We start from the raw sequence: 57,330 nt of genomic DNA on the forward strand, positions 1-57,330 counted from the left end.
ATCGGCACGTCCTGGAAGAGGCGCCAGTCGAGTTCCCACAGCCTGCGGTCCCGCTGCGGATCGCCGGCCAGGTCCGCCACCGAGCGCAGCTGCACGCCGTCCGCCGCCACGGCCGCCATCAGGTCGTCGAAGGCGCCCAGGTCGGCGTCGGCCGTGTGCAGGCGGGACTCGAAGCGGTCCCAGGTGCGTACGTAGCCCCGCGCGGCCAGGAATGCCCGGCCCGGCGCGTCCTCCGGCTGGTCGCTGAGCATCGTGCGCAGGTCCTGCGCGCCCCGCCCGCGCAGCGCGGCGAACGCGTCGTCGTACAGCGCCGTACCCACCCCGCGGCCCCGGGCGTCCGGGTGCACGACGACCCGTCCGAAATACCGCCAGTCCTCGAACGCGAAGTCGTCATGGCCCACGTGACTGACCCCCACGATCCGGCCGCCCTGCTCCGCCACGCGTTCCCGGCGGTAGAGCGCCGGGTCGTGCGCCTCGTCCCAGGTGGCCATCATCTCGGCGGTCAGGGGCCACTCGGGATCGGCGGCGCTCAGCAGGGCCGCGACCTCGGCGAAATCGTCGGGTTTCTGCAGGTCACGCAGCGTGACGGGCTGTGGGTCGGTCATGCGCCCATCATGCGGGCCGCCCCGCCGCAGACGCATCCGCCAGCACGCCTACGCCCACCCCGTGCCCCACGCGGTGACGCGCGGGCGGGCCTATGCTGGGCAGATGAGCAAGGGACTGAAACTGCTGCTGATCGTGCCGCACCCGGATGACGAGGTGTACGGCGCGTCGGGAACGCTGATGGGCCACCTGGAGGCCGGGGAGGCCTGCGGGCTGGTCACACTGACGCGCGGCGAGGCGGGCCGGACCCTGGGCCTGTGCGACTCGCCGGAGGAACTGGCGCGGATGCGTGAGGTGGAACTCGCGGCGTGCCTGGAGGTGATCGGCCTGACCGGCGAGGAGGCGCGGGCGGGCGGCAGCGTGTTCGAGCATCACCGCTTCCCGGACAAGTACCTGAAGGACCAGCCGCTCTCGGCGCTGACCGAGGTGGCGCGCGAGGCGATGGTGCGCCTGCGGCCCGAGGTGGTGCTGACCTTCCCGCCGAACGGCAGCAACGGGCACCCGGATCACGTGACGACGCACCGCGCCGTGAAGGCCGCGTGGGACGCCCTGCCGGACGGGGAACGGCCCCGCCTGTGGTACTACGCCAGCGACGTGCCGCCGGAGAACGAGGCGCTGCGGGCCGAGTGGCTGCCGCCGAATGTCCGGCACGACGTGACCCGTTTCATCGTGCGCAAGCTCCAGGCGATCGCGTGTCACCGCACGCAGGCGCTGAGCACGGTGGATTTCATCCGCAAGTACCCGGACCGCGTGACCCAGGAGACGTTCCACGAGGTGAGGTGATACCGCCTCGGACTGAAATGGTTTGCCAGAACCGTTCAGTCCGAGCGGATGGGACTCGCAGAGCTGCCCCGCACAGGACGAGCAACGCGCCCCTGCGGGCGTGGCGTCGGCAATCCGGCGATGTTCCGACCTGTCCACGAAACGGAGGGAATCCGCGTAGGGGTGCGGGAAGCACGGTCGCCGCCCGCGCACCGCTTCCTGCGCCGCTACTCCCAGTCGCTGACGGGAATGAAGTCCACGTTCTGGCCCTCGGTGGCGGTGACGCGGTAGCTGCGGTCGAACCGCACGAGGAGTTCGCCCCGGTCGAAGTGCTGCGGGCTGACGACGGGTTTGCGGAAGAGGTACGTGCCGTCGTCGTCCACGCCGATGTGGGCGCCCTTCGTGAAGCGGAACTCGACGACCTCGGCGTGGGGGCGGGTGCGGACGCGCACGCGGTACGTCTGCGCGTCGTCCTGTTTCACGTTCGGGTTGGCGGGCGTCTTGCGGAACAGGTTGAACACGGGGTGGGCCTCCGGAAGGCAGGATAGCGCCGCCCCCCGTTCAGGGGGCTGTGTGAGGTTTCTCGCGTTCGGGACGGGGGCAAGGCGTGCAGCGGCGCGGGCCGGGCGTTCCCCTCGGGCCGGGCAGTATGAATTCTGTGCAGGCGCGCTGCCTACGCTCAGGGCAGGTATGGGGGAGGGAAGCGCCGCACAACGTGATCTGCTGGCCGTCTGGCGGCGGATGCTGCTGCTGGGCCTGCCGGCCGTGCAGGCGTCGGCGGTGCTCGCGGCGCTGCTGGGCCGCGGTGACGCCTGGGACCGGCTGGTGGACCCGGCGCTGTACCTCGTCCTGAGCGGAATGCTGGTCACGGCGTGGCTGGCGGTGCTGCGCGGGCATGAGGTGCGCGCCGTGACGCTGCTGCTCACGGCGGGCAGTGGCGCCATGCTCAGCATGAAACTGCTGCTGCTGGCGCTGCTGCCCCTGCAGCGGGCGCTGCTGCCGGAACTGCTGGAGACGCTGGTGTGGCTGCCGGTGCTCATCACCTGGACGCTGCTGGGCGACCTGTCGCGGCCGGTGCGGCGCACACTGAACCTGACGGTCCTGAGCGTCGCGGCGTTCAGCGCCCTGCTGCTGCTGCGGCCCGTCACGCAGGGCGTGGCGCTGGACGTGGACGCGCTGCGGGCCCTGCTGCAGATCAACCTGGCGGCGGTGGTGTGCCTGTACGGCGCGTCGTACTTCGTGCGGCGCAACGACACGCTGGGCCGGGCGCAGGGCGAACAGCAGGTGCTGCGGCAGCTGGTGTACACGGACCTGCTGACGGGCCTGCCGGGACGCGTGCGGCTGGGCGAGCACCTGCGGGAACTGACGGAGCGCGGGGGAACGTTCGCGGCGCTCGTCGTGGACGTCGATGCGTTCAAGATCGTGAACGACACGCTGGGGCACGCGGCCGGGGACGAACTGCTGCGCGGCGTGGCGCACGAGTTGCAGCGGCTGGTCCCGGCGGGCAGCGGCGTGTACCGCCTGAGCGGCGACGAGTTCGTGGTGCTGCTCCCGCACGCGGACGCGTCCGGCGCGCAGTGGGAGGCGCAGCGGCTGCTGACGCACGTGCCCACGCGGCCCAGCCTGCAGGTGGGCATGGACATCACGCTGAGTATCGGCCTGAGCGTCTACCCCGAGGACGCCACCGACCCGGACGAACTGCTGCGGCACGCGGACAGCGCCATGTCTGCCGTGAAGTGCGCCGGGCGGCGGCAGGTGCGGCGCTACCAGCCGCAGCAGGACGCCGCGACCGAGCGGTTCCAGGTGCTCGCGCGGGACCTGAGCGTCGCGCTGGCCCGCGAGGAACTCAGCCTGCACTTCCAGCCGGTGTTCCGCCTGAGTGACCTGCGGCCCGTGAAGGCCGAGGCGCTGCTGCGCTGGACGCACCCGCAGCTGGGCGCCGTGTCGCCCGGGGAGTTCATTCCGGTGGCCGAGCGGGTGGGGCTCATCGCGCCGGTCGGGGCGTGGGTGCTGCGCGCAGCGTGCCTGGAGGCGCTGCGCTGGGGGGACGTGACGGTCAGCGTGAACGTCAGCGCGGTGCAGCTGCTGCAGGCGGAATTCCCGCAGGTGGTGCAGGGCGCCCTGCGCGACACGGGCCTGAGTGCGCGGCGGCTGGAACTCGAACTGACCGAAACGGCCGCCCTGTACGAGGACACCCGCGCGGCGCAGACCCTGGAGGACCTGCGGGCGCTGGGCGTGCGCCTGAGCATCGACGATTTCGGGTCCGGGTACTCGAACCTGTCGCGGCTGCGGACCCTGCCGATCACGGGCGTGAAACTGGACCGCTCGTGCATCCAGGGCCTGCCGGACGGACCGGGCGGACCGTTCGCGCGGGCGCTGCTGGAGGCGGTGCTGGGCCTGACCCGCCACCTGCCGCTGGACCTGACCGCCGAGGGCATCGAGAACGCTGCGCAGCTCACGGCCCTGCGGGACCTGGGCTGTCCGCTCGGTCAGGGGCACGGCCTGTCTCACCCGCTGACCGCGCCGGACTTCCGGGCACTGCTGCACACCCTCCCCCCGTCCGGCGGTCAGGCAGGCGCCGCGGCCTCCTGCTTCCGCTTCTGATGGACTGGTGCACTCACTGCGGGGTTCAGTTCCACCCCAGGGCCACCAGCACGCCCCGGGGCTCCGCTCCCAGCCGCTCTCGATGACGGCTTCCCGCCCTGCTCCGCAGCTCTGCGGGTCCGCCCTTTCCAGCAGCGCGCATGTCACCTGCCGTGCAGTTCAGACGCGGCGCAGCAGTTCGGTCAGCAGGCGGACATGGTCAGGCCAGCGGTCCAGGCGGACGTGTTCGTGCTGGGCGTGCGCGCCGTCGCCGGGGGCGCCCAGGCCGTCCAGGGTGGGGATGACCGGCGCGGTGAAGTTCCCGTCGCTGCCGCCACCCACGACGGCGTGCGTGAGGTCAAAGCCGAGTTCCCGGGCGACGGCGCGGGCCTGTTCGTACAGCGCCAGCGTGCCTTCGCTCTGCTCGAAGGGGGGGCGGTTCAGGCCGCCGTCGATGCGGACGGTCACGCGGGGGTCGTGGGGCGTCCAGGCGCGCACGGCGGCGTCCACCCGCCCGGCCTCCGCGAGGGTGCTGACGCGCAGGTCGATCTCCAGCGTGGCGTGCGCGGGGATGACGTTCACGGCGCTGCCGCCCCGGATCAGGCCGACGCTGACCGTGGTGCCCAGATCGGGCTGGGCGAGGCCCTGGAGGTCCAGGGTGGCCTGCGCGGCGGCCGTGATGGCACTCGCGCCTTCCTCCGGTTTGTTCCCGGCGTGGCTGGCGACGCCGGTGAAGGTCAGCGTGTAGCTGCCGGTGCCCTTGCGGCCGGTCTTCAGGGCGTGCGTGTCCGCGACGGGCGGCTCGACGACCAGGGCCACGCGCGAGTCGTGCGCGGCGCGTTCGATGTGCTCGCGGCTGCTGGGACTGCCGATTTCCTCGTCGGGGGACAGCAGGACGGTCACGCCGCCGCGGGGCCACTGGCCGTGCAGGGCGCGCAGGGCGTGGAACAGGCCCACAATCCCGGCTTTCATGTCGTACGTGCCGGGGCCGTACAGGCGGTCGCCGTCCACGCGCCAGGGCATGTCCTCCAGCGTGCCGTGCGGCCAGACGGTGTCGGCGTGCGTGAGGATCAGCACGGGTTTCTCGGCGGTCTGGTCTGCCGCGCCGCCCGGCACGCCAAAGCGGAACACGCGGGTACCGCCGCCCAGCGCGTGCGTCTCGGCGCCCAGGTCGCGCGCCCAGCCCTCGATGACGTCCATGACGCGCTGGATGGCCGCCGGGTCGGTCGAGGGGGACTCGATGTCGGTAAGGACTTTCAGGTCGGCCATCAGGGCCTGCAGCGCCGCGCCCGGTGTGGTGGTGGTCATGCGCGGATGCTAGCGCCCGCGCGTGAAGGTGAGGGTGGGAGCGCAGTCAGGCCCCACTCCTGCGAGGGGGCCTGACCGGAACTGCCCAGGGGTTCAGCTGAGCAGGGCGACCTGCTGGGCGTCGAGTTTGAGTTTCGCGCTGCCCTTGAGGTACAGGTCGTGCAGGGCCTGCTTGCCAAACAGGCGGGCGAGGTGCGTGCTGGTCATTTCGATGGTGCGGCCGGAAATTTTGAGTCGGACGACGTCAAAGGTGCCGGGAACCCAGGTGCAGGACAGTTCTTGCATGTGAAGACCTCCAGAGATGGTGGGGCGACAGGCGCCAGTTCGGATTGACGGGGCCGTGTGGAAGAAGGTGTGGACGGGGACAGCATGGGTCCCTTTCGTCAGCGTTCGGTGGGCTGGCGACAGGAACGTGGGCCTGTGGGGGGCCGGGTAAGATCAGCGTAAGGGAAACGCGTTTGGAAATAGAAAGACCCGTTCCACTTTGTCTTTAGCCAGCGATCATGAACCCGCCGGTGTGGCTCGCGTCCCGCCTGGACGACATTTTGGGAGCGCTTCCGTTTCTGTGGAGCGGGCGGCTGTGCTTGACTGTGGGGCATGACGCAACCCATCCCCGGGCCCGAGAGCCTGCTCCCCCTGGTGTTCCCCTCCGACCCGCAGGTCAGCCCGGACGGCACGCGCGCCGCGTTTGTCCTGACCCGGATTGAGGAGGACGACCCGTTCAAGCCCGACGCGGCCTTCGCCAAGCCCCGTTACAAGTCGCAGATCTGGCTCGCCGACGCGCAGGGCGCCCACGTCCTGACGCGCGGCGAGGGCCGGGACGGCAGCCCCCGCTGGTCCCCGGACGGGCAGACCCTGGCCTTTACCCGCAAGGTCGGCGAGGGCGCGCAGCTGCACCTGCTGCCCCTCTCGGGCGGCGAGGCGCAGGTCGTGACCCGATTCCGGAACGGCGTGTCAGACATCCAGTGGAGCCCGGACGGGCAGTACGTCGCGTTCATGACCACCGCTGACGACGAGGACAAACGCGACGAGCGCGGTGAGGCCCGCGTCATCACCAGGCCCCGTTACCGCTTCAACGGCCGCGACTGGCTACCCGAACGCGCCGCGCGCCTGTACCGCCTGCACGTCCCCAGCGGCGAGGTGCGCGAGTGGCACGTGCCGGAGGTCGAACTGGGCGGCGTGACCTGGCTGCCCGACAGCAGCGGCGTGCTGTTCGTCGCCGCAACCAGCGAACTGACCGGCGCGCAGTGGCAGCAGGAGGTCTGGCACCTGTCGCTGCACGGCACGCCCCGGCAGGTCACGCGCTGGGCGTCCGCCGTGAACGCCGTCGTCCCCCACCCGGACGGCCAGCACTTCGCGCTGGTGGGCCGCCCCGCCGGGCAGGGCAACACCGAGCACACCCACCTGTACCTCCTGCCCCTGACCGGCGACGCCACCCCGGTGCGGCTGGACGCCGGGCACGACCACCCGGTCGGGAACGCCGTGGGTGGCGACTGCCACGTGGGCGCCATGCCCGAGAAACCCGTGTGGCTGGACGACCGCACCCTCCTGTTCAGCAGCACCGTGCGCGGCAGCTGCGGCCTGTTCACCGCCACCCTGGCCGCAGACGGGCAGTCCAGCTCCGTGCAGGTCCACACCCACGACCCGCAGGGCGTCATCCCGGCCTTCACGGCGCGCGGCGGCGGCCTCGCCCTCATCCGCGAGCGGGCCGACCAGTTCCCTGAGGTGATCCTGAACGGCCAGCCGGTCACCGACCTGCACGCCAACCTCCCCTTCCCCGCCCGCACCCCGGTGCGCGTGGCCTTCCCCACCGAACTGGGTGAGGGCGAGGGCTGGATGATCCTGCCGGACGGCACCCACCCTGTTCCCGCGATCCTCAGCATTCATGGCGGACCCCACACCGACTACGGACACGCCTTCACGCACGAATTCCAGCTGTACGCCGCGCGCGGACAGGCCATCTGCTACAGCAACCCGCGCGGTAGCGTCGGCTACGGACAGGCCTGGGTGGACGCCATCCACGGCCGCTGGGGCAGCGTCGACGCCGACGACCTCCTGGCCTTCTTCGACGCCTGCCTGGACGCCGAGCCCCGCCTGGACGAGAGGCGGACCGCCGTCATGGGCGGCAGCTACGGCGGCTTCATGACCAACTGGCTCACCGCGCACACCACCCGCTTCCACGCCGCCATCACCGACCGCAGCATCTGCAACCTGCTGTCGTTCGGCGGCACCAGCGACATCGGGATGCGCTTCTGGGACGACGAACTCGGCCTGAACTTCCACCGCCGCGCAGACGCCCTGAAGCTCTGGGACATGAGCCCCCTCCAGTACGTCGAGAACGTCCGCACGCCCACCCTGATCGTCCACTCGGTCCTCGACCACCGCTGCCCCATCGAACAGGCCGAGCAGTGGTACGCGGCCCTCATCCTCCACGGCGTCCCGGTGCGCTTCGTGCGCTTCCCCGGCGAGGACCACGAACTGTCGCGTTCCGGCCGCCCGGACCGCCGCCTGACCCGCCTGACGGAATACCTCAACTGGCTCGACCGGTACCTCGTGCCCAGCGCCACGCCCGCCGAAACAGCCACCGCCTGACCCCAGACAAGACGAGGGGCCGGACTGCGTGTCCGGCCCCCTTTCAGGTGTGGGTGTTACTCGTCGTCGCGGCGGTTGTTCCAGCCGCGGTCCGCGCGGGCGCGGGGGCGGAACTCGCCGCCCTGCTCGGCGGGACGGTCTTCGCGGGGGCGGAACGTGGGGCGGTCGCCGCCACGGTCGTCGCGGGGGCGGAAGCCGCCACGGTCACCGCCGCGGTCGCCACCCTGGAAGCCGCCGCGCTCGCCACGGTCATCACGGGGACGGAAGCCGCCACGGTCGCCGCCGCCCTGGTACCCGCCACGGTCCTCGCGGGGACGGAAGCCGCCGCGCTCGCCGCCGCCCTGGTACCCGCCGCGGTCCTCGCGGGGACGGAAGCCGCCGCGGTCACCGCCGCCCTGGTACCCGCCGCGGTCCTCGCGGGGACGGAAGCCACCACGGTCGCCGCCGCGGTCTTCACGGGGCCGGAAGCCGCCACGGTCGCCGCCGCGGTCGCCACCCTGGAAGCCGCCGCGCTCGCCACGGTCCTCGCGGGGGCGGAAGCCGCCCTGGCCCTGGCTCTCGCGCATTTCGCGCATCTCGCGGCGCAGGCCACGGATTTCCTTGCCCTGCGCTTCGAGCAGTTCCTTCAGTTCGGCCAGGACGGCCATCAGTTCGTCGGCGTCGATGAATTCTTCCTCGAATTCCTCGCCTTCGGCACCCTCGGCGCTGACGCTGGTGTCGGCGGCGGCTTCTTCGGCGTCAAGGACAGCGTCCTCGTCGGGTTCGCCTTCCAGCTGGGGGATCAGGTCACGCAGTTCTTCTGGCGTCTGCTCACCGGGGCGCAGCTCGTTGTTGTCGGTCATGGGTTTTCTCCTTTGATTCCTGCCGCCGCCACCTGTGCGCGCGTTTTCGCGGCCGGGGCACGGGCTCCCGGAGGCCGGGGCGTGTGCGGGCGTGCCCCCGAGTGTACCACCCGTCAGGCTGGGGCGGGCGTTGCGCCGGCGTTCATGCGCCGAGCGGGGCCGTCAGCGGCGGAAGTACACCCGCAGGGCAGCGCGGGCCACCAGCCACACGATCACGGCGTCCACGGCGGCGAGCAGCAGGGCCAGCAGGGGGTGCAGGGCGGCACCCATCCAGAGGGCCAGGAAGGTGAACACGGCGGACGCCGTGGCGATCAGCGTGGCGAACCGGCGGGCGTTGTCGTCCGGCGTCCAGGAGTTCAGGTCCATACGCGCAGCGTGACACGCCCGGGCCGCGCCGGGTGTCCCGCGGCGGTATCGCATCTGCCGATCAGGGTCATCGGGCGGGCTGATGGGCCGGGTGGGCCCGGGATGGGGGGCGGGGTCACGGCGCGGTCAGGTGCCCCGCCTATACTGCCTCTCATGAAGCGTGCCGCTTTTCTCCTGCTGGGCCTGCTGGCCACCGCCGCGTCCGCGCAGCGCACCGTGAACGTCGGGCTGGGGTACAACCCGGACGTGCAGTTCACGCCGTTCTACGTCGCGGACAAACTGGGGTACTTCCGCGCCGAGGGCCTGAGCGTGAAGTTCCAGCACGGGTACGTGTCGCAGCTGCTGCCGCTGTTGCTGCAGGGCAAGCTGGATTTCGTGGTGGGCGACCCGGAGGACGCGATCTTCGCGCGCAACCAGGGCGCGGACGTGCGCTACGTCATGACGATGTACCAGAAGAACCCGGTGACGGTGTTCAGCCTCTCGCCCCTCAGCGGCCCGGAGAGCCTGAAGGGCAGGTCGGTGGGCATCCCGGGGCCGTTCGGCAGTTCGTACCACGCGATCCAGGCGGTGCTGGACAGCGCGAACCTCACCGAGGGCCGCGACGTGCGCCTGAACTCCATCGGCTTCACGCAGGTGGACGCCGTGCGCGCCGGGCGCGTGGACGCCGCGGTGGGCTACGCGAACAACGACGTGCTGCAACTGGCCCGCACGAGCGGCAAGAAGGTGTACACGCTGGACGTCACTGACGCCTATCCGATGGTCGGCGTGGGCCTGATCGGCACCGGCAAGAGCCTGACGGGCGACCTGGCCCGCAAGGTGGTGCGGGCCAGCCAGCGCGGCCTGAAGTTCACGGTGGCCGACCCGGCCCGCGCGTTCAAGCTGGCGCAGCCGGTGTTCGGCGCGAGCGGCAGCCTGGACGTCCTGAAGGCCAGCGTGCCCCTGATGACCGGGCCGTACACGCAGGCGAACGGCCTGGGCGCCATGAACCCCAGCGCGTGGACGAAGGCGGTCGCGGCCCTCGTGAAGCAGGGCAAACTGCCCGCCGGGGCGAAAGCCAGCGACTACTATTCGAACGCGTACATCAGTAAGACGCTGAAGTAAGGGCGCGGGGAGCGGGAGGCGGGGCGCGGTTGTGCGGCCCCGCCTCTGCTGCTGGTTACAGGACGCCGCCGCCGAGGAACAGGCGCAGCGCAGCCAGTCCGAGGACGACGACGTTCAGGGTGGTGGCCCCCCGGTCCCTGGCCAGCACGGCGAGGATCAGACCCAGCACGGCAGGCGGCAGCACCAGCAGCCAGTTCAGCCAGCCCAGCAGGGGCAGCAGGCCCAGCAGCAGGCCGATGGCGGCGAGGATGCCCAGCAGGATCGCGGCGAGTCTCATGCTCCCAGGTACGCGGATCGGCAGGCGTGGGTTGCGGCCCCTGGCTGTCCCAGGCGCGCGGACGTGCGTGACGGGCGGGGTGTAGCGTGGCGGGGTGACTGGGCAGACAGGCGGGAAGAAGAAGAGTGCGGCGCGACTGCCGCCGGGCGCGCGGGTGCGGGCCCCACAGGTCCTGGCGGCGCTGGAGGGCCTTTACCCGGACGCGCGGACGGAACTGGATTTCCGCACCCCGTTCGAGCTGCTCGTGGCGACGGTCCTGAGCGCGCAGGCCACGGACGTGAGCGTGAACGCCGCGACGCCCGCGCTGTTCGGCGCGTACCCGGACGCGCACACCATGAGCAGGGCCGAGCCGGAGGACATCGAGCCGCTGATCCGCCGGATTGGTCTGTACCGCGCCAAGGCCCGCAACCTCGCGGCGCTGGCCCGGCTGCTGGTCGAACGGCATGGCGGGGAGGTCCCGAACGATTTCGACGCGGTGGTGGCGCTGCCCGGCGCGGGCCGCAAGACCGCGAACGTGGTCCTGTCGAACGCCTTCGGGTACCCGGCGATCGCGGTGGACACGCACGTGGGCCGACTGGCGCGCCGCCTGGGTCTGAGCATCCAGACGAACCCCGACAAGGTCGAGGCGGACCTTCAGCGCCTGTTCCCGCGTGAACGCTGGGTGTTCCTGCACCACGCGCTGATCCTGCACGGCCGCCGGGTCTGCGCGGCCCGCAAACCCGAGTGCGGCGCGTGTGTCATGGCGAGCTTCTGCCCGAAAGTGGGCGTGGCGTGACCGGCAACCTGGGGCCGCAGCGGGGGCAGACGTGGCGCTTCTCGCGGCAGGTGTGGCTGTTCCTGGCGTCGGTGTTCGCGTTCGGGCTGTCGCAGGCGTTCACGGCGCTGTTCCTGAACTTCTACCTGCGGGCGCTGGGCCTGGGCGCCGAGTGGCAGGGCGTCATGAACGCGCTGCCCGCCATCACCCTGGCGTGCCTGAGCCTCCCGGCGGTGGCGGTCGCGCGGCGCATCAGCAACGCACACACGCTGAAGGTCGGCGCGGCCCTGAACCTGCTGGGCCTGGGCCTGCTGGTGCTGGCCAGCGGGCCGGTGCTGGTCATCGTGGGCGCGGTCGTGCAGGGCGCGGGCGGCGCGCTGAGCATGGTCGCCGCGTCGCCGTTCATGGCGAACAACAGTGACGAACGCAGCCGCGTCACGCTGTTTAGCGTGCAGAACGCCCTGATGACCGGCGCGGGCTTCCTGGGGAACCTGCTGGGCGGCCAGATTCCCACCCTGTACGCCCAGAGCACCGGCACCGCACCCGACGCGCTGGGGGCGCTGCGGGCCGCGCTGCTGGTCGCCGCCGCGCTGCAACTGATCGGCCTGCTGCCCGTCCTGGGTCTGAAACCCACCGGGAAGACGAACGCCACCGGGCGCAGCTTCCACGTCCGGGACCGCGCCACCATGGCCCGGCTGGTCCTGCCGAACATCCTGGTGGGCCTGGGGGCGGGCGCGACCATCCCGTTCCTGAACGTGTTCATCGAGGGGAAATTCAACGTGTCCTACGCGGGCCTGGGCACCCTGTTCGCCTGGACCAGCCTGGCCACTGCCGCCACGGCGCTGCTGCAACCCCTGCTCGTGCGCCGCATGGGCCAGCTGCAGGCGGTGCTGCTCGTGCAGGCGTGCAGCCTGCCTTTCCTGGCGGTGCTGGGTTTCGCGCCGCAGCTGTGGATGGTCACGGCGGCGCTGTTCACGCGCGGCGCGCTGATGAACGCCGCCGGGCCCGTGTACAGCGCCTACGCCATGACCGCCCTGCCCGAGGAGGACCGGCCCATGTACTCCGCCGTGAACCTCATCGCCTGGGACCTGGGCTGGGCGATCAGCAGCATCCTGTCCGGCGTGGTGCGCGGCGCGCTGCCCTTTACCACCGCCTTCAACGCGCTGTTCGCGTGGACGCTGCTGATGTACGGCGCGAGCGTCCTGGCGATCTACCTGGGCCTGTACCGCCGCGCCCAACGCACGCCCACACCCGCCCCGGTCGCCCCGTGACCCGCGCGCCCGACCAGCAGATGAATACTCAGTTGACCTCCGAACTCATGAACGGGGGTAGACTGCCAGTGATGAGCGACACCTCCCCCCTTCGCCGCCTGCACCGCGTTCAGGAACTCGACCTGAACCTCGACCGCCTGCGCGACGAGGAAGGCAACATTTCCACTGAACTGCGTGACGCCCGCGCCGAGCAGGAACGCCTGAACAACGCCCTCGAGGACACCGAGATCACCCTTGAAGGCGTCGAGAAGAACATCCGCCGCACCGAACTCGACCTGTCCAGCATCCGCGAGCAGACCGCGCGGGCCCGCGAGGAGCAGGAGAAGAACGCCTTCGACGCCCGTGCGCAATCGCAGTACGGCAGCCGCATTCAGATGCTCAGCGAACGCGCCGACGAGCTCGAAGAGGACCTCGCCCCGCTGCGCGAGCAGCAGCAGACCCTCCAAGCCCGCGCGAGCGACCTGCGCGGCCAGCACCGCGCCCTGCGCCCCTCCCTGGGCGCGCTGGAAGAACAGGACGAGGCGCGCGTGCAGGGCCTGCGCGACCAGGGCGAAGCCGACCGTCAGGAACGCGCGCAGCTCGCCGGGAACCTCGACGCGCGTACCATCCGCGAGTACGACATGATACGCCGCGCCAAGAAGGGCCTCGGCGTCGTGGAGATCAAGGCCGGACGGTGCAGCGGCTGCAACGTGAATCTCCCCGTGAATGTCCAGCAGAAAGCCGCGCAGGGCAAACTGCCCCCCGTGAAGTGCCCCAGCTGCGGACGATTCCTGATCCGCCTCGACCTCGCGTAAACCGGAATCGTTTGAACCCCACCCCGCCATGTGGCGACAGGTGGGGTTTTGTCATGAGTAATCTATGCTTCAGGCATGTCCATTGAACAATTCCAGGGAATGAAGGCCCAGGGAGCCGATCCGCTGGAAGTAGCGCGAGCAGCTCAGGCTCAGGGGGCAGGGCCGATCGAGATCATCCGCCTTCTCCGGTCCCTGTTTGAGCTGCCCTTCGTGGACGCGAAGGATCTGGCGACCAGGGCGGTGTATGACATGACGCTGGATCAGTACCAGCAGGAGTTCATCGTGCCGCTCCTGGAGGAAGTGGAGCGGGAAGGTTTCTAGAACTCGTCGCGTTCGAACACCGTCTGGATCTGCTCGCGCGTGAGGCCCTGGCCGAGCAGGATCAGCAGCAGCAGCCGGGCCTTGTGGGCGTTCAGGAAACTGGCGGGAATCGCGCCCGCCTCGACGAGGGTGGCGCCGCCGCCCGCGTAGCCGTACACGGGCAGGACGGGCCCGGCGTGGGTGCGGGTGGCGATCACGACGGGCTTTTCGGTGCCCTGGATGAGCGGGAGGAGTTCGGCGGGGAGGTTCCCGGTGCCGAGCGCGGCGATGACCAGCCCGTCGGCCCGCTCGGCGGCCTCGGCGTACCCTTCGCCGGTCCAGCCGGCGTAGGCGTAGAGGATCTCCACGCGGGCGCGCAGGTGCGTGGGGTGGTACGTGGCGCGCGGTTCCGGCATGGCGAAGTAGTGCAGGCGCGGCGTGTGCCCCTCGCGGTCGATGCGGCCGATGGGGCCGGGGTATCCGCCGAAGGCGTCCACGGCGGTCGTGTGGATCTTCGTGACGGTCCGCGCGTCGAAGATGTCCCCGCCGATCACGACCAGCGGACCCCGCCCGGGACTGTGGGGGTGCAGGGCGACGTGCGCGGCGTCCAGCAGGTTGGCGGGGCCGTCCCAGCTGATCTCCTCGGCGTGGCGCATGCTGCCGGTCAGGACGACCGGGACCTTCACGTCCAGCATCAGGTGCAGCGCGAACGCCGTTTCCTCCAGGGTGTCGGTGCCGTGCGTGACGACCACGCCGTCGTGCGTGGGGGCCAGTTCGCGGATCAGGGCCGCCAGCTGCCCCATGTGCCCGGGCGTCATGTGCGGGCTGGGCAGGCTGAACGGTTGCGCCTCGGTGACCTGCACCTGTTCCAGGCCGGGCAGGGTGGGGGGCGTCTGGGGGGTGAGACCGCGCCCGTCGGGACTGGGGCGGCTGGCGATCGTGCCGCCCGTGTGGATCAGTGCCAGTCGGGGCGCGCGGGCGGGCGGGGTGGCGTCACTGGGCATCACTGGCATGGTAGTCGCGGCGGCGGGGGGCCGCAGCCAGGGGTCTAGGGTCGAGGGGCCCGGGGGCGGGAGTGGCCCGCTGTGCCGGACGGCCTGCCGGGGAGGTTGGCACGGCGCTTCGACCCTCAGACTGTTATAAGGATTCCGTTTGTTTCGTTGACAGACTGGAAGACCACAAATCTGTCAACTCCACGCCCGGAACCCGCTTCTCTCCTCCTCGCTCCGCTCGGGTTGAAAGATTTTGCAAACCTTTCAACCGGAGTCCGTATTAGACCCCGCGAAACGACAGCGCCCGCCAGCACCGGGGGTCTGGCGGGTCGGTCGTGAGGGGTCAGCGGCGCAGACGCTGCCAGACGAAGGTCACGGCGAACACGGCGGCGGTCAGGGGCAGTTCGGCCAACAGCGCGTCCGGGATGGGCGTGGCGGCCTGGGTGCGCTGCCACAGCCCGGCACCCAGCCACAGCAGCGCGGCCAGGGTGGGAATCAGGAAGCGGCTGCGGCGCGGACCGGCAGGCGGCGCGGGCTGGTCGGGCAAGGTCAGCTGCGCGCGGCGTCGATCAGGGCCTGCGCGCCGCGGTCGAGCATGTCGGTGGCCAGTTCGGCGCCCAGGTCGGCGCATTCGCTGGGGTCACCCTGCGTGGTGGCGCGGATGACGTGCCCGCCGTCCAGCGCGCCCACCCAGCCTTCCAGGGTCAGCAGGCCGCCCTTGACGGTGGCGTGCGCGCCGACCGGTGCCATGCAGCCCGCGCCGAGGCCCGCGAGGAATTCGCGTTCGGCGGTGATGCGGTCGTCGGTGGTGTGGTCGTGGATGGCGTACGCGACCTCGATGGTCAGGTCGTCGTCGGCGCGGGTTTCCAGCGCCAGGGCGCCCTGGCCGGGGGCGGGCAGCATGATGTCGGGTTCGACGAACTCGTCGATGCGGTGGCGCATCTCGGTGCGGATCAGTCCGGCGGCGGCCAGGATGATCGCGTCGTACTCGTTCCCGGCCAGCGCGGCGAGGCGCGTGTCGATGTTGCCGCGCAGGTCGATGACCTGCAGGTCCGGGCGGTAGGCGCGCAGGAACGCCTTACGGCGCACGCTGCTGGTGCCCACGCGGGCGCCCTGCGGCAGGTCCGCGAGGCGTTTCATGCCTTCCTTGCCGATCAGCACGTCCCGCGCGTCCACGCGGCGGGGAATGGAGCTGACCTCCAGGCCCTCGGGCTGCTCGGTGGGCAGGTCCTTCAGGGAATGCACCGCGATGTCGATCCGCTTGGCGAGCAGGGCGTCCTCGATTTCCTTGACCCAGAAGCCCTTGTCGCCCTTCTGCGCCATGGCCTCCAGGCTGCCGCGGTTGCGGTCGCCCTTCGTGCTGATGGTCTGAATGCGGAAGTCCGTGTCCGGCCATTCCTCTTTCAGGCGAGCCACCACCCACTGGGTCTGTGCAAGCGCAAGAGTGCTGCCGCGCGTTCCTACCGTCACCATCCGCATAACCCGCGCATTATACGCGCCGCAACCCGGGCGCGCACGCGCGCTTCGGGACGCGGGTCAGAATGTGAAGGATCATGATACGGATTCCGTCTGTTTCGTTTACCGCCCGGACAGGACACCGGGCGGCTCACTGCACGCCCGGAACCCGCTCGACTCCTGCTCTCTTCGCTCGGGTGGATGTGGCGCTGCGCCCCACGCCACCGGAGGCCGTATGACAGGCTTTCCGGACGGATTCGTGTGGGGCGTGGCGACATCGGCGTACCAGATCGAGGGCGCGGCGCGTGAGGACGGGCGGGGCGCGAGCGTGTGGGACACGTTCAGTCACACGCCGGGGCGGGTGCGGGGCGGCGCGACCGGGGACGTGACCTGCGACCACTACCACCGCTGGCCGGGGGACGTGGCGCTGCTGCGCGAGCTGGGCGCAGGTGCGTACCGCTTCAGCGTGGCGTGGCCGCGCGTGCAGCCCGGCGGGCGCGGGCGGGTGAACGCGGCGGGACTGGCCTTCTGCGACCGGCTGATGGACGGGCTGCTGGGCGCGGGCGTGCAGCCGTGGGTGACGCTGCACCACTGGGACCTGCCGCAGGAGCTGGAGGACGCGGGCGGCTGGCTGAGCCGCGACACGGCGCACCGGTTCGAGGAGTACGCGTTCCTGGTCGGGGAGCGGCTGGCGGACCGCGCGGCGGCGTTCATGACGCTGAACGCGCCGTCCGTGGTGATGCTGCGGGGGTACGCGCACGGCACGCACGCGCCGGGGCGGACGCTGGGCCTGGGGGCGTTCCCGGCCGCGCACCATCAGCTGCTGGGGCATGGGCTGGCGGCGCGGGCGCTGCGGGAGGCGGGCGCGCGGCAGGTGGGCATCGCGAACACGTACGCCCCGGCGTGGCCTGCCACGGACCGTGACGCGGACGTGCAGGCGGCGGGCCTGATGGACGCGCTGCGCCACCACCTGTTCACCGATCCCCTGCTGCGCGCCGCGTACCCCGCGCCCGTGCTGGACCTGCTGCGCGAGCACGCCCCGCAGCTGCTGGAGGCCGTGCGCCCCGGCGACCTGGACGTGATCGCCGCGCCGCTGGATTTTCTGGGCGTGAACGATGACCAGCCGGACTGGGTGCGGGCCGATCCGAGCCGTCCCTTCGGCGTGGCGCCGGAACCCGCCCCGACGGGGGTGGCCGGACCTGAGGCCCTCACACAGACGCTGCTGGACCTGAAAGACCGCTACGGGGACGCCTGCCCGCCGCTGGTCGTCACGGGCAGCGGCTGCTCCCTGCCCGACGTGCCGGACGCGGACGGGCGGGTGCGGGACGCGGCGCGCATCCGCTCCCTGGAGGCGCACATCGAGGCTACCCGATTGGCGGTCCAGAAAGGTGCGCCGGTCAGCGGCTATCTTGCCTGGACTCTCATGGACAATTTTCAGTGGGCGGACGGCTTCGACCAGCGTTTCGGGCTGGTGCACGTGGACTTCGGGACGCAGATGCGGACCCGCAAGGACAGCTTTTCCTGGTATCAGGCGTGGCTGCGGGAGCAGGCGTGAGTGTCGCCGCGCCCGTGTCGTGGCGGTTCATGCTGCCGTACACCCTGGCGACCCTGGCGATGTGGATGGCCTTCAACGCGCCCGGTCAGGTGCTGATCGGGCAGCAGCTCATCACGCTGGACGAGGCGAACAAGGAGGCGAATCTCGCGCTGATCCTGGGCGTGGGGGCGCTGATCAGCCTGCTCGCCAACCCCATCTTCGGGGCGCTGAGTGACCGCGCCCGCGGACGTCTGGGCCGCCGCCGCCCGTACCTGATCGGCGGGGCCGTTGCCGCGACTGCCGGACTGCTGCTGCTGGGTGTGGGGGGCAGCGTGCCCGTGCTGGTCGCCGGGTGGGGCCTGACGCAGCTGGCCCTGAACGCCTATCAGGCCGCGCTGACCGCCGTCATTCCCGACCGCGTGCCGCCCAGCCAGCGCGCCACCGTCAGCGGCCTGGCGGGCCTGTCGCAGGTGCTCGGCACGATCCTCGGCGTGGGCCTCACCGGGCTGCTGCCCGTCATGCTCGCCAGGTACGCGCTGCTGGGCGCGCTGCTGCTCCTCGCCATGCTGGGCTTCGTCCTGACCAGCCGCGACCCGCAGGCGCCCACCACCCCGCCCGCGCCGCTGACCCTGGCGGGGTTCCTCAGCCCGCTGCGGCACCGGGACTTCGCGCTGGCGTGGCTCACGCGCGGCCTCGTGACGCTCGGGTACGCGCTGGGCACCACGTACCTGCTGTACTTCCTGCGCGACCGGGTCGGCCTGAACGACCCCGCCGCCGGGGTGTTCCAGGCGAACCTGGCCGCCGGGGGCGCGCTGCTGCTGACCGTCCTGCTGGGCGGCGTCCTCAGCGACCGCCTGGGGCGCCGCAAGGTGTTCGTGATCGGCTCCACCGTCGTCATCGCCGCCGGCCTCCTGACGCTGGCGCTGCTGCCCACGTGGCCCGGCACGCTCGCCGCCGCCGCGCTGATGGGCGCAGGCTTCGGGGTGTACCTCGCCGTGGACGTCGCCCTGATCACCGAGGTGCTGCCCAGCGCGCACGACAGCGCCCGCGACCTCGGCGTGATCAACGTCGCCCTGACCCTCCCACAGACCTTCGCGCCCGCCCTGTGCGCCCTGTTCGTCTCCAGACTCGGCGGGTACACGCCCCTCTTCCTGGCGGCGGCCGTCATCACCCTCGTCAGCGCCGCGCTCGTGCAGGGCATCCGCGGCGTGCGCTGACGCACCCGGGCCGCCCCTGCCGCGCAATTGGTGAAAGGTCACGGCCCGGCCGCGCGCCGCGGCGTACCGTCAGCGCATGACCATGCATGCCTTCACGGCCACCCAGCCCGGTGAACCCCTGACCCTGCAGTGGACGCCCGTGCCCACCCCGGCGCCCGGCCCGGGCGAGATCCGCGTGCGGCTGGCGGCCGTGACCGTCAACCCGGTGGATTTCAAGCTGCTGCGTGGTGGGCATCCCGCCTGGACGTACCCGCACGTGCCCGGCGTGGACGGCGCCGGGACCGTCGAGGCGGTCGGCCCGGGCGTGGAGACCCTGCGGCCCGGGGACCGCGTGGCGATGCACGTGGACCTCACGCGGCCCGGCGTGTTCGCCGAGGCGGTCGTCACGAGCGCCCACACGGTCGCGCGCGTGCCCGACGGGGTGCCGCTGACGGTCGCGGCGGCGCTGCCCTGCGCGGGCATGACCGCGTACCAGAGCCTCGACCGTCGGCTGGGCGTGCGGCCCGGCCTGTGGCAGCCCGGCGACTGGGTGCTCGTGAACGGCGCGAGCGGCGGGGTGGGCGGGTACGCCACGCAGCTCGCGCGGCGGGCGGGGGCGCGCGTGATCGGCGTGGCGTCCACCGCGAACCACGCGTACCTGCGGAGGCTGGGGGCCGAGGTGACCCTGGATTACCGCTCGGGGGATCTGGCCGCGCAGGTGCGCGAGGTGACGGGCGGGGCGGGCGTGCCGGCGGTGGTCGAGACGGCCGGGCAGGCGACGGCGCTGCTGGACGCCGTCGCGTTCGGTGGGGGCATGGCGTGCGTGCTGGGCCTGCCGGACCTGCCCACCTACCGCGCGCATCCGGCGAAGATCAGCGTGCATCCGATCGCGCTGGGCGCCGCGCATGCCAGTGGCGACCGCCGCGCGCAGGAGGATCTGGGCGTCATGCTGGGCGACCTGCTGGCGCTCGTCCTGAACGGCGAGCTCGATCCGCTGGTGACGGACGTCCGGGAGCGGGAGGCGCTGCCCGCGACCCTGGCGGAACTCTCGGCGGAGGGCGTGCGCGGCAAGCTGGTGGTCCGCATGAGCGGCGAGGACTGAACCCCGGGCAACCGGTCAGAGGGAGGGGAGCACGTACATGATGCGCTCCCCTCTCCCGTGGTGGCGTGGTTCAGTCGGCGGCGTGCAGGGCCGGGGCGTGGCGGTCGAGGCGGGCGCTGAGCAGGGTCAGGAGCAGGCCGCCCGCGACGAACAGCGCGCCGATCCAGGGGGTGGCGGCCAGACCCAGGGCGCTGCTGACGACCAGCCCGCCGATGAAGGCACCCGCGGCGATGCCGAGGTTGAACGCGGCGATGTTCAGGGCGCTGGCGACGTCCACGCCGCCGGGAGTGAAGCGCTGCGCGAGCTGCACGACGTACACCTGCAGGCCCGGGACGTTCGCGAAGGCCAGGGCGCCCATCAGGAACAGGGTGATCACGGCAAGGACGGGGTGCGGGGCGGTGAAGGTGAAGGCGAGCAGCACGAGCGCCTGCGCGAGGAACAGCGTGGTCAGCGCCCGGACGGGGTCGCGGTCGGCCATCTTTCCGCCGATGACGTTGCCGGCGGCGATGGCGACGCCGTACACGAGCAGCAGGACGCTGACCATGTTCGCGCTGAAGCCGGTGATGGTTTCCAGGACGCTGCCGAGGTACGTGAAGGTGACGAAGGTGCCGCCGTACCCGAGGGCGGTCATGGCGAACACGAGCAGCAGGCGGGGGTGGACGAGCACGCGGGCCTGCTGGGCCAGGGTCGTGACGTCCCCACGGGGGAGGGTGCGGGGGAGCAGGGCGGCGGTGGCGATCAGGGAGACGACGCCCAGGGCGGTGATGATCCAGAAGGTGGCGCGCCAGCCGAGTTCCTGGCCGACCCAGGTGCCGGCGGGGACGCCGATGGCGGTGGCGAGGGTCAGGCCCGCGAACATGGTGGCGATGGCGCTGGCGCGTTTTTCGGGGGCGACGAGGCCGGCGGCGATGGTGCTGCCGACGCTGAAGAACACGCCGTGGGCCAGGGCGCTGAGGATGCGGGCGGTCATCAGGAGGGCGTAGGAGCCGGACAGGGCGGCGGCGACGTTGGCGGCGGTGAAGAGGACCATCAGGCCGAGGAGCAGGTGTCGCCGGGGGAGGTGGCCGGTGAGGGCGGTGAGGATGGGCGCGCCGAGGGCGACGCCCAGGGCGTAGCCGCTGACGAGGAGTCCGGCGCTGGGGACGCTGACGCCGAGGTCGGCGGCGATAGTGTTGAGCAGGCCGACGATGACGAATTCGGTGGTTCCGATGGCGAAGGCGCTGATGGCCAGGGCGAGCAGGGCTGGGGGCATGGGTGGAATCTCCTGGAATGGGGGGCGGCGCAGTGGGACACGTCACCCCCTGCTATAATGTTTGCACAAGCAATGCTTGCGTCTGCAAGTAAATTAGACTTGAACCTCTCCCCTGTCAACCCCCACCCTGGAGACCCATGACCACCAACCTCGAAACCCGCTGGCAGACCCTCGACCACGAGTGGCAGACCGTCAGCCGCGCCCTGGAACACGCCCTGAACACCCACCACGACCTCAGCCTCAGCGAGTACCGCGTCCTCGCCGCGCTGGAAGCCAAACACGACCACCACCACCGCATGCAGGTCCTCGCCGATCTGGCCGGGCTCTCCCAGAGCGCCACCACCCGCCTCGTCGCCCGGCTTGAGGCGCAGGACTGCGGCCTGCTCGCCCGTTACATGTGCCCCACCGACCGGCGCGGCGTGTACACCGAGATCACCCCCACCGGCCTCGCCAAGCTCACCCGCGCCCGCCAGACCGTTCAGGACACCCTCGCCGGGCTCTGGACCGGCCGCGACACCCCCACCCCGGCCTGACCCCCACCTCTGCCCCGTCCCGCACTGCCAGCCCCATGCGCCACTCGGCGGATGCGCTTCCAGCGCCGGGTCGCTAGCCTGAGAGGATGTCGTCTTCTGCCGCCGTGTCTCCCTCCGTGCCACCCGACGCTCCGCCGCGGAGCGCGCTGGGGGTGCTGGGCACGTACCTGGGGCCGCTGCGGTGGCAGGTGGCGGCGCTGGCGGCGCTGCTGCTGACCGGCACGGGCCTGAACCTGCTGCTGCCGCAGCTGCTGCAACAGTTCGTCGACAACGCCAAGCAGGGCGCGGGCGCGGACGTCGCGGGGCTGGTGCGGCTGGCGGGCCTGTACATCCTGCTCGCGGTGGGCGTGCAGCTCATGACCGCCGGGGCGACGTACGTGGGCGCGCGGGTCGGCTGGACCGCCACGAACCGCCTGCGCGCCGACCTGATGGCGCACCTGCTGTCGCTGGACATGCGCGAGCACAAGGAGCGCACGCCGGGCGAGATGATCGAGCGGATCGACGGGGACGTGACGGCCCTGAGCAATTTCTTCTCTCAGTTCGCGGTGCGGGTGTTCGGCGCGGCGCTGCTGCTGACCGGCGCGCTGGTGATGTTCTTCCGGGAGGACTGGCGGATCGGGCTGGGCGTGACCGTGTTCACGGCCATCACGCTGACCGCGATGAACCGCGTGCGGAAACTGGGCGTGGAACCCACCCGCCTGGAACGCGAGGCGAGCGCGCGGCTGTTCGGTTTCGTCGAGGAGCGACTGGCGGGCCTGGAGGACGTGCGCAGCCTGGGCGCGGGTGGGCACCACCTGCGGCGCTTCCTGGACGTGCAGCGGACCTTCTTCACGCGCTCCATCAATTCCTGGCGGCGGCGCAGCGTGGTGTGGCAGCTGAGCATGGCGCTGTTCGCGGTCGGGTACGTGGGCGTGCTGGGCGCAGCGGTCGGCCTTTACGCGGGCGGCGCGATCACGCTGGGCACGGCGTTCCTGCTGTACCAGTACATGACGCTGGTGGAGGAACCCATCGATCAGCTCACGCAGCAGCTTCAGGACCTGCAGAAGGCCGGGGCGAGCCTGGGGCGCGTGTCGGAACTGCTCGCGCTGCGCAGCGCCGTCCGCGGGGGCGAGACGCCCCTCCCGGCGGGGCCGCTGCCGCTGGCGTTCCGGGACGTGACGTTCAGCTACGCCCCCGAGGACCCGCAGGCGCGCGGCGTGCTGCGGGGCGTGAGCTTCGACCTGCCCGCCGGGCAGACCGTGGGCCTGCTGGGCCGCACCGGCAGCGGCAAGACCACACTCACCCGCCTGATCTCGCGGCTGTACGACGCGACGCAGGGCGAGATCCTGCTGGGCGGCGTGAACGTGCAGGCCACCCCCCTGCACGACCTGCGCTCCCGCGTGGCGGTCGTCACGCAGGACGTGCAGCTGTTCCAGGCGAGCGTCCGCGACAACCTCAGCTTCTTCGACCCGCACGTCACCGACGCGCAGGTGGAGGCCGCGCTGCACGAGGTCGGCCTGAGCGCCTGGCTGGCCCGCCTGCCCGACGGCGTCCGCACGCCGCTGCCCACCGGGAGCCTGTCTGCCGGGGAGGCGCAACTCCTGGCGTTCGCGCGCGTCATGCTGCGCGACCCCAGCCTGATCATCCTGGATGAACCCAGCAGCCGCCTCGACCCCGCCACCGAGGCCCTGCTAACCGCCGCCATGACCCGCCTGCTGTCGGGCCGTACCGCGATCATCATCGCGCACCGCCTCGACACCGTCGCCCGCGCCGACCGCATCCTGGTCCTCGGCGACGGCGAGGTGCTGGAGGACGGCCGCCGCGACGACCTCGCCCGCGACCCCCGCAGTCACTACGCCGCCCTGCTGCGCGCCGGACAGCTGAACGAACACGACGGAGTGCTGGCATGAGGCGGGGAGTAGGGAGTGGAAAGTGGGCAGTGGGACCACATCACACCCCTCTCTTCGTTCCACTCACCACTGTCCACTCACCACTTTCTGGAGTCCGACCATGACCACCTCTCCTCTCCCCCAGCCGCCCGTGCCCGTGAAGGAACGGACGTTCGCGCTGTCGAAGGAACTGTTCCGCTACAAGCCGGGGCTGTTCGCGTTCAACCTGTTCATGTGGGGCATGGTGCACGCCAGCCCGGCGCTGCTGACCCTGGCGGTCAGCGGCGTGTTCCGGGCGCTGGAGCAGGCCGACGGCCTGAAGACCGGCGGGCAGCCCATCAACCCAGCGATTGCGGCGGCGTGGGTATCGGTGGCGTGGTTCGCGTTCGTGCGCCTGAGCCGCTTCGGGATCTTCTACGGCGCGTTCCGCGCGTGGATCGAGCTGTGGTACACCCTGGACGCCCTGGTGCGCCGCAACCTCCTGAGCTACCTGCTCACCGCCCGCCGCTCCCGGCGCCTGCCGGACACGCCCGCCGAGGCGGTCAGCCGCTTCCGGGACGACGTGGACGACGTCGCCGGGTACACCGAGGTGTGGGTGGACGGCGCGGGCTTCGTGCTGTACTCCCTGGTGGCGATCACGCTGATGGCCCGCGTGGACCCGCTGATCACGGCGCTGGTGTGCACGCCGCTGCTGCTGATGGTGGTGTTCGTGCAGCGCCTGTCCCCCACCATCCGCACCTACCGCCGCCGCATGCGCGAGGCGACCGCCCGCGTCACGGACTTCATCGGCGAGACCTTCGGCGCCGTGAGCGCCGTGAAACTCGCCGCGCGTGAAGGCGGCATGGTCACGCACCTGCGCGCCCTGGGCGAAACGCGCCGCCACGCCGCCCTGCGGGACGTGCTGCTGACCGAACTGATCCGCGGCGTGAACACGAACATGGTGAACCTCGCCGTGGGGCTCGTGCTGCTGCTCGGCGCGAACAAGGTGCGCGGCGGCACGCTGGACGTCGCGGACTTCGTGCTGTTCATCGGCCTGCTGCCCCGCCTGACCGGCAGCATGGGCTTCTTCGGGGACGCCATCGCCCGCCACCGCCGCACGGGCGTCAGCTATGACCGCATGACCCGCCTGCTGCAGGACGCGCCGGACACCACCATCGTCGAGCACCACGACGCGTACCTGAACCGCGAGGCGCCCGCCGCGCCCCCTGCCCCCGCCGCGATTCCCCTGCGCGAGCTGCACGTGGACGGCCTGACCGCCCTGCACCCCAGCGGCCTGGGTGTGAGTGAGGCGAGCTTCAGCGTGGGGCGCGGCGAGTTCGTGGTGGTCACCGGGCGCATCGGCAGCGGCAAGAGCACCCTGCTGCGCGCCGTGCTGGGCCTGATCCCCACGCAGTCCGGTAGCGTCCAGTGGAACGGCGAGACGCTGGACGACCCCGCCTCGTTCCTCGTGCCCCCCCGCAGCGCGTACACCGCTCAGCTACCCAACCTCTTCAGCGACACCCTGCGCGAGAACATCACCAGCGGCGCCGACGAGGCGCACCTCAGCGGCGCCGTGCAGCTCGCCGTCCTCGAACCCGACCTGCACGCCCTGAGCGGCGGCCTCGACACCCCCGTCGGCGCGCGCGGCGTGAAACTCAGCGGCGGGCAGATCCAGCGCGCCGCCGTCGCCCGCATGCTCGCCCGCCCCGCCGACCTCCTCGTGTTCGACGACGTCAGCAGCGCCCTCGACGCCCGCACCGAGGCGCAACTCTGGCAGGGCCTCGCCCAGACCGACGCCACCTGCCTCGTCGTCAGCCACCGCCGCGCCGCCCTCCTGCGCGCCGACCGCATCCTCCTGATGGAAAACGGCCGCATCACCGACGAAGGCACCCTGCCCGACCTGCTCGAACGCAGCGACGAGATGCGCGCCCTCTGGGCCGAACAGGACGCTTAACGGGGCTGTGGGGTGTGGGCATGAGCGCCGCAGATGACCTGCTGGACGTGTTCCAGAGCTTCTGCACCGAGTGGGGATTCAAGGTCATCTCACCCGGTGAAGCGGTGCGGGACATCTCGCACGGACGCCAGCGGCTGCACCTGGATGTGCAGCCCCGCCAGTCCTTCTGGCGGGTGAGCCTGATCGCCCGCACCTCGTTTCTTGTCGAGCCGGACGTAGAGGAATACGCCTGCTCCTTCAGGACCTCGGCGCATTTCCTGAATCTGTCTTGGCCTCTCGCCTGGGAACTGACCGGCCCGGCCTCACTGCCCCGCGTGCGCGAGGGAATACAGCGCGCCTACGCTGAGGAACTCGGCCCATTCCTGGAGCAGACCCGCACCCCGGACGGCCTGCTGCGCTGGCTGCGACAGGAGGACGCCCCTCTGCGTCTGATCTCGCCGTCCATCACCCAGCCGCTCCGGCGGGGGCTGTGGCTGACCGACCACCTGCCCGTGCAGGAGCGGGCAGCCGTGCAGCACGACCTGCGGGAAAGGATCATCCTGATCCGGCAGGTGATGAACCGCAACAGCTGAAGTGGGCCTCCCGGTCATCCAGGGGCCCACGCTGACCTCCGCGTTCAGCGGTCGGTGGTGATGGTGTACGTGCCGTCGCCGCTGCCCTGGACGGTGACGGTGCCCTGGCGGTCAGTGCGGTACACGCGCGCTCCGGCCTGCTTGTAGAGGTTCAGGGCACTCTTGGTGGGGTGGCCGTAGGTGTTGGAGGCGCCGACGCTGATGACGACGTTCTGGGGGCGGACGTACGCGAGCCACGCGGCGCTGTCGCCGTTCGCGGCGCCGTGGTGGATGCTCTTGTACACCTGGAAGGGACCCCTCAGGTCCTCGCGTTCCTGTGCGAGCCAGCCTTCGGTTTCCGGGGTTTCGCTGTCGCCGGTCATCAGGGCGCGGAAGGACCCGAACTGCAGGGCGACGCCGACGCTGTTCTCGTTCTGGTCGTCGCCCATGCCGGGGGGTGGGGCGATCACGCGGAGTTTCACGCTGCCGAGGTTCACGGTCTGATTGCTGGCTTTCGTGAAGGTACTTCCGACGTCCTGGAGGGCCTTGACCAGGCGGTCCCAGGTCTGGGTGGTGCCGCCCAGGCCGTTGTTGATGAACACGCGTGGTTTCAGCGTGGCGGCGGGCACGAGGCCCGCGATGTGGTCGGCGTCGGCGTGCGAGGCGACCATCAGGTCGAGGGCCGTGAGGTTCAGTTCGTCGATGTAGTCGCGCAGGCGCTCGCTGCTGCGGCCCCCGTCGATCAGGGCGGTCTTGCCTTCGGGGCTCTGGATGAGGATCGCGTCGCCCTGCCCGATGTCGAGGAAGCGGATGGTGACCTGTCCGGCGGGGCCGGTGGGTCTGGTGTCGCCGCCATCCTGGCCGCCCTGTTTCATCCAGCCGCACGCGGCGAGACTGGCGGTGCCGATCAGCACGAGGACGCCCAGCAGGTCTGACGGGCTGGGGCCCTTGCGGGCGGCGGATTTCCCCTTCGCGCGGCCGCGGGGTGGGGCTTTCGGGGAGGCTTTGGTGGTGGCTTCAGGCGTTCTGGCAGGGGTCTTGCGGGCGGGCGCAGCCTTTTTCGGGGCGGCCTTCCTGGGCGCGGGAACCTTCTTCGGGCCGGTCACAGGTCGATCTCTCCCTGGTCGTTGGTGGGTGGGCCCTGGCGGGCGTTCAGGGCGTCCAGTTGGGCCTGGGCCTGCGCGCGCCGCTCGCGCGTCTCGCGGGGCAGCGCGCGGAAACTCACGCCGTCCGGGCCGTCCTGCACGGCCAGCAGGTCACCCTCGCGCACGCCGTCCGGGAGGTGACGGGCGGGGACGTCCACGGTCTCGCCGTCCGGGCGTTCCAGCCGCGCGACCGGGCCGCGCGGAGTGTCCTCCAGCGCGTCGACCGTCCAGCGTTCTGGCGTGGGTGTGGCCGGGGCGTCCGTCCCGCCGGGGCGTTCTGCTCCGGGACGATGATCTTCTGCGCTCATGTCCTCAGCGTAACCCATGGGGGGCAATCCGCGCCGGTCCGTCACGCGACATCCTCCGGCGAGACGACCAGATGCGCGCGGGCCCGTTTCGCGGCGTACATGTGCCGGTCGGCGCGCCGCACCCACTCGGTCAGCGGCTCCCCCACGTGGCGCGCGGCCAGCCCCACGTTCACGAACGGCGACGCGGGCAGCGCCCGGCCCGCCAGACCGTCCAGCCCCGCGCGCAGCAGCGCCGCCGCCCGCTCGGGGCCGCACGGCAGCAGCAGCGCGAACTCGTCCCCGCCCAGCCGGAACGCCTCGCCCCGCGTGGCGGTCAGGTCCAGCAGCGCCTCCCCGATCCCGCGCAGGACCACGTCGCCCGCCGCGTGCCCCAGGTCGTCGTTGATGCGTTTGAATTCCTGCACGTCCAGCACGGCCAGCGTCCACTCGCCGGCCGCGTGCCCCGCCGCCTCGCCCCGCAGCGCGAACTGGCGGCGGTTGAACAGCCCGGTCAGCGGGTCGGTGTTCGCCTCTCGTTCGAGCTGCTCGTGCAGCGCCGCGTTCTCCATCACGATGCCCAGCTGCACGCCCAGCAGTTCCAGAAATTCCAGGTCCTCGGGCGTGAACGCGTTCAGCGCGTAGCTCTGCACGGACAGCACGCCCAGCGTCTCCCCGCCAGCACGCAGCGGGACACCCATCCAGGACATGGTGTGCGGCAGGTCCGGGCGGTAGTGGACGCGCACGACCGTCAGGCCCTCACGGTCCAGGTACGCGGGCAGGTCGTTCTCCAGGCGCACGCGGTCCATCACGACCCGTTCCAGCAGTCCGTCGCGGCGCGGCCCGAGCCACTGCTCGGCGATGACGTCGCCCTCCAGGGTCTGCAGAGCCCAGCCGCCCTCAGGCGTGCACCGCGCGAGGAGCGTGATGGGCGAGGCGAACAGCGCCTGCACCTCATGGTGCATGGTGCGCAGCAGGTCCTCGGTGCGGACATGACGGGAGAGCGACGCGATCACCTGCACCAGGGATCGGTACCGGGCGATCTGCCGCTGCGCGTCGGCGTGTTCCGTGGTCACCTTGCTCCGGATTGTGCCATATCGAATCTTTCGGTCCCGTCACAGCGCGGCGGAGACCCGGCGGCCGCGTGAAGCGCGGATTGAGGATCGGGGACATTCCCGCGCCGGGGCCGGGCGTATCCTGCCCGTATGAACTGGCTCTCCGACCCGGCGCTCGCGCCCATCGCCCAGAAGGTCGAATCGGGGCAGCGCCTGAACTTCGAAGAAGGCATGCAGCTGTTCAGAACCCGGGACCTGAACACCCTGATGCGCCTCGCGAACCTCCGCAAGACGGCGCTGCATGGCGACAAGGTGTACTTCGTGCACTCCATGCGCCTGGAGTTCACGAACATCTGCTACGTGGGCTGCACGTTCTGCGCGTTCGCCGCGCACAAGAACGAGGCCCGCGCCTGGGACTACAGCCCCGAGGAGGTCGTGGCGCAGGTGGGCCGCCGTTACCTGCCCGGCATCACGGAGCTGCACATGAGCAGCGGACACCACCCGAACCACAAGTGGGACTACTACCCCGCCATGGTCCGTGCGCTGCGCGAAGCGTACCCGGACTTGCAGGTGAAGGCCTTCACCGCCGCCGAGATCGAGCACCTGAGCCGGATCAGCAAGAAGCCCACCCTGGACGTCCTGCGCGAACTCCAGGCAGCGGGCCTGAGCGCCATGCCGGGCGGCGGCGCCGAGATCTTCGCCGACCGCGTGCGCAAACAGGTCGCGAAGAACAAGGTCAAGGCCGAGAAGTGGCTGCAGATCCACAGCGAGGCGCACTCCCTGGGCATGCGCACGAACGCCACCATGCTGTACGGCCACATCGAGACGCTGGAAGAACGCCTGGATCACATGCACCGCCTGCGCGAATTGCAGGACGACTCCCTGGCCCGCTACGGCGGCGGATTCCACGCGTTCATCCCGCTGGCGTTCCAGCCACTGGGCAACACCCTGGCGCAGAACCTCGGGAAGACCGAGTACACCACCGGCCTGGACGACCTGCGCAACCTCGCCGTGGCGCGCATCTACCTGGATAACTTCCCGCACATCAAGGGTTACTGGGTGATGATCGGCTCCGAACTCACGCAGGTGAGCCTCGACTGGGGCGTATCGGACATCGACGGCACCATCCAGGAGGAACACATCGCGCACGCCGCCGGGGCGACCAGCCCCATGAAACTGAGCGAGCAGGGCATGATCAGCATGATCCAGCACGCCGGACGCCTCCCCGTGCTACGCGACGCGTACTACAACGAGCTGGAGACCTTCCCCGCGCAGCACGAGGCCGCCGACTGACATGCCGGACCTGGACGCCCTGCTGGCCCTGGACGACCGCTGGAATGCCGCGTACCACCACGGCGACCCGACCGCGCTGGAGGGCGTCCTGGCCGCCGACTGGCTGGGCTTCCTCCCGGACGGCAGGAGCATCAGCCGCGCCGACCTGATCACGCACTTCCCCGTAGACCCCGCCCCCACCCTGATGATCGAACGGCACGCCGCCCGCATCCACGGCGACACGGCCGTCACCCGCCTGACCCTCTACGAGGGCCCCAACCGCATCCAGTCCGTCCTGCGCGTCTACGCCCACGCAGACGGCCACTGGCAGGCGATCAGCGCACAGGTCGTGCCGTGAAGTACGGGCGGCGTGAATTGATCCAGTCGCATCTGGACGCCCGGCGATACATCAACGCCGCTGAGCCTCTGAGACTCGACGCCACGTCGTTCACGCGCGCCCTGCAACGGGCGTTCAGCGTCGACTTTAGGGAACTGTCAAATATTCCCCTCTCGTCGGACGCCTGGGCACCCGCCTACCTGTTTAATCTGACCAGGGAAGCCTTCCTCGCCCAAGACAGCGGTCTGCTCGAAAGTGGGCTGCTGGTCAAGAAGCTCGAAGGGCAGGGCCCGTCCGGCCACAGCCTGCTGGAATCCTTCGGAGAGCTGGGTCGAAAACGCGCAGCCGTGACAGCTCAGGCGCTCTCGCTCCTGCTGGACATCACGACGACCCTCTGGCCGGACAGTCCCACCCAGGTCACGTCCGACGATCTGCTTCGGTACGGGTTCGACGACCGGAATCGTCCCGACCCGATGGAGTACTGGTGATTCATGAGCTATAAGGCCGGTTGGATTCATTTCACGAATGTCGCGCCGATCCTCGATTCGCTGGTGCTGCCGCCGGGCGTGACGGCGATCACGGGCGTGCCGACGCAGATGAACGCGGCGCTGCTGTCGGGTCAGGTGGACATCGCGAACATCAGCGCGGTGGAGTTCATCCGGAACGCGGACGTGCTGGAGGCCCTGCCGGATTTCAGCGTGGCGGTGCTGGGGCCGGTGTACTCCGTGAACCTGTTCCACACGCGTCCGCTGGAGGACCTGCGGCGGGTGGCGCTGACGGCGCAGTCGGCGATGAGCGTGGCGCTGCTGGAGGTGCTGCTGCGGGAGCGTGGCCTGAACCCGACGCTGGAACGCGCGGAGGGCGAGGCGGAAACGCTGCTGGCGCAGGGCTTCGACGGGGTGCTGCGGATCGGGGACAGCGCGCTGCGCGAGTGGTACGGCGTGGTGGGGCCCCTGACGCCCGAGACGACCATGACCGGCCTCCCGCATGCGGCGCGGGGCATCACCGTGACGGACCTGGCGGAGGAGTGGTTCCGCCTGACCGGTCACCCGTTCACGTTCGCGGTGTGGGCGTACCGCAAGGACAATCCACCCCCACCCGAACTGGTGCAGGCCATGCGCGAGGCAAGACGCGACGGGATCGGGCACCTCGCTGCCGTCGCGGAGCGGCACGCGCGGAAACTGGGCCTGCCGGAACGCGTCGTGCAGCACTACCTGTGGAATTTCCGCTACCACCTCGAAGCGCCCGACCGCCTGGGCCTGCACGAGTTCGCCGCGAAAGCCGTGCCCGGTCACGCGCCCCTGACCTTCGGCCCCCGCCCCGGCGAGGAACGCACGCGGAGCGCAGCGGACTGAAGCGGAAGTGGGTTGGAGGAAGTGGGGAGTGGGTTGTGGGCTCTGGACTGTGAGGGACGGGCGCGGCCCGTTCACCCCTACCCGGCCTCCCCCCTCTGCTGCGCAGCTTTGCAAGGCAAGGGGGAGGAGCAAAAGCGAAGAGAGAAAAAGTCGATGAGCGGCGTGAAACGTTCCACCCGGCGCGTCACTGCTGACTGCCACGAGCCGTCGGACGCGCAGCGTCCGGGCCTTCCACCGAAGCGGAGGATGGCGTCGAGGCCGGATACGTCACCGCCCTACTCAAACCCGCCGCATCAGGAACAACTCTTGCCCAGTGCAACGCCGCTCCCCCTGCCCCTCTGCGGGAGGGGGCTGGGGGGTGGGGAGGCCCGCCGCAGGCGCCCATCGTCCAGACACCCAACTTGATTAACCGCAGAAAATACCTTTATTATAGAAAGCAGATGCCTCTGACCGACACCGAATCCGCCCTCCTCGCCCTGATCCGCGAGACGCCCCTGGCCACGCCGGAGGAACTGGCGCGCCGCCTGGGGTCCACGCGGGCGTCCGTGAACGTGCACGTGAGCAACCTGGTGCGTAAGGGCGCGCTGCTGGGCCGGGGTTATGTCCTGCCGGCGGAGTCCGGCCCGGGCCGCGTGGTGGTGGTGGGCGGCGCGAACGTGGACGTGAAGGCGCGCACCATCCAGACAGCCGTGCCCGGGACGAGTAATCCGGGTGTGACGGCGCAGGCGCCGGGGGGCGTGGCGCGGAATGTCGCGGAGAACCTGGCGCGGCTGGGCGTGCCCGCGTCGCTGGTGAGTGTGGTGGGCCGGGACGCGCTGGGGGACTGGCTCCTGCGCGAGACGGAGGCGGCGGGCGTGGATGTGCGGCCGGTGCTGCGCGCACCTGAGGTCTCGACGGGAACGTACACGGCGGTGCTGGACGCGAGTGGGGAGCTGCTGGTGGCGGTGGCGGCCATGGCGGCGGTGGAGGCCCTGACCCCGGCGGCGTTGCAGGAGCGGCGTGGGGTGCTGCGGGGTGCGGCGTGGGTGGTGGCGGACGGGAACCTGCCGGAGGCGTCGCTGGCGCATCTGCTGTCCCTGGCGGCCGAGGCGGGCGCGGCGGTGGTGTTCGAGCCGGTGAGCGTGCCGAAGGCGGCGCGACTGCGCTCGGCTCTGGCGGCGGGGCTGGTGCCGCAGGCGGTGACGCCGAACGTGCCGGAACTGGGCGCCCTGCTGGGCCGCGCGGTGCCGGACGAGCCGAGGGCGCTCCGGGCGGCGGCCGCCGAACTGCACGCGCAGGGGGTGCGGCTGGTGTGGGTGCGCCGGGGCGCGGCGGGCAGCCTGCTGTCCACGCCCGAGGAGGTCACCGAACTGGCCGCCCTGCCCGCCGAGGTGCGGGACGTGACCGGCGCGGGCGACGCGATGCTCGCGGCGTTCCTGGCGGCGCTGGCAGCGGGGCTGTCCCCGGCGGACGCGGCGCGCCGTGGGCACGCAGCGGCGGCGCTGACCGTGGAAAGCGACCACGCCGTCTCCCCCACCCTGACCCCGGCGGCCATACAGGCCCGCCTGGCGGGGGCCGCCACGACCGGCTAGCCGCCCCACCCCTGCAGCGTTTCACCCTCTCATTCCCCATCACTCCGGGCTGACTGCCCTTTCGAGGTTTCCCATGACTCACGACATCAACCCGACCGTTGCCGCCTACCTGGACATTCACCCCGAAGTCGCCGCCGCCCTGGCTGAGGGCCGCGCGGTGGTCGCGCTGGAGAGCACGATCATCAGCCACGGCATGCCGTTCCCGCAGAACGTGGAGATGGCGCGCGGCGTGGAGGACGTCGTGCGCGCGCACGGCGCGGTCCCCGCGACCATCGCGGTGCTGGGGGGCCGCCTGAAGGTGGGCCTCACGCCCGAGGAACTGCACCTCCTGGCGACCGACCCGGGCGTCGAGAAGATCAGCACCCGCGACCTGCCGGTAACGGTGGCGCTGGGCAGGCACGGCGCGACGACGGTGGCGAGCACCATGCGCGTGGCGGCGCTGGCGGGCATCCGCGTGTTCGCCACGGGCGGCACCGGCGGCGTGCACCGCGGCGCGGAGCGCAGCATGGACGTCAGCGCTGACCTGCTGGAGCTGGCACAGACGGACGTGTGCGTGGTCAGCGCAGGCGTGAAGAGCATCCTGGACATCGGCCTGACGCTGGAGGTCCTGGAGACGCACGGCATTCCGGCCCTGACGCTGGGCAGCGAGGAGTTCCCGGCGTTCTACTCCCGCCAGAGCGGCTTCAGGGCCCCCCTGACGGTCGCCACGCCCGAGGAAGCCGCGCGGGTCCTGAAGGCCAAGTGGGATCTGGGCGTGTCGGGCGGCGTGATGCTCGCCAACCCCATCCCCGAGAACGCCGAGATTCCCGCCGGGGAGATCACCCCGCAGATCGAGCAGGCGCTGCGCGACATGGACGCCCTGGGCCTGAAGGGCAAGGACACCACCCCGTACCTGCTGGGCCGCATGGTCGAGATCACTGGGGGCCGCAGCCTCGCCGCGAACATCGCCCTGGTGCGCCACAACGCCATGGTGGCCGCGCAGGTGGCCGTCGCGTACGCGCAGCTGGGCTGATAGTAAAAGGTTGATGGTTGATGGACGGGGACCTCCCCACTCCATCAACCATCAACTTTTTACTTTCAACCCTTACGCCGGTTGTGCGCTGCCCAGTTTGCGGCCTTCGCCATGCTCCTCGGCCTGCACGTCGGCGTTCACGGGCGGGAGCTGCTCGCCGTTGAGGACGCGGGTGAGGCGCTGCATATCGAGGGCGCGTTCGCTGCGGGCGACGACCAGGGTGGCGACGCCGTTGCCGATGATGTTGGTGATGGCGCGCCCTTCGCTCATGAAGCGGTCGATGCCGAGGATCAGGGCGAGGCCCGCGACCGGCACGCTGCCGAGTGCGGCGAGGGTCCCGGCGAGGACGACGAAGCCGCTGCCGGTGACGCCCGCCGCACCCTTGCTGGTCAGCAGGAGGATGCCCAGCAGGGCGACTTCCTGCGCGAAAGACAGGTTGGTGTTGGTGGCCTGGGCGATGAACACGGCGGCCATGGTCAGGTAGATGCTGGTGCCGTCGAGGTTGAACGAGTATCCGGTGGGGACGACGAGGCCGACGACGCTCTTGTTCGCGCCGGCGTGTTCGAGTTTGGCCATCAGGCGCGGCAGGGCGCTCTCGCTGGAACTGGTCCCCAGCACGAGCAGGAGTTCTTCCTTGATGTAGCGCAGGAATTTCAGGAGGCTGAATCCGGCCAGTCTGGCGATGACGTTCAGGATGACGAACACGAACAGCGCGCAGGTGACGTAGAAGGTGCCCATCAGGTACGCGAGCTGCTGGAGGCTGCCGACACCGTACTTGCCGATGGTGAAGGCCATCGCGCCGAACGCGCCGATCGGGGCGAGTTTCATGATGAAGCCCAGGATCTGGAACACCATGACGCTGACGGCGTCGATGCCCTTGAGGATGCGCTGGCCCAGGTCGCCCATGCGGATCAGGGCGAAGCCGCTGAGCAGCGCGATGAGCAGCACCTGCAGCAGGTCACCTTCGGTGAAGGCACTGACGAAGGTGGTGGGGATGACGTGCAGGATGAAATCCGCGACGGTCTGTTCCCCGGCGGCGTCGGTGTACTTGGTGATGGCGCTGGTGTCGAGGGTGGCAGGGTTGATGTTCATGCCGCGCCCGGGCCCGACGAGGTTCACGACGACCAGCCCGATCAGCAGGGCGGCGGTGGTGACGACCTCGAAGTACAGCAGGGCCTTGCCGCCCACCCGGCCGATCTTCTTGGTGTCACGCATGCTGGCGACGCCGCTGACGACCGTGCAGAAGATGATCGGGCCGATGACGACCTTGATCAGTTTGATGAAGCCGTCCCCGAGGGGTTTGAGGGCTTCCCCGACAGTGGGGAAGAAGTGGCCGACGAGCACGCCGATGACGATGGCGGTCAGCACCTGCACGTAGAGGCTGCGGAACAGTTTGGGCATGGGTGGGTCCTCCGGTGCGCCACAGGGGACGCGGGTGGGGGCGCGCGGGCCGGGGCGCGCCGTGAGGTGGGGGGTGGCCTGCGCGGATGCAGGTCGGGGCGGGAGTGTGGTGCCGCCCAGCATGCGCGTGCACGGAGATGCCTGTCCCCGACCAGGCGCGGCGGTCACCCGGGCCGCAGTGGCTGCGCGCCGTCCCAGTGAGCGCGGGGGGGCGTCGTGGCGGGCCGGGGATTCGTACACACGGTGAACACAAGGGCCGTGGGGGCGTGTGGCGGGCCTACACTGGGGGACCGTGGCGCTGCGCCTGCCCCTTCCGTCCCGCGTGCCGTCCCTGGCGCGCGAGGTAGCGCTGCCGCACACGCCGCGCCTGCTGCGGGTGGGTCCACGGCTGTTCCTGACGACGCTGGGCGCCTTTCTGGTGCTGGGCCTGCCGGTGGCGGGGCTGGTCAGTCAGGGCGTCTACGACGGCATTCACCGGTCGTTCGCGGAGCGGTCGCTGCGCGAGTCGCGGCTGGTGGCCGCCCTCCCGCCCGTGATGGCGGCCCTTTCCGGCAACGCGGCCGAGCGGGCGAACCTGAACGCCCTGATGAACCGCTACCGGGATCAGCTGGGCGCGGATTACGTGGTGGTCACCGACCGGGACGCGCGGCGCCTGACGCACCCGAACCCGGCGCAGGTGGGGCAGCGCATGCAGGGCGGGGACTTCACGGCGTTCCTGCGGGGCCGGAGCGTCACGGAGACGGTGCAGGGCACGCTGGGCCGCTCGGTGCGGTCGAAGGTGCCCATCGTGGACGGCGCCGGGCGGGTGCTGGGGCTGGCAAGCGTGGGCTTCCTGCTGCCCCGGCTGCGGGACGTGTTCCTGGACGTGCTGCGCGCGGGGCTGCCCTGGTACCTGTTGGCCCTGGCCCTGGCACTTGCCCTGGCGCTGGGCGTGGCGCGGCGGGTGAAGGCCGAGATGCTGGGCCTGGAACCCGAGCAGATCGCCGGGGGCCTGCGGCAGTACCGGGCGGTGCTGAACACCCTGGAGGAAGGGGTGCTGGTGGCCCGCGCGGGGCAGGTGTTCGTGATGAACCCCCAGGCGCGCGCGCTGCTGGGCACCCCGGACACCGCGCTGCCGCTGCCGTGGCCGCCGGGCCTCCCGCTGCCGGTGCCGGGGGCGGGGCCGGTCACGGCGGAGGTGGCGGGCCGCCCGGTGCTGCTGGCCGCGCAGGAGGCCGGGGAGGGCGCCGTGGTGGTCACGCTGCGGGACCTGGCGCGCGTGCGGGCCCTGGCGGACGAGCTGACCCAGTCGCAGCGTTACGCCGAGCTGTTGCGGGCGCAGACGCACGAGTTCACGAACCGCCTGCACACCCTGGCGGGCCTGCTGCACCTGGGCGAGACGCGCGAGGCCTTGGCCCTGATCCACGCGCAGTCGGCCCGGCACGAGGCGCATCTGCAGGCGGTGGGGGCGCTGCGGCACGTGCGGCTCTCGGCGCTGCTGCTGGGCAAGTTCGACCGCGCGGCGGAACGGGGTGTGCCCCTCACCCTCGATCCGCTGTCGGCCCTGCCGGGCACGCTGCCGCCCGGGGTGCTGGACCTGCTGGAACTCGCGGCGGGGAACCTGATCGAGAACGCCTTGGAGGCGGCGAGCGGCGCGCCGGACGCCGAGGTGCGCGTGCTGATCGCCACCGACCCGGAAGGCCTGATCCTGGAGGTGCGCGACACCGGGCCCGGCGTGTCCCCGGCGCTGGCGGACACCCTGACCGCGCGCGGCGTGAGCAGCAAGGGTACGGGGCGGGGCGTGGGACTGGCCCTGGTGTCAGACCGCGCGCAGGCGCTCGGCGCGACCCTCGCCCATGACCGCGTGAGTGCGGACGGGCGGGACTGGACACGCTTCACACTGGACGTGCCCCTCCCCGAGGCCAAAGAATGAGCGGCGTGCCCTCTCCCCTACCGCTGCGCGTGCTGATCGTCGAGGACGACCCGCAGATCGCGGCGCTGCACTGGCGGCTGCTGGAGCGCGCCGGGGGGTTCACCGTGCTGGGGCAGGCGGAGTCGCTGCGGGTGGCGCGGGCCATGCTGCGCACCCTGCACCCGGACCTGCTGCTGCTGGACGTGCACCTGCCTGACGGGCGCGGCCTGGACCTGCTGCGCGAGGCGCGCATGAGTGGCGCGCGGGTGGACGCGATCCTGGTCACGGCGGCCAGCGACGCGCCCAGCGTGCAGGACGCGCTGCTGCACGGCGCGGCGGATTACCTCGTGAAGCCCGTGACGCCAGGGCGCTTCACGCTGGCGCTGGACCGGGCCCGGGAACGCGCCGCGCTGTGGGTGCAGGGGGACGTGCGCCAGGGGCACCTGGACGCCCTGTTCGCCCCGCCTGCCGCCCCGGACGCCGCGGGGCTGGACGGCGAGACCTTACGACGCGTGCGCTCGGCTCTGCGCGACCTGGGCGAGGCGAGCGCCGCCGAGCTGGGCACCCGCGTGGGCCTCAGCCGCGTGACCGCGTGGCGGTACCTGGAGCACCTCGTCGAGACCGGCGAGGCCAGCGTGGGCACCGACGCCCGTACCGGGGGCCGCCCCGCCAAACGCTACCGCCGGGTGTAGCGGGGACCTGCGTGCATTGCGTGCCCGGCGCGGCTGTCCCTGACCGGGGAACGCGTCACGCTGGGCGTTTCAGGGCGGTGGTACGCTCAGAGACGCTATGGATTCTTACGACGTTCTGGTGATTGGTGGCGGCCCCGCGGGGTACGTGGCAGCGATTCGCGCGGCGCAGCTGGGCTTCAAGACGGCCTGCGTGGACGCCTTTGAACGCAACGGCAAGGGCTCCCTGGGCGGCACGTGCCTGAACGTGGGCTGCATTCCCAGCAAGGCGATGCTGGACAGCAGCGAGAAGTTCGAGATGCTCCAGCATGACTTCGCCGAACACGGCATCAACGTGCAGGGCGCGTCCGTGGACGTCGCGCAGATGCTCAAGCGCCAGGCGAGCGTGGTGGACAAGCTGACGGGCGGCGTGGCGTTCCTGTTCCGCAAGAACAAGATCACCAGCATTCACGGCCTGGGCCGCCTCGTGCGCCAGGACGGCGACGCCTGGATCGTGGACGCGGCCGGCACCGAGGTGAAGGCCAAGCACGTGATCGTCGCGACCGGCAGCAGCCCCCGCGCGCTCCCGCTGGCGCCCTTCGGCGGGCACGTCGTGGAGAACAGCGGCGCGCTGAGCTTCACCGAAGTGCCCGGCAAGCTCGGCGTGATCGGCGCGGGCGTGATCGGCCTGGAACTCGGCAGCGTGTGGCGCCGCCTGGGCGCGCAGGTGACGGTCCTGGAGGCCCTGCCGGGCTTCCTGATGGCCGCCGACGACGCGATTGCCAAGGAGGGCCTGAAGCTGTTCCAGAAGCAGGGCCTGGACTTCCATTTCGGCGTGAACATCAGCAAAGTCGAGCAGGACGAGACCGGCGTCAGTGTGACCTACACCGAGAAGGAGCAGGAGGTTACGGCCCGCTTCGACAAGCTGATCGTGTCCATCGGCCGCGTGCCCCACACCCAGGGCCTCGGGGCCGACGCTGTGGGCCTCGCGCTGGATGAGCGCGGCTTCGTGAAGGTGGACCACCACTACCGCACGAACCTCCCCGGCGTGTACGCCATCGGGGACGTGATCGGCGGTGCCATGCTGGCCCACAAGGCCGAGGAGGAGGGCGTGGCCCTCGCAGAGATGCTGGCCGGGCAGGCCGGGCACGTGAACTACGACGTGATCCCCTGGGTGATCTACACCAGCCCCGAGATCGCCTGGGCGGGCCTGACCGAGAAGCAGGCGAAAGAGAAGGGCCTGAGCATCAAGACCGGGCAGTTCCCGTTCAGCGCGAACGGCCGCGCCCTGGGCCACGGCGACACGCGCGGCTTCGTGAAGATCATCGCGGACGCACAGACCGACAAGCTGCTGGGCGTGCACATGATCGGCGGCGGCGTCAGCGAACTGATCGGCGAGGTCGTGGCGATCATGGAGTTCGGCGGCAGCAGCGAGGACCTCGCCCGCACCGTCCACGCCCACCCTACCCTCAGTGAAGTCGTCAAGGAGGCCGCCCTGGCCACCGATAAACGCGCGCTGCACATGTAAAAACCGCACTCCGGGCGGGGCGCGACCACAACGGTCCGCCCCGCCTCTCTCTGGCCATGCAGGGCACCTGCACACACCGCTTGACGAAATCACGCAAAGCCTGTATCTTTCTGTGCGTGCCGGAAACGGCGCCCCTTGAAAGGCAGGAAGCGAAGGCGCAAGCCGACGACAACTGAAGTGGTGTGGCCCCATCGTCTAACGGTTAGGACACTACCCTTTCAAGGTAGCGATACGGGTTCGAATCCCGTTGGGGTCACCACGCGAGAAACGCCTCTGCAAACGCAGAGGCGTTTCTCATTGCTGCCCGCCGCTGGGAATGATCGCCAGCCCACGGCCTCTGCGCTTCACCCACCGTCACTCCTGCGGACTGGACTCATGTGCATGGTCATCTCACCACCCCAGGCCACGGAGGTCCAGCACCCGCAGCTGACCTGTTCCGAACTCACCATAATCATGAATCATCTGACTGCACCACCAGGGAAAAGCAGCCCACTACCGCTCATCCACATCCCTTTATAGTGAACACACGTGATGCCTGATACCTACGACGAATCGCGCTACAGAGCGCCGCAGAAACGCGAACATCCCGAAGAGGATGAGATTGACTTGGGCGTGGTATGGCAGGGCGTCAAACGCCGACTCCCTGTCATCCTGCTGAGCAGCCTCGCACTCGGCACCGGAGCCTACCTGTGGTCGCGTTCACAGCCCAGCATCTATGAGGCGAGCGCCAGCGTGCTCTCCACCAATACCCAGACGCAGGAAACAGGCAACCTCCTGAATGGCCTGGGCCGCGCAGCCCCGCTGCCAGACGGCGTGATTGAGCAGGTCATGGTCAGCCCACTCGTGCTCGGAGAGGTCGTCAAACAGCTCCAGGCCTCAAGCGCCGTGCAGGAACCCGAACGTTCCCGCCTCGTGGCCGCCCTCCAGGAAGACCTGCGCCTGCAGAGCATGCGCGCCATCACGCTGGTCTCCAACGTGCAGGCCTACAGTGGTGGCAACGGCACCTATACCTTCAAGGCGCGTGCCCGTACGCCACAGGCAGCCCAGGTGCTGGCTGATCTCATCAGTCAGGCACTGCTCGACTGGGACAGAAGTCGAGCGCGCGAAGGACTCCGCCGGGCACAGGCCGGGTTCGAGGCTCAGCTGACCCAGGTCGAGCAGCAACTGCAAGGCTCCTCCGGGCAGGAGCGTCAGGTGCTGAGCAATCGGCAGGCCAGCATCCAGAGCAACCTCATCCAGATCAGTCTTCTTCAGGATTCCATTACCGGGGTCCTCAGTCCGCTCACGTCTGCCGTTCAACCAGGTGCACCCGTATCACCCAGGCCACTCAGAAACGCCCTGATCGCCATTGCCCTCGCGCTGCTGCTGGGCGTCCTGTACTCGGTGCTCCGGACCCTCCTGGACCGGACGGTCCGCTCAGAAGACGACGTTCTGAATCTTGGACTTCCGGTTCTGGCCTCTGTCCCCAGGATTCGCAAACGGGACGTCCTGCTGTCAGGTATCGTCCGTGCAGGCCGCAGCGCCGGCCTCTACGAATCCGTCGGCTTTCTCCGCGTCAACCTGCTGGGCACTGTCAGTCACATCAGGCATCCGGTCATCATGATCACCAGCACCGCCCCCGAAGAGGGAAAAAGCAGCCTCACGGCAACACTGGCCGATGGATTCGCCAGCAGTGACCAGCGCGTCCTGATCGTTGACCTTGACCTGCGCCGCGGCACGCAAGGAGAAGTCTGGAAGAAGTACGACCAGGCCACCAATTGGGTGCAGCTGGTCGGTGAAGGTGGTGGGCGCAATACCCAGGACGCCCTGATGGACCCGCAGAACGTGCAGGTTCTCCGTGCTGAGGACAATGTAGACGTGCTTCCAGCCGGCCCCGGTATCACGGGCTCACTGCAACTGCTGAACCGCGCGAACCTGAGTGCCGCCCTGACACTCTGGAAGGACCATTACGACGTGGTTCTGATCGATACAGCACCGCTGCTCGCGCTTGCAGACGGTCTTGTCATCGGCAAACACGTTGACGGCGTTGTCATGGTCGTCGAGGCGAACAAGACGCCACTACCAGCAGCAGCTGCCGCCATCAGCCGCGCCAGGCAGAATAATCTCAATATGCTGGGGGTCGTCATCAATAAAGTGGCGGCCAGCGAGCAGCGGTATAGTGGTTATTCATACAATCCGAGACAGGAATAATGTTTTGCTTATTCGAAATTATGCCTATGCACGCGACAATCTAAACCCGAAAGAGCTTTGCATAATTTACGCAGACCATAAGACCTCATTTCGCTTTTACGGTTATTAAATCTTATTTTGAGTTACGCAGTTGTTCATTTAATTATAGTAAATATCGTCTTTTCATACAGTCAAGTATTACAGAGGGTCGAATGAGACAGCTAGCAACGCCCGTATATATGTTAATACAATCTGTTTTTGTCATAGTTCAATATCAGATTGCAAAACTACACTGGGGTCTGGATGGACTCAATCAAATTATCTTAATTCTATCAGCTGCAATACCTTTTCAATTTCTCAACATGGGCGTAGGGCATTACATATATTCTATGGCTGGAAGCACAATCGGAACCAAAGTGCAGATTGATGGATTCAAGACTGCATTTTTACTAAGTTCGATTGGTGCATTTATAGCCGCAATTGCTCTTAAATCATTCAATCCCGGACTAGAAAGTCAATTTGTTACGATTAGCGCGGTATATCTGGTCTCTACAAATCTCAATGGATTGCTTTTCTTAATTTATGATGGCAGTGGAAAATCATATTTAAGATCAATAATATCTGGCGCTATATCTCTGATTTTTCTTAGCTTCGCCATATTTAACAAGAATTCTCCAATCAATCCAATAGTCTGGTTCACACTTTCCAGCGTTTTCATCACTATTATATTATCGAGGCCAATAATCTCAAACTGGAAGCAAAGCAACTTTGATCCCTTTGGAATAATTAAAAAGGGAGTTAATTATAATATAATGATGCTCCCAAGCCTAAGTTTTGATTTTATAATAAAAATCTCACTAAATTACTTTCACCCAGCACTTCTTCCGTTGTTTGATCTTATCAATAAGCTGTTACAGCAATTAAATTCTCTCATCATTATGCTCAATCAGGCATTGGCACAAAAAATTAAGAACTCCGACTCAATCTTTATTTCCAAGCTGGCGCTAATTTCAGGAAGTGCCTATTTTATATTCTCGATCGTCATATCTTTTATTTTACCATTTATAGTGGATTATGTCGGTATAATTGATACATCTAATACATATATTGTATTTTGGATAGTTTTGATTGGATGGATGTTCAATACGATCTCGTCTCCTTGGTACTTTACAAACATTTTTCAAGGTAAAATCTTGAAGAATACTTTTGGCAACATTGCAATTCTAGTAACACTCATATTATTTGGTGCGACTAGCTTGTTCTTCGAAATTCCAGTATACTACTCATGGTCGCTGGCGCTAATTTTGGGGGCATGTGTAACCATCGGATATAAAAATATGATCTACTTATTTAAGTCTTCACCAATCAGCTGGGCCATCTTATGTTGCATATTCTTAGCTAATCTATTAATAAGACAAAATATATTCTTACTAATTATAAGCAGCGTAATAATTATATTCATTTTTTTGAAAACTCTTCAAAGTTCTCAAATTAATAGGGAGGTTCAGATAAATGTATAGTAAGTCAGGCGTAGAAAAATACCTTATCACTATTGTCATACCCACCAAAGATAGATACGATACACTGGCAGAATGCCTTAGAACATTCGAAAAATTAGAACATCAGGATATATTTGAGGTTTTAGTCTTTGACAGTTCTGTTAACCGATCAAGCTTCGACATAAAAGAGTTCAAAATTAAGAATATAAGATATATTCATGAGAAGGTAAGTGGTTTTTGTGAAACTTTTTCTAGATCCCTGGATCATGCCACAGGGCACTATGTCACTATCATAGGTGATGACGACGCCGTACTACCAGCATTATTAGACGCAGTGTCGTGGGCTTTTCAAAATAATGTGGATAGTATTACACCTCTGCTGCGAGCTGGTTACATTTGGCCAGGAGTTACTCGACAGGTTGGCGGAAGTCAAGATGCTGATCGCCTACTTATACAAAAATTTACCGGCAGGATCACCAAGGTAGAAGCAAAAAAGGAGTTGGAACGGGTAGTCTCAAATGTGTTCCAAGATTTCGATAAATTGCCGAAAATATACCATGGCGTCGTCAGACTTTCGAAAATGAAAGAGGTAAAGCTTAAATATGGCGACTACTTCATTGGATCAAGCCCTGATATTTCTGCCGCCGTAGCACTAGCTGATATTGTCGACTCGCACTTCATTGTTGATTTTCCATTAACCTTGCCAGGCAGTTCACCCAGAAGTGGAGCAGGCACCAGCCTAAGCGGGAAGCATATCGGCTCTCTTGAAAATAGTCCATTAGGGCCGTTTTCTAAGATTTGGCCCTTGAATTTCCCCAAAGTATATACAGTTCAAACTATGTGGGCTTTCTCTGGCACATATGTATTGCTACGAAGCCCTTCGTCAAGTCTGTTCAGGTCTTTTAGCTCAGACAAGCTACTGGCCGCAACACTCATTTATAATCTACCAAGTGCAATAAAAATTTTGCAACAAGAATTTAAAAGGCAGAAAATTAGTTGGCCCATTCTAGCTTATCACTCCATTGGATATATCTTAAAGAGAGCGAGGCAGCTTATGAATCGAATTATGCGCAAAGGCAATTATGACCTAGTTGCAGATAAAAAGTATTTAGGTAGCATAGTCAGTGCTCAAGAAATCACCAGTAGGATAATCCAAAAAGCAGAACATCCATTCAGGGAGAAGGTGCAGCTATGAAGGTTTTAATATTTGGGGCAGATGGCATGTTAGGACATCGTCTTCTTATTGATTTACATAATTCAGGCTTAGAAACCGCTGGCACAGTCAGGAAGGATGGCGCATATTCATATAATGGCAAATTTGACATCGAAAAATATCAAATATTCTATGGAATAGACGCCACAGATCTAGATTCTATGGAAAGATGCATTTCTAATTTCAAGCCCGACTACATAGTTAATTGCATAGGCTACATAAAACAACGTGGGTTCAACGATATTGCCACTATGATATATTTAAATTCAGAGCTTCCTCACCATCTGTCTAAAATCTGCCAAGATCGTAATATTAGATTACTTCTTATTAGCACAGATTGCGTTTTTTCTGGTGATAAGGGGAATTACAAGGAAGATGACGCGATGGATGCCAGAGATATTTACGGTATCTCTAAATATATTGGCGAAGTGGGTAATTCAAATGTCCTCACGCTAAGAACCTCAATTATTGGGCATGAAATATTTTCATCAGACAGTCTCTTAGAGTGGTTTTTGAAGCAAAATGGTTCAATTAAAGGCTTCAAGCGAGCCATATTTTCAGGGATGACCACAAATGAAATGGCTGAAATTATTTATAATATTATACATAATAATAGTTTTCGCGGTGGAGTATATCATGTTTCATCAAGTCCGATATCAAAATATGATCTCCTAAATAAGATAAAGATACTATATAAAACTTCCACCGAAATACATGGTGACTATGACTTCAAATGCGACAGAAGTCTTAATTCGGATAGGTTCAGAAAGGACTTTGACTACAAAGCAAAGAGTTGGGACGATATGCTAACTCAGATGGCAGAAAAGGGAGAAAAATATGAATGATATTCTCAGCTCCAAACGCATCCTGATTACAGGCGGCACAGGCTCCTTTGGCAAAGAAATGATCAGACGCCTTTTAAAAAGTGACTGCGAGGAGATCATTGTATTTAGCAGAGATGAATTCAAGCAGGAACTATTACGAGCCGAATTTTCTGGTGAAGCCAGAATTACATATTTTATCGGCGATATACGCGATTTTAGCTCTATAAAAAGAGCGCTATATGGTGTTAACTACGTTTTCCATGCAGCAGCTTTGAAACAGGTCCCTTCCTGTGAATTTTATCCCTTCGAAGCAGTCAAAACAAACATTATCGGCAGTCAAAATGTTATAGAAGCTTCAATAGAGAATAAGGTTAGTCGGCTGGTATGCCTGAGTACTGATAAAGCTGTACAACCAGTGAATGCAATGGGTATGTCCAAAGCCCTTATGGAAAAGCTGGCTCAATCACGTGGCCGCAGCTCCAAAGGAACAATCATATCCTGCGTTCGTTATGGGAATGTAATTTACTCCCGCGGTTCGGTAATCCCATTGTTTATTTCTCAGATCAATCAAGGCAAGCCCCTAACGATCACAAATCCGAATATGACTCGCTTCTTGATGAATCTTAGTGAAGCAACCGATTTGGTAATCGAAGCCTTCGAAAACGCCGAAGGTGGAGATATTTTTATCAAAAAAGCACCTGCTTCTAATATACATAATTTGGCAATCGCCATTCAAAGAATTACAAATACCGATACGGGCATTCAGGTGATTGGCGAGCGTCATAGTGAAAAGCTTTATGAGGTATTAGCCAGTAGTCAAGAATTACAGAGGTCCCAAGATAGAGGTGAATATCTTCGCCTGTCAGCTGATAATCGTAGGCTAGATTATACGAATCAATCCGAAGATAATTTCACCGACAATAATATTGACGACTACACTTCACACAATACCAAACAACTAAATCAGGATGAGCTCGAAAAAGTTCTACTTGAGATTCCCGAAATCCAGTCATCATTAAGTAAGATGACATCCATTTAATATTGTATGCTCTCCCAAAGTCAATATGTCGACGTCTCAGTAATTATTCCAACCTATTTTTCTAGCAATAGCTTAAAGCGCGCATTGCATTCAGTGGCCTTCCAAACTTTACCAGTAGCAGAAATAATAATAATCGACGACTCAGGAGACTCCAGCGAAGTAATTAAAATAAAAAATATTCTTAAAGAATTTACCTATCCACGAGAGAGGGTTAAATTTTACTTCAATAGTAAAAATATGGGTCCATCGTATACCAGGAATAGAGGCATCGAAGAATCTACCAGCAAGTATATTGCATTCTTGGATTCAGATGATATCTGGCATCCTGCAAAGATAGAAATCCAATACTCAATTATGGAAGAATTGAGATCGAAGTTATCCGGACATCAATTCAATCATACTTCTAATGGAAAATTCGATGGTGTCTCGAAAAGCATCAAGACTCGAGTTATTAAACGCAAAGAACTACTACTTCGTAATCCCTTCTCCACTCCCACGGTTATGGCAATTCGAGAAAACTTCACTAAATTTCCAGAAAATATTAGGTTTGGCGAGGATTATTTCTGCTGGATCGCGAATTATTCTCCCGGAGATTTTATATTGATAAAATCTACTCTTGCAGGTGGATTTAAAGCCTCTTACGGAGCATCTGGCCTCAGTCAAGATATCTCAGTTATGTCTCAAGGAGTAAAAGCAGCATTCTTATTGCTTCTCAGAAGAGGTCATATTAGTAGATTTGAATATTTCATTGCATTGACTATTGAAACGATGAAATATCTAAACCGGAAGACAGTCATTCTCTTGAGGAAGCTCAGATAATAATAAATGCAAAGGAGCACTAAAAATAAACTGCTCATGAGTATTAGGCAGACTTATATACAGACCTAGGAGACATGATAAGAGTGACAATCGGGACACGTGGCGCGCTATCATCAAAAATAAATATTCAAGGGCTACGAAATAGATCATATGCCCCAGTATTTTATCTTATGAGTATGGTAATGTTCGCTATATATGGATATATCATAGCCTATCGTGATCCATCTGTAGGTACAGATACTAGAGCATATATGAGTCTTTACTTAACGCATAAGCTTAGGCCTGATCTTTTGCAGCAATATGAAGCCGGCTTCGTTGCATTTTTGAAAATGGTCAGTGTATATTCGAATGATCCTCGTGTGTTCATCGCATCAATCAGCCTTTTGATTAACACATTATTTTGTATTTCAGGGATACTCATATTCAGAAACTCATCAGTAATCTTATACACAACTTTACTTCTAGCAAGCCCGTTTTATTTTAGCCTAAACACGAACGGCCTTCGTCAGGGGATAGCTCTTGGAATTTGCTTCTTATTTGCGGGCATTTTTTTTAATGTAAGAAGAATTTTTCTGACCGCGCCAGCAATTCTACCAATCATCGCATCTTTTCATCTCCCTATGATAATATCCTATATAGGATTTCTATTTAAATTAAGAAAAGAAGTAATTATATTTATTTGGCTGATGTCAATTATTATTGGTATTTTTAGCTCATCTTTCAGTTCAACCTTGAGCAGCATATTTGATGCGACCAAGTATAATGCCTATCTAGAAGGCGACCAAAGCAACTTTAGAACCGGTTTACGCATAGATTTTATCATATTTAGCGCTTTGCCAATACTGTCTTACCTCATCACACCAAGATCCAGCTTAGCAGATTTTAAAAAAGCGCATTTCTTCATGACTGCATATATAGTTATTAATTCAATAGGGATGCTTATCAATTTTATGCCCTTCTATAGCAGAATACTGCTTGCGTCGTGGGCTATTACACCGATCATATATGCACTGTCCCTAAAATCGATAAAAGGAAAAGGTAAATTATCGTTTCTCAGAAAACTTTCAATCTGGTCTGTTATTTTTGCGACCAATATCCTTGGGCTGATAACACTAATTTAAAGGAGATAATATGAAAAAAGGAAATATTTTAACTGTTACAACAATTTCTCGAACAAATGAAGCTTTTTTAGCGGATGTTAATCATTCTTTAAAAGACTTCAATCACTTTGCTGCCGCATCAGATATAGTTAGCTCAAAGGTATCGGCTAAGTATACAAAGGTATTTGATTTACCAATACAGCGTGGATTTAAATCTCTTCTCAATTATAGGAAATTTCAAGACATATTGTTAAGCAAGATTATAGAATATAATATTGATATCGTCCATGTACATACACCTGTAGCAGCTTTTATGGTGCGATTCGCCCTCAAGGACAAATGGATTAAGGAAAGACTTAAAATAAAGCTAGTCTATACCGCACATGGTTTCCATTTTTTTCCAGGTAATTCATTAGTCAAAAATCTAATATACGGCATTGCCGAATACATAGCCGGCAAGTGGACTGACAAATTAATTGTTATCAACAGAACTGACGAGGAATCTGCACGGAAGTACAAAATAGTTGAGCCGGACAATATTATTTTTATGCCCGGCATTGGTATAGATCTAAAAAAATACTCTGATATCGAGGACAAAGCTACAATCAAATACACACCGTATTTCTTAATGGTCGCCGAGTTTATCCCTCGAAAACGCCATCGAGACGTTCTAAATGCACTGGCAAAGTGTCAAACGGGATTTAATTTATACTTGGCTGGAGATGGAATTCTTGAAAATGAGATAAAACAGCTTGCTATTAATTTAAAGATTCAGGATAGAGTTATTTTTCTCGGCCACCGTTCCGATATTCCGGATTTGATGAAGAATAGCTTGGCAGTTATTTTAGCAAGTAGCCAAGAAGGACTTCCACGCAGTCTTCTTGAAGCCATGGCTTTAGGAACCCTTCCCATTGCATCTAGAATACGAGGCAACGTCGATCTATTAGAAGACCAAAGCGGTGTGCTGTTTGATGTCGGGAATATTGAACAATTAACAGAAATAATGGATCAAGTCTTTAGTCAACCAGATAATTACACAATGATCAAGGCAAATGCCAAATCAAAAATCAAAGAATATAGCCTGGAACGTATTTCCGAGCTACATAATGAACTATATGCAAGTCTTATAAATAAATTAAATAAAGATATCTGAATTCTTATTTCAGTGCAAACCCCAGGTCATCAAGAAATTTATTATTTTTAAAAGCTCAAATAGTATTCAATAGGGAGAGTTATGCATAGATACGAAAAAAATGTTTTAATATTCACATGCTCAGAGGAAACTAAAAGACAGACGAGCATCTCATCTAATGGTGCACGTCTTCTCCAACTGCATGTTTCAATCAGCGAACTTTTACCACACAAATCACGAAGCCCAAAGACATACACTATTGATAACGATGTAAATACGAGCTGGTATGCTGGAGGTGTGGCCGAATGGCATCCATCCAAATACTCCCGGGCGCAGCTGGAGGAACGTCGACTGGCGGCGACCCCCTGGCTTCAAGGGGGCCAGCATTCACAGCAGGCGATTGCCGATCACTTCGGCGTGTCCGTACACACCGTCAGTAACTGGAAGAAACGTCTGAAGCGCACCGGCAGTCTCCAGGCAACGGTGACGACAGGACGCCCCTCGCGACTCACCGCCGCCCAGCTTGAACAGGTCCGCACCCTCCTGCGGGAGGGTGCGCTGCACCATGGCTTCCCTGACCCGACCTGGAGCACCAGACGAGTCGCAGACCTGATCGGGCGGCACTTCGACGTGTGGTACCACCCCGATCACGTCCGGAGAATGCTTCGGCAGCTGGGGTTTACGCCCCAGATGCCGGATGGACGGGCAGCAGAACGCAATGAACTCCGGATCGCGTCCTGGAAAGAACAGGTGGCTCCGGAGTTGGGAAAAAAAGGTCGCGCAGGGCGCCACCCTGGTGTACCTGGATGAGGTTGGCTTCTCGCTGAAAGGCGTGCGAAGACGAACGTGGTCGACCAGGGGCGTGACGCCCCTGGTCATACTCCCGGCCAACTGGGAAAAACTCTCGACGATCGGGGCGATCACTTCGGACGGTCGATTCTTCCAGCACACGAAGCCTGGGGCGATCCGGAGTGGGGACGTCACCCGGTTCTTCCAGCATCTGTTGCGCCATGTGCAGGGGAAGATCGTGGTGGTGCTGGACAACGCGGGCATTCACCGAGCGAAGGCAACCCAGGCGTTCGTGGAGCGCCACGAACGCCTGTCGCTGGTGTTTTTGCCGCCGTACGCTCCGGAATTGAATCCGATCGAGCTGGTGTGGGCGTACGTGAAGCGGAATGTGCTGGGGAACTTCTGTGCCCGCTCAGTGGGCATGCTGAAAGCGAAGCTGACGACGGCTTGGCAACGGGTTCGGTACATCGACCTGCCTCAGCATTTGATGGACTCAAACTTATGCCGTTATCAATAACAGCATCCTGTCGATGTACCGGACCATCCGTAGCTTCCGGCCCAGTATCACGAATGTGGGCACACCGAAAGCGGGCCTGATCGGTGGTCTGGCTGCGGTGGCGGCGCGCGTGCCGGTGCGGATCTACACGCTGCATGGGCTGCGCCTGGAAACAGTGAAGGGTCCGAAAGGACGGCTGCTGCATTCTGCCGAGCGTCTCGCGATGGCCTGCGCCCACCGGGTGGTGTGCATGAGTCCCAGCCTGCAGGAACGGGTGAATGAGCTGGGCCTTGCTCCTGCACACAAGACAGTGGTTCTGGGCAGTGGCAGCCCGAATGGTGTCCGGCAGCCTGGCGTAACCGACCCGGCAGTCACCGCGTCACACCGGGCAACGCTGGGCCTGCGGGAGGATACACCGGTCATCGGTTTTGTGGGCCGCTTCACGCGGGACAAGGGAATGGCGGAGTTAATGGAAGCCTTCAGGCGGGTGCAGGAGCGGCTGCCGTCCGCCCGTCTGCTACTGATCGGTGACTATGAACCGGGAGATCCGGTTTCACCTGAGGTGCGTGACCTGATCGAGCGGACACCGGGGATCCTGCGGACGGGTTTTGTGCCTGACGTTTATCCGTACTACCCTCTGATGAAAGTTGTGGCCTTCCCCAGCTATCGGGAAGGCTTAGGCCTAGTTCCCTTGGAAGCCGCCATAAATGGAGTACCTAGCATCGTCACCAACACTACTGGTGCTAAGGACACTGTCAGGGACGGGGTGACTGGTTGGCGTGTACCTGTAGGTGATGCCGACGCGCTTGCGGACGCCCTGACGAGCGCGCTGCTTGACCCTGCGGACACCCGGCGGCGCGGTGAGGCGGGACGCCGCTGGGTCACCGAGAACTTCGACCCCACAAGCGTGCAGCAACGCTGGGCCGACTATTACGCTGAACTTCTGCATTGGCGGGCGCTGAGTGAGCGTCACCGCGGCAAACGTTGGATGGATGCCGTGCTGGCCGGTGGGGGTCTGGTCGTCCTGGGTGGTCCTCTGATACTGCTGGCTCTGCTGGTGCGCTTCAAGCTGGGGAGTCCAGTGCTGTTCAAGCAGGTGCGCCCTGGGCTGGCAGGACAACCGTTCACCATGTACAAGTTCCGGACCATGACGGATGAACGCGCCCCCAATGGAGAGCTGCTACCGGATTCGGTACGGTTGACCCGATTCGGGAGGTGGTTGCGGGCGACGAGTCTTGACGAGTTGCCGGAACTGTGGAACGTACTCCGGGGCGACATGAGTCTTGTCGGGCCGCGGCCCCTTCTGATGTCCTACCTTCCGCTGTACAGCGAACGTCAGTTCCGGCGGCATGACGTCCGGCCAGGCGTCACTGGTTGGGCTCAGGTCAACGGACGTAACGCCCTGTCGTGGGATGAGAAGTTCGAGCGTGACGTCTGGTACGTCGAGAACCACTCGTTGGCCCTGGACGCTAGGATCCTGATGATGACTGTTCAGAAGGTCTTCCAGCGTGAGGGCATCAGCGCCGCCGGAGAGGCCACGATGCCGCGGTTCACGGGTTCCGATTCTTCCCACTCCGATTAGGGTTGGGCGAGGACAGCCAGAACGACGCGGAGACGGAGCGACCGCAACGTTTTCGTCTGCACGGAGCGAATCTGAGCCTCGACCAAACCAGAAAACATCGTTTCAATGCGTTTTCGTAATCGAGGGTGGCGGCCTGGCCGCCACCCGGTGTCGTATCGGGTATTGCTCTTCGGTGGGAACACGTCGCCCAGGCAGCAGTACCCCTTATCACCGATGATGCGTGGCCCGCCGAAGTCAGGCCACCGCCGGTTGAGCTCGTCGCTCACGGTCGTGTCGTGCAAGTTGGCTGGTCGGCCCAGATACTGCACGATGGCACCTGAAGAGGTCACCCACGCGTGCAACTTGTATCCGTAGACGTCGCCCTGCGTGCCAGAACCCCAACGAGCACCGGGAAACGAACCCCGCCTCCCCCGTTTGGGTCGGCAGACGTGCAGAGGCATGGAATCGACGATCACTTCCGTGCAGGACTGTGACGGGGTAGTGACCGCTTCAAGTCGTTCAAGCCATCGCTGTCCCCGGGTATACGCCTGCGTGTAGGAGGGAAGATCGTGTCGATCTTCCCTCAGGACGTTCCACCAGATGGACAGGAACGGATATGTGAAGACCAGTCGGCTGAGCAACAGGGCGACCAGCAGGGCGTCACTCAACTTCTGGTGCGAACACCGCTTGACGTCACTGAAATGCCGTTTGGCCCAGGGACGGCTCGTCGGCCTCAACTGTGATGGAGACGGTATCTAGCCATACCGTCTCCATTTTTTGCCCTCTGGGAGCCATTGAACAGGTCATGGCGCGAGCCCTAAACGGGGGTTCTCATTGAGCGACTGGCACAGCGTGTGCACGGTAACATACTCAAAATGTTCATGTCGTCTATACGGATTGCGGGCATTCCCAGGGGAACAATCATGAATGGACCCACTGGCTTGGCTTTCAAATCTGTGCGTCGTGCGCGTATTCTAGCCAGTATATGAACCGAACTGTTTTGCCCTTTCAAGGCTGGCCACTTTTTGAACAGGATGAAGTGCAGGCTGTCACTGAGGTGCTTCAGTCTGGGAAAGTAAATTACTGGACCGGTGAGGAGGCGCGCCTGTTTGAACGTGAGTACGCTGAGTACCTGGGGGTTCAGCATGCTATTGCACTTCACAACGGCACGCTGGCACTGGAGTTGGCCCTGTATGCCTTCGGCATAGGAGCGGGTGACGAGGTGATCACGACAGCCAGGACATTTATCGCTTCAGCGAGTGCAGCGGTGATGCGTGGCTGCGTACCCGTGATTGCTGATATCGATCCTGTCAGCCAGAACATTACCGCAGAGACAGTACGTCCTCTGGTCACTGAAAGGACCAGAGCCATCATCGCTGTTCATTTGGCAGGCTGGCCATGCGACATGGACAGCATCATGGAACTGGCGCGGCAACATAATCTGATCGTTATTGAGGACTGTGCACAGGCGCATGGTGCGTTTTATAAAGGTCGTCCTGTGGGCAGTATTGGGCATGCCGGGGCGTTCTCATTCTGCCAGGACAAGATTATGACCACGGGTGGCGAGGGCGGTCTGTTAGCCCTGAACGACACAAAGGTATGGAAAAAGGCCTGGGCGTATAAAGATCATGGGAAAAGCTATGACGCAGTTTATCACCGCGAGCATGCTCCGGGGTTCCGTTGGCTTCATGAATCGTTCGGCACCAATTGGCGGATGCTAGAGGTTCAGGCAGCAATAGGCCGGTTACAGTTGCGCAAGTTACCAGATTGGATTGAGCGGCGCCGTGCCAATGCGGACATCCTTACGAACCGTTTAAGCAAACATGAGGCCCTACGGGTCACTATTCCAGACAGTGACTTTTATCACTCATATTATAAGTACTATGTGTTCGTGCGGCCAGAGCGCCTCTCCGAGGGTTGGGACCGTGACAGGGTGATGAATGCCATTTCAGGACAGGGCGTACCGTGCTTCAGCGGGTCCTGCTCAGAAATCTATTTGGAGAAGGCATTTACTGATGCCGGGTATGGGCCAGAGAGTCGCCTTCCCGTAGCGCAGGAACTTGGCGAAACCTCCCTGATGTTTTTGGTGCACCCCACGCTCTCTGAGCTGGATATGCACCGGATGGCCGACATAGTCGATATCGTTATGGCGCAGGCACAGCTGCCGTGACTCACTTGGGACAGCAGGCATGAACGGTACATTGATCAAGTTCCTCATTGATTTGGCATTATGGGCTGCGGCAGCTCTCTTCGCGTATGCCTTCCGGAAACCGACGTTGGTGACCTTCGGAATTCCTCTGAATGTCGTGGGCTATATCGGACTTAGTGTGGTGGTCATGGCTGTTGCGGCTTGGTATTACCGGCTTCCGAGACAGACTTGGAGACGGGTCGGTGTACCAGACCTGATGGTGCTGGCGCGCGCTGTCATGATATCGACCCTCGTGATGTTCGCGCTGGGCTTCATCCTGCAGAGCTGGTTGCAGCTACCCCGTAGTGTTCCGCTGCTGTCTGGCGTGCTGGGCGTGTTGCTCATGGGCAGCGTCCGCGTTCTCTCTCGCTTACTGGCAGAGAAAGTTCGTAGCCGTGGCACACCGGATCAGCGGCGCGTCCTGATCGTAGGCGCTGGAAGTGCAGGCGCCCTCTTTGCTCGGGAAATGCTCAGGCATCCTGAGTCGGGGCTCAGACCTATTGGTTTCATGGACGATGAGGCTGGGAAGCAACGTCAACTGGTTGTAGGACTCCCAGTGTTTGGCCGCATTGCCGATCTGCCAGAGATCGTGAGCCGCGAGGGAGCACAGGAGGTCTTGATTGCCGTGCCTTCTGCTAGTGGGGATTTCGTACGACATGTGGTGGACTTAGCTCGGGAAGCGCAGGTCCGTTACCGGATCATTCCGGGCGTGTTTGAAATTCTTTCCGGTGACGTAAACATCAATCAGATTCGTGATGTGAATGTCGAGGATTTATTACGACGACCTCCGGTGCAACTTAATACCTCTGAGATCGCCGGCTATCTCAAAGACCGGGTGATCCTCGTCACAGGAGCTGGGGGCAGCATAGGTTCAGAACTTGTGAGGCAGCTTGTCCCCTTTGAACCCCGCATAATCTTGCTTTTTGGACGAGGCGAAAACAGTATCTTCAGTATCCAACAGGAATTGACACGGTCCTTTCAGGAGGTCGAGAAGATCGCCTTGATCGGTGACGTGCGCGATGAGGCACGACTGCGCGCCGTGTTTGAGGAATACCGCCCAGAAGTGGTGTTTCATGCAGCTGCCCACAAGCACGTTCCTCTCATGGAGCGCACGCCCTCTGAAGCGATCCTGAACAACGTTATGGGTACCCGGAACGTCGTCAATCTCTGTCTGGAATACGGCACCCTCCGTCTAGTTAATGTTTCCACAGACAAGGCTGTGAACCCGACCAGTGTCATGGGTGCCTCCAAACGGGTAGCGGAGATGGTCGTCTCGGCAGGTGCCGCACGTGCGCAGCCACACCAAGCCTTTGTCTCCGTACGCTTCGGCAATGTTCTGGGAAGCCGGGGTAGCGTCGTGCCGACCTTCATGGCGCAGATCCGGTCAGGAGGGCCGATCACCGTGACTCACCCGGACATGGTGCGGTACTTCATGACCATTCCTGAAGCGTCGCGGCTGGTCCTGCAGGCTGGTGGTCTGGCCGAGAACGGTAAAGTCTACGTTCTGAACATGGGGGATCCAGTCAAGATTGCCGATCTGGCGCGTGACGTGATCCGGCTGAGTGGCGCAACAAACGTTGATGTGGTCTTCAGCGGCATTCGTCCCGGTGAGAAACTGTACGAGGAGTTGATGACTACCAGTGAAGGCATTGATGCCACGACTCACATGGAAATCTTCAGCGCGAAACTTGCTCCAGTCGACACAGAACTCATTGATCGGGAGCTGCGACTTCTGGCTGAACATGCCGCACAGCCAAACCCGGACGCCATCCGGACGGACTTGGCGCGTTTGATTCCGGAAAATAAATTCGGTCAGGTAAGGTAGAAGTCATCCGGAAAATGCGCGCAGCAGCATGCTGCAGGCCAGCTGAGCCATCCTGAGGAAGTTGTCTGCCTTCACCTCATTACCCGTTCAAACCCTCCGGAAGCTCGGCAGCTGGGCGATCATCCGTTCTACTTTCCAGTGCCGCAAGGGACGGTCGTCCTGCATCTGCCGACGATTTCGTCGATTGGGCGTGACGTGACCCCAATTGGTCGGCCCACTCCGAATGAGACAAGATCGTCTCCAGGGAGGGGTCATGAAGCACAAGCAGTACAGCGAAAACGAGATCCTTGATGTCTTGGCCCAAGTTGAGGCGGGCACCGCGGTCGGTGACGTCGCTCGGTTGTCCGGGGTCTCCAAGGCCACCATTCACCGCTGGCAGGCACGGTACGGCGGCATGACCAAGGACGACGCGAAGCGCGTTCGGCAGCTGGAAGAAGAAAATCGTCGCCTGAAGAAGCTGGTGGCGCATCTGGCACTCGATAACAGCATCCTGAAGGAGGTGGTGGGCCGAAAGTGGTGAGTCCCGAACAGATGCCGCAGGTCCAGACGCCCATCAAACGACGGGTCATCCAGGAAGTGCGGCACCTGTTCGGGATCAGTGAGCGGCGAGCCTGCCGTGTTCTTGGTTTTCATCGTTCTACACAGCGTCATCGCGCGACGAGAGATGACCGTGATCTGGCAGACAAGCTCAGGACGCTCGCGTGCGAGCGTCCCCGGTTCGGATATCGGCGTCTCCACATCCTGCTGCGCCGCCAGGGCGAGACCGTTAACCACAAGCGCGTCTACCGCGTGTACCGGAATGAAGGCTTAGCCGTCCGCAAAAAGACCCGCAGAAAGGGGGAGGCCCACACCAGACTGCCGCTCACGTCGCCGACACGAGCGAATGAGCGCTGGAGCCTGGACTTCGTCAGTGATCAGTTGGCCAACGGGCAACGGTTCCGAATCCTCAACGTTGTAGACGACGGCACGAGGGAATGCGTGCTCAGCTATGCGTCGACATCGATCCCCGGGAGCACCGTGGCGCGTCTGCTGGCAGACGCGATTCGGGAACGCGGAAAACCCGAAGTGCTCCTGACCGACAACGGGCCAGAGTTTACGGGCCGGGCCCTGGATCAGTGGGCGTACTCGCAGGGCATCGCCCATCACTTCATCGACCCCGGAAAGCCCGTTCAGAACGCCTATATTGAG

Annotated in this window: 52 protein-coding genes, 1 tRNA gene and 1 pseudogene (2 of these 54 cut by a window edge); 38 read left to right on the top strand and 16 right to left on the bottom strand. The window is 64.4% G+C overall.

Annotation, left to right across the window (positions count from 1 at the left end; all coding sequences use genetic code 11):
• Positions 1-605, bottom strand: partial view of a GNAT family N-acetyltransferase gene (locus SY84_RS07750; RefSeq protein WP_046843542.1) — the 5' portion only. Its footprint begins 433 nt before the window's first position; the window shows 605 of its 1,038 coding nt (coding positions 1-605); it begins with the start codon at positions 603-605; its stop codon lies off the left edge, out of view.
• 103 nt (positions 606-708) lie between these two features.
• Here SY84_RS07750 and SY84_RS07755 point away from each other — a divergent pair, with 103 nt between their 5' ends.
• Entirely contained in the window at positions 709-1,386 is a 678-nt protein-coding gene (locus tag SY84_RS07755; protein ID WP_046843543.1) for a PIG-L deacetylase family protein, read from the top strand.
• 206 nt (positions 1,387-1,592) lie between these two features.
• Here the strand turns inward: SY84_RS07755 and SY84_RS07760 are convergent, their stop codons facing one another.
• The gene (locus SY84_RS07760) at positions 1,593-1,886 is read right to left on the bottom strand and encodes a hypothetical protein (protein ID WP_046843544.1); all 294 of its coding nucleotides are present in this window, start codon (positions 1,884-1,886) and stop codon (positions 1,593-1,595) included.
• A 169-nt stretch (positions 1,887-2,055) separates the two neighbouring features.
• On the opposite strand from SY84_RS07760, the gene SY84_RS07765 reads away from it, so the two are divergent.
• A complete protein-coding gene (locus tag SY84_RS07765) occupies positions 2,056-3,969 on the top strand; it encodes a putative bifunctional diguanylate cyclase/phosphodiesterase (protein WP_046843545.1) in 1,914 nt (637 codons plus the stop codon).
• A gap of 159 nt (positions 3,970-4,128) precedes the next feature.
• On the opposite strand, the gene SY84_RS07770 is transcribed toward SY84_RS07765, so the two are convergent.
• Both SY84_RS07770 and SY84_RS07775 read right to left on the bottom strand, forming a co-directional pair.
• The gene (locus SY84_RS07770; RefSeq protein ID WP_046843546.1) at positions 4,129-5,256 is read right to left on the bottom strand and encodes a M20 family metallopeptidase; all 1,128 of its coding nucleotides are present in this window, start codon (positions 5,254-5,256) and stop codon (positions 4,129-4,131) included.
• A 93-nt stretch (positions 5,257-5,349) separates the two neighbouring features.
• Complete coding sequence (locus tag SY84_RS07775; protein WP_046843547.1) at positions 5,350-5,541, bottom strand: hypothetical protein; 192 nt, start codon at positions 5,539-5,541, stop codon at positions 5,350-5,352.
• A 312-nt stretch (positions 5,542-5,853) separates the two neighbouring features.
• Here SY84_RS07775 and SY84_RS07780 point away from each other — a divergent pair, with 312 nt between their 5' ends.
• Positions 5,854-7,848, top strand: coding sequence for an alpha/beta hydrolase family protein (locus tag SY84_RS07780; RefSeq protein ID WP_046843548.1), 1,995 nt, complete (start codon positions 5,854-5,856; stop codon positions 7,846-7,848).
• Positions 7,849-7,904: 56 nt separating this feature from the next.
• Here the strand turns inward: SY84_RS07780 and SY84_RS16785 are convergent, their stop codons facing one another.
• Together SY84_RS16785 and SY84_RS07790 are read right to left on the bottom strand one after the other, a co-directional pair.
• Positions 7,905-8,690, bottom strand: coding sequence for a hypothetical protein (locus SY84_RS16785; RefSeq protein WP_046843549.1), 786 nt, complete (start codon positions 8,688-8,690; stop codon positions 7,905-7,907).
• A 162-nt stretch (positions 8,691-8,852) separates the two neighbouring features.
• Positions 8,853-9,056, bottom strand: a complete 204-nt coding sequence (locus SY84_RS07790; RefSeq protein WP_046843550.1) for a hypothetical protein — start codon at positions 9,054-9,056, stop codon at positions 8,853-8,855.
• A 153-nt stretch (positions 9,057-9,209) separates the two neighbouring features.
• Between SY84_RS07790 and SY84_RS07795 the strand changes: the two genes are divergently transcribed.
• Positions 9,210-10,157: an ABC transporter substrate-binding protein gene (locus SY84_RS07795; protein WP_046843551.1), complete on the top strand. Its 948-nt coding sequence runs from the start codon at positions 9,210-9,212 to the stop codon at positions 10,155-10,157.
• 55 nt (positions 10,158-10,212) lie between these two features.
• Here the strand turns inward: SY84_RS07795 and SY84_RS07800 are convergent, their stop codons facing one another.
• The gene (locus SY84_RS07800; protein WP_046843552.1) at positions 10,213-10,434 is read right to left on the bottom strand and encodes a hypothetical protein; all 222 of its coding nucleotides are present in this window, start codon (positions 10,432-10,434) and stop codon (positions 10,213-10,215) included.
• Between the two features lie 94 nt (positions 10,435-10,528).
• Here SY84_RS07800 and nth point away from each other — a divergent pair, with 94 nt between their 5' ends.
• The 4 genes from nth to SY84_RS07820 all read left to right on the top strand — a co-directional run bounded on the left by nth (position 10,529) and on the right by SY84_RS07820 (position 13,574).
• Positions 10,529-11,209 (top strand): endonuclease III, encoded by a 681-nt coding sequence (gene nth / locus SY84_RS07805; protein ID WP_046843553.1) that lies wholly within the window; start codon positions 10,529-10,531, stop codon positions 11,207-11,209.
• Positions 11,206-12,459, top strand: a complete 1,254-nt coding sequence (locus tag SY84_RS07810; protein ID WP_245621429.1) for an MFS transporter — start codon at positions 11,206-11,208, stop codon at positions 12,457-12,459. The genes nth and SY84_RS07810 overlap by 4 nt, the downstream gene beginning before the upstream one ends.
• A gap of 71 nt (positions 12,460-12,530) precedes the next feature.
• Positions 12,531-13,253 (top strand): zinc ribbon domain-containing protein, encoded by a 723-nt coding sequence (locus SY84_RS07815; RefSeq protein ID WP_046843554.1) that lies wholly within the window; start codon positions 12,531-12,533, stop codon positions 13,251-13,253.
• Between the two features lie 75 nt (positions 13,254-13,328).
• Complete coding sequence (locus SY84_RS07820) at positions 13,329-13,574, top strand: hypothetical protein (protein WP_046843555.1); 246 nt, start codon at positions 13,329-13,331, stop codon at positions 13,572-13,574.
• Here the strand turns inward: SY84_RS07820 and SY84_RS07825 are convergent.
• The 3 genes from SY84_RS07825 to hemC all read right to left on the bottom strand — a co-directional run bounded on the left by SY84_RS07825 (position 13,571) and on the right by hemC (position 16,024).
• On the bottom strand, positions 13,571-14,557 hold the full coding sequence (locus tag SY84_RS07825; protein WP_046843556.1) for an asparaginase: 987 nt from the start codon (positions 14,555-14,557) through the stop codon (positions 13,571-13,573). The genes SY84_RS07820 and SY84_RS07825 overlap by 4 nt on opposite strands.
• A 331-nt stretch (positions 14,558-14,888) precedes the next feature.
• Positions 14,889-15,092, bottom strand: a complete 204-nt coding sequence (locus SY84_RS07830) for a hypothetical protein (RefSeq protein WP_046843557.1) — start codon at positions 15,090-15,092, stop codon at positions 14,889-14,891.
• 2 nt (positions 15,093-15,094) lie between these two features.
• Positions 15,095-16,024 (bottom strand): hydroxymethylbilane synthase, encoded by a 930-nt coding sequence (hemC, locus tag SY84_RS07835; protein WP_046843558.1) that lies wholly within the window; start codon positions 16,022-16,024, stop codon positions 15,095-15,097.
• Positions 16,025-16,235: 211 nt separating this feature from the next.
• Between hemC and SY84_RS07840 the strand changes: the two genes are divergently transcribed.
• From SY84_RS07840 to SY84_RS07850, 3 genes are all read left to right on the top strand, one after another.
• A complete protein-coding gene (locus SY84_RS07840) occupies positions 16,236-17,555 on the top strand; it encodes a GH1 family beta-glucosidase (protein WP_046843559.1) in 1,320 nt (439 codons plus the stop codon).
• Positions 17,534-18,751, top strand: coding sequence for an MFS transporter (locus SY84_RS07845; RefSeq protein WP_162200796.1), 1,218 nt, complete (start codon positions 17,534-17,536; stop codon positions 18,749-18,751). The genes SY84_RS07840 and SY84_RS07845 overlap by 22 nt, the downstream gene beginning before the upstream one ends.
• Before the next feature lie 76 nt (positions 18,752-18,827).
• Positions 18,828-19,832 carry a zinc-binding dehydrogenase gene (locus tag SY84_RS07850; RefSeq protein ID WP_052751081.1) on the top strand — a complete coding sequence of 335 codons (1,005 nt, stop codon included), beginning with the start codon at positions 18,828-18,830 and terminating at the stop codon, positions 19,830-19,832.
• Positions 19,833-19,902: 70 nt separating this feature from the next.
• On the opposite strand, the gene SY84_RS07855 is transcribed toward SY84_RS07850, so the two are convergent.
• Positions 19,903-21,084 (bottom strand): MFS transporter, encoded by a 1,182-nt coding sequence (locus SY84_RS07855; RefSeq protein WP_046843561.1) that lies wholly within the window; start codon positions 21,082-21,084, stop codon positions 19,903-19,905.
• A gap of 137 nt (positions 21,085-21,221) precedes the next feature.
• On the opposite strand from SY84_RS07855, the gene SY84_RS07860 reads away from it, so the two are divergent.
• The 4 genes from SY84_RS07860 (at position 21,222) to SY84_RS07875 (ending at position 25,990) form a co-directional block, all read left to right on the top strand.
• On the top strand, positions 21,222-21,617 hold the full coding sequence (locus SY84_RS07860; protein ID WP_046843562.1) for a MarR family winged helix-turn-helix transcriptional regulator: 396 nt from the start codon (positions 21,222-21,224) through the stop codon (positions 21,615-21,617).
• Between the two features lie 86 nt (positions 21,618-21,703).
• Complete coding sequence (locus tag SY84_RS07865; protein WP_046843563.1) at positions 21,704-23,506, top strand: ABC transporter ATP-binding protein; 1,803 nt, start codon at positions 21,704-21,706, stop codon at positions 23,504-23,506.
• 100 nt (positions 23,507-23,606) lie between these two features.
• Positions 23,607-25,418, top strand: a complete 1,812-nt coding sequence (locus SY84_RS07870) for an ATP-binding cassette domain-containing protein (protein WP_046843564.1) — start codon at positions 23,607-23,609, stop codon at positions 25,416-25,418.
• 20 nt (positions 25,419-25,438) lie between these two features.
• A complete protein-coding gene (locus SY84_RS07875) occupies positions 25,439-25,990 on the top strand; it encodes a hypothetical protein (RefSeq protein WP_046843565.1) in 552 nt (183 codons plus the stop codon).
• Positions 25,991-26,034: 44 nt separating this feature from the next.
• Here SY84_RS07875 and SY84_RS07880 read toward each other — a convergent pair whose 3' ends face one another.
• From SY84_RS07880 to SY84_RS07890, 3 genes are read right to left on the bottom strand one after another with little or no spacing between them, the layout of a single operon-like run.
• Entirely contained in the window at positions 26,035-27,075 is a 1,041-nt protein-coding gene (locus SY84_RS07880) for a ComEC/Rec2 family competence protein (RefSeq protein WP_046843566.1), read from the bottom strand.
• Positions 27,072-27,422, bottom strand: a complete 351-nt coding sequence (locus SY84_RS07885; RefSeq protein ID WP_046843567.1) for a DUF3006 domain-containing protein — start codon at positions 27,420-27,422, stop codon at positions 27,072-27,074. The genes SY84_RS07880 and SY84_RS07885 overlap by 4 nt, the downstream gene beginning before the upstream one ends.
• Before the next feature lie 41 nt (positions 27,423-27,463).
• The gene (locus SY84_RS07890) at positions 27,464-28,474 is read right to left on the bottom strand and encodes a GGDEF domain-containing protein (RefSeq protein WP_046843568.1); all 1,011 of its coding nucleotides are present in this window, start codon (positions 28,472-28,474) and stop codon (positions 27,464-27,466) included.
• 129 nt (positions 28,475-28,603) lie between these two features.
• Between SY84_RS07890 and mqnE the strand changes: the two genes are divergently transcribed.
• The 6 genes from mqnE to SY84_RS07920 all read left to right on the top strand — a co-directional run bounded on the left by mqnE (position 28,604) and on the right by SY84_RS07920 (position 34,000).
• A complete protein-coding gene (mqnE, locus tag SY84_RS07895; RefSeq protein WP_046843569.1) occupies positions 28,604-29,746 on the top strand; it encodes an aminofutalosine synthase MqnE in 1,143 nt (380 codons plus the stop codon).
• Position 29,747: 1 nt separating this feature from the next.
• Positions 29,748-30,083 carry a nuclear transport factor 2 family protein gene (locus SY84_RS07900; protein ID WP_046843570.1) on the top strand — a complete coding sequence of 112 codons (336 nt, stop codon included), beginning with the start codon at positions 29,748-29,750 and terminating at the stop codon, positions 30,081-30,083.
• Complete coding sequence (locus tag SY84_RS07905; protein ID WP_046843571.1) at positions 30,080-30,550, top strand: hypothetical protein; 471 nt, start codon at positions 30,080-30,082, stop codon at positions 30,548-30,550. Before SY84_RS07900 ends, SY84_RS07905 begins: the two co-directional genes overlap by 4 nt.
• Positions 30,551-30,553: 3 nt before the next feature.
• The gene (locus SY84_RS07910; protein ID WP_046843572.1) at positions 30,554-31,417 is read left to right on the top strand and encodes a menaquinone biosynthetic enzyme MqnA/MqnD family protein; all 864 of its coding nucleotides are present in this window, start codon (positions 30,554-30,556) and stop codon (positions 31,415-31,417) included.
• A 440-nt stretch (positions 31,418-31,857) separates the two neighbouring features.
• Positions 31,858-32,988, top strand: a complete 1,131-nt coding sequence (locus SY84_RS07915) for a PfkB family carbohydrate kinase (protein ID WP_046843573.1) — start codon at positions 31,858-31,860, stop codon at positions 32,986-32,988.
• A 73-nt stretch (positions 32,989-33,061) separates the two neighbouring features.
• Positions 33,062-34,000 carry a pseudouridine-5'-phosphate glycosidase gene (locus tag SY84_RS07920; RefSeq protein ID WP_046843574.1) on the top strand — a complete coding sequence of 313 codons (939 nt, stop codon included), beginning with the start codon at positions 33,062-33,064 and terminating at the stop codon, positions 33,998-34,000.
• A 72-nt stretch (positions 34,001-34,072) separates the two neighbouring features.
• Here the strand turns inward: SY84_RS07920 and SY84_RS07925 are convergent, their stop codons facing one another.
• A complete protein-coding gene (locus SY84_RS07925; RefSeq protein ID WP_046843575.1) occupies positions 34,073-35,401 on the bottom strand; it encodes a dicarboxylate/amino acid:cation symporter in 1,329 nt (442 codons plus the stop codon).
• A 292-nt stretch (positions 35,402-35,693) separates the two neighbouring features.
• Between SY84_RS07925 and SY84_RS07930 the strand changes: the two genes are divergently transcribed.
• From SY84_RS07930 to SY84_RS17030, 14 genes are all read left to right on the top strand, one after another.
• The gene (locus SY84_RS07930; RefSeq protein WP_245621430.1) at positions 35,694-37,313 is read left to right on the top strand and encodes an ATP-binding protein; all 1,620 of its coding nucleotides are present in this window, start codon (positions 35,694-35,696) and stop codon (positions 37,311-37,313) included.
• A gap of 5 nt (positions 37,314-37,318) precedes the next feature.
• Complete coding sequence (locus SY84_RS07935; protein ID WP_245621431.1) at positions 37,319-37,984, top strand: response regulator; 666 nt, start codon at positions 37,319-37,321, stop codon at positions 37,982-37,984.
• Between the two features lie 97 nt (positions 37,985-38,081).
• Positions 38,082-39,488, top strand: coding sequence for a dihydrolipoyl dehydrogenase (lpdA, locus tag SY84_RS07940; RefSeq protein WP_046843577.1), 1,407 nt, complete (start codon positions 38,082-38,084; stop codon positions 39,486-39,488).
• A 184-nt stretch (positions 39,489-39,672) separates the two neighbouring features.
• Positions 39,673-39,747: transfer RNA gene (locus SY84_RS07945), tRNA-Glu, on the top strand.
• A 272-nt stretch (positions 39,748-40,019) separates the two neighbouring features.
• Positions 40,020-41,678, top strand: a complete 1,659-nt coding sequence (locus tag SY84_RS07950) for an AAA family ATPase (protein WP_046845041.1) — start codon at positions 40,020-40,022, stop codon at positions 41,676-41,678.
• Positions 41,679-41,869: 191 nt separating this feature from the next.
• Positions 41,870-43,177, top strand: coding sequence for a hypothetical protein (locus SY84_RS16485; RefSeq protein WP_157882927.1), 1,308 nt, complete (start codon positions 41,870-41,872; stop codon positions 43,175-43,177).
• On the top strand, positions 43,170-44,351 hold the full coding sequence (locus SY84_RS16200) for a glycosyltransferase family 2 protein (protein WP_081424679.1): 1,182 nt from the start codon (positions 43,170-43,172) through the stop codon (positions 44,349-44,351). Before SY84_RS16485 ends, SY84_RS16200 begins: the two co-directional genes overlap by 8 nt.
• Complete coding sequence (locus SY84_RS16205) at positions 44,348-45,214, top strand: dTDP-4-dehydrorhamnose reductase family protein (protein ID WP_046843578.1); 867 nt, start codon at positions 44,348-44,350, stop codon at positions 45,212-45,214. Before SY84_RS16200 ends, SY84_RS16205 begins: the two co-directional genes overlap by 4 nt.
• Positions 45,207-46,232, top strand: coding sequence for a polysaccharide biosynthesis protein (locus SY84_RS07960; RefSeq protein ID WP_046843579.1), 1,026 nt, complete (start codon positions 45,207-45,209; stop codon positions 46,230-46,232). The genes SY84_RS16205 and SY84_RS07960 overlap by 8 nt, the downstream gene beginning before the upstream one ends.
• 6 nt (positions 46,233-46,238) lie before the next feature.
• Positions 46,239-47,051 (top strand): glycosyltransferase family 2 protein, encoded by an 813-nt coding sequence (locus SY84_RS16210; protein WP_046843580.1) that lies wholly within the window; start codon positions 46,239-46,241, stop codon positions 47,049-47,051.
• Between the two features lie 74 nt (positions 47,052-47,125).
• Positions 47,126-48,172: an EpsG family protein gene (locus SY84_RS16215; protein WP_081424539.1), complete on the top strand. Its 1,047-nt coding sequence runs from the start codon at positions 47,126-47,128 to the stop codon at positions 48,170-48,172.
• Between the two features lie 10 nt (positions 48,173-48,182).
• Positions 48,183-49,304: a glycosyltransferase gene (locus SY84_RS16490; RefSeq protein WP_046845042.1), complete on the top strand. Its 1,122-nt coding sequence runs from the start codon at positions 48,183-48,185 to the stop codon at positions 49,302-49,304.
• 276 nt (positions 49,305-49,580) lie between these two features.
• Positions 49,581-50,589 (top strand): IS630 family transposase gene (locus SY84_RS16790; protein ID WP_211117122.1). Its coding sequence is split into 2 segments (ribosomal slippage): positions 49,581-50,048 and positions 50,050-50,589, totalling 1,008 coding nucleotides; the frame shifts between segments, so codons are not numbered across the junction.
• Positions 50,590-50,602: 13 nt separating this feature from the next.
• Positions 50,603-52,150, top strand: coding sequence for a sugar transferase (locus SY84_RS17030; RefSeq protein ID WP_081424540.1), 1,548 nt, complete (start codon positions 50,603-50,605; stop codon positions 52,148-52,150).
• Here SY84_RS17030 and SY84_RS16235 read toward each other — a convergent pair.
• Positions 52,147-52,892 (bottom strand): annotated as a pseudogene (locus SY84_RS16235) (transposase). The gene SY84_RS17030 and the pseudogene SY84_RS16235 overlap by 4 nt on opposite strands.
• 222 nt (positions 52,893-53,114) lie before the next feature.
• On the opposite strand from SY84_RS16235, the gene SY84_RS16240 reads away from it, so the two are divergent.
• The 3 genes from SY84_RS16240 to SY84_RS16245 form a co-directional block, all read left to right on the top strand.
• The gene (locus SY84_RS16240; protein WP_081424541.1) at positions 53,115-54,299 is read left to right on the top strand and encodes a DegT/DnrJ/EryC1/StrS family aminotransferase; all 1,185 of its coding nucleotides are present in this window, start codon (positions 53,115-53,117) and stop codon (positions 54,297-54,299) included.
• Positions 54,300-54,330: 31 nt separating this feature from the next.
• Positions 54,331-56,142, top strand: a complete 1,812-nt coding sequence (locus SY84_RS07990; protein ID WP_328512062.1) for a nucleoside-diphosphate sugar epimerase/dehydratase — start codon at positions 54,331-54,333, stop codon at positions 56,140-56,142.
• Between the two features lie 253 nt (positions 56,143-56,395).
• Positions 56,396-57,330 (top strand): IS3 family transposase gene (locus SY84_RS16245; protein WP_157882928.1). Its coding sequence is split into 2 segments (ribosomal slippage): positions 56,396-56,657 and positions 56,657-57,330, totalling 1,107 coding nucleotides (it continues 171 nt past the right edge of the window); the frame shifts between segments, so codons are not numbered across the junction.

The organism is Deinococcus soli (ex Cha et al. 2016) (genome assembly GCF_001007995.1).
Taxonomy (GTDB): Bacteria; Deinococcota; Deinococci; order Deinococcales; family Deinococcaceae; genus Deinococcus; species Deinococcus soli.

Excerpts from the sequence above, each read along its gene's own strand:
- SY84_RS07755 (WP_046843543.1), top strand. The coding sequence starts at position 709 with ATGAGCAAGGGACTGAAACTGCTGCTGATCGTGCCGCACCCGGATGAC.
- SY84_RS07765 (WP_046843545.1), top strand. The coding sequence starts at position 2,056 with ATGGGGGAGGGAAGCGCCGCACAACGTGATCTGCTGGCCGTCTGGCGG.
- SY84_RS07770 (WP_046843546.1), bottom strand. The coding sequence starts at position 5,256 with ATGACCACCACCACACCGGGCGCGGCGCTGCAGGCCCTGATGGCCGAC.
- SY84_RS07775 (WP_046843547.1), bottom strand. The coding sequence starts at position 5,541 with ATGCAAGAACTGTCCTGCACCTGGGTTCCCGGCACCTTTGACGTCGTC.
- SY84_RS07780 (WP_046843548.1), top strand. The coding sequence starts at position 5,854 with ATGACGCAACCCATCCCCGGGCCCGAGAGCCTGCTCCCCCTGGTGTTC.
- SY84_RS16785 (WP_046843549.1), bottom strand. The coding sequence starts at position 8,690 with ATGACCGACAACAACGAGCTGCGCCCCGGTGAGCAGACGCCAGAAGAA.
- SY84_RS07790 (WP_046843550.1), bottom strand. The coding sequence starts at position 9,056 with ATGGACCTGAACTCCTGGACGCCGGACGACAACGCCCGCCGGTTCGCC.
- SY84_RS07795 (WP_046843551.1), top strand. The coding sequence starts at position 9,210 with ATGAAGCGTGCCGCTTTTCTCCTGCTGGGCCTGCTGGCCACCGCCGCG.
- SY84_RS07800 (WP_046843552.1), bottom strand. The coding sequence starts at position 10,434 with ATGAGACTCGCCGCGATCCTGCTGGGCATCCTCGCCGCCATCGGCCTG.
- SY84_RS07815 (WP_046843554.1), top strand. The coding sequence starts at position 12,531 with ATGAGCGACACCTCCCCCCTTCGCCGCCTGCACCGCGTTCAGGAACTC.
- SY84_RS07820 (WP_046843555.1), top strand. The coding sequence starts at position 13,329 with ATGTCCATTGAACAATTCCAGGGAATGAAGGCCCAGGGAGCCGATCCG.
- SY84_RS07825 (WP_046843556.1), bottom strand. The coding sequence starts at position 14,557 with ATGCCCAGTGACGCCACCCCGCCCGCCCGCGCGCCCCGACTGGCACTG.
- hemC (WP_046843558.1), bottom strand. The coding sequence starts at position 16,024 with ATGCGGATGGTGACGGTAGGAACGCGCGGCAGCACTCTTGCGCTTGCA.
- SY84_RS07840 (WP_046843559.1), top strand. The coding sequence starts at position 16,236 with ATGACAGGCTTTCCGGACGGATTCGTGTGGGGCGTGGCGACATCGGCG.
- SY84_RS07850 (WP_052751081.1), top strand. The coding sequence starts at position 18,828 with ATGACCATGCATGCCTTCACGGCCACCCAGCCCGGTGAACCCCTGACC.
- SY84_RS07855 (WP_046843561.1), bottom strand. The coding sequence starts at position 21,084 with ATGCCCCCAGCCCTGCTCGCCCTGGCCATCAGCGCCTTCGCCATCGGA.
- SY84_RS07860 (WP_046843562.1), top strand. The coding sequence starts at position 21,222 with ATGACCACCAACCTCGAAACCCGCTGGCAGACCCTCGACCACGAGTGG.
- SY84_RS07865 (WP_046843563.1), top strand. The coding sequence starts at position 21,704 with ATGTCGTCTTCTGCCGCCGTGTCTCCCTCCGTGCCACCCGACGCTCCG.
- SY84_RS07870 (WP_046843564.1), top strand. The coding sequence starts at position 23,607 with ATGACCACCTCTCCTCTCCCCCAGCCGCCCGTGCCCGTGAAGGAACGG.
- SY84_RS07875 (WP_046843565.1), top strand. The coding sequence starts at position 25,439 with ATGAGCGCCGCAGATGACCTGCTGGACGTGTTCCAGAGCTTCTGCACC.
- SY84_RS07885 (WP_046843567.1), bottom strand. The coding sequence starts at position 27,422 with ATGAGCGCAGAAGATCATCGTCCCGGAGCAGAACGCCCCGGCGGGACG.
- mqnE (WP_046843569.1), top strand. The coding sequence starts at position 28,604 with ATGAACTGGCTCTCCGACCCGGCGCTCGCGCCCATCGCCCAGAAGGTC.
- SY84_RS07900 (WP_046843570.1), top strand. The coding sequence starts at position 29,748 with ATGCCGGACCTGGACGCCCTGCTGGCCCTGGACGACCGCTGGAATGCC.
- SY84_RS07910 (WP_046843572.1), top strand. The coding sequence starts at position 30,554 with ATGAGCTATAAGGCCGGTTGGATTCATTTCACGAATGTCGCGCCGATC.
- SY84_RS07915 (WP_046843573.1), top strand. The coding sequence starts at position 31,858 with ATGCCTCTGACCGACACCGAATCCGCCCTCCTCGCCCTGATCCGCGAG.
- SY84_RS07920 (WP_046843574.1), top strand. The coding sequence starts at position 33,062 with ATGACTCACGACATCAACCCGACCGTTGCCGCCTACCTGGACATTCAC.
- SY84_RS07925 (WP_046843575.1), bottom strand. The coding sequence starts at position 35,401 with ATGCCCAAACTGTTCCGCAGCCTCTACGTGCAGGTGCTGACCGCCATC.
- lpdA (WP_046843577.1), top strand. The coding sequence starts at position 38,082 with ATGGATTCTTACGACGTTCTGGTGATTGGTGGCGGCCCCGCGGGGTAC.
- SY84_RS07950 (WP_046845041.1), top strand. The coding sequence starts at position 40,020 with ATGCCTGATACCTACGACGAATCGCGCTACAGAGCGCCGCAGAAACGC.
- SY84_RS16485 (WP_157882927.1), top strand. The coding sequence starts at position 41,870 with ATGAGACAGCTAGCAACGCCCGTATATATGTTAATACAATCTGTTTTT.
- SY84_RS16200 (WP_081424679.1), top strand. The coding sequence starts at position 43,170 with ATGTATAGTAAGTCAGGCGTAGAAAAATACCTTATCACTATTGTCATA.
- SY84_RS16205 (WP_046843578.1), top strand. The coding sequence starts at position 44,348 with ATGAAGGTTTTAATATTTGGGGCAGATGGCATGTTAGGACATCGTCTT.
- SY84_RS07960 (WP_046843579.1), top strand. The coding sequence starts at position 45,207 with ATGAATGATATTCTCAGCTCCAAACGCATCCTGATTACAGGCGGCACA.
- SY84_RS16210 (WP_046843580.1), top strand. The coding sequence starts at position 46,239 with ATGCTCTCCCAAAGTCAATATGTCGACGTCTCAGTAATTATTCCAACC.
- SY84_RS16215 (WP_081424539.1), top strand. The coding sequence starts at position 47,126 with ATGATAAGAGTGACAATCGGGACACGTGGCGCGCTATCATCAAAAATA.
- SY84_RS16490 (WP_046845042.1), top strand. The coding sequence starts at position 48,183 with ATGAAAAAAGGAAATATTTTAACTGTTACAACAATTTCTCGAACAAAT.
- SY84_RS17030 (WP_081424540.1), top strand. The coding sequence starts at position 50,603 with ATGTACCGGACCATCCGTAGCTTCCGGCCCAGTATCACGAATGTGGGC.
- SY84_RS16240 (WP_081424541.1), top strand. The coding sequence starts at position 53,115 with ATGAACCGAACTGTTTTGCCCTTTCAAGGCTGGCCACTTTTTGAACAG.